This window comes from Rheinheimera soli (genome assembly GCF_021290985.1).
GTDB classification, from domain to species: Bacteria; Pseudomonadota; Gammaproteobacteria; order Enterobacterales; family Alteromonadaceae; genus Pararheinheimera; species Pararheinheimera soli.
The window spans coordinates 1-56,021 of the sequence record NZ_JAJOYU010000021.1 but is presented as its reverse complement, the minus strand read 5'-3'; the positions used below and the strand labels follow the sequence as shown (position 1 = coordinate 56,021).

Below are 56,021 nucleotides of genomic sequence, written 5' to 3'. Positions count from 1 at the left end.
CACCTGTTAAGTGGATCCAGCCCATAGACACAGTGAGCTCAATACCTTGAGGCGGAATATGACTGGACCATTGCAGCACAGCTTCAGCCACCCGTGTTAAATCAACGTCCTGATAGACATGCTGATGCGGCAATGACACCACAAGTTGGTTATCCAATGACTGTACACCATAGACTCTGTGCACCGCACACTGCACATGCCAGAGTTCAGCCAGAGAAGACACTCTGCCCGATAAAGTCACTATGCCACCATGCACTAAAACATGAATAGAGTCGGCCTGCACGGCACTGTCCCATGTCAGCTCTGCCTTGATATCCATGGTCAATTGTTGATCTGATTTCATCGATTCCATTCCTGGTGCTTAGGCTAATTGTGCTGCTCCGGCAGCCCCCATAATAAGCTGGCCAGTTCATCGGCATGCTCTTCTTCGGTTTGTAAAATTTTCTGGATAAGGGCGGCGCTGGTTGGATCATCATCGCCGATAAACAACAGTACTTCTTTGTAATGATCGATAGCCACCCGCTCTTCGACCAGATTTTCTTTGATCATTTCATATAAATTCTGCCCGGAGCCAAATATAGACTGACCCCGCTCTATCACTCCTTGTGGAGAAAAATCAGGCTCTCCACCCAATTGCACTATGCGGGCGGCCAGCCAATCCACATGCTGTAATTCTTCATTGGAATGATCTAAAAATTCGGCAGCCACTGTATTGGCATGAATACCTTTGGCTAAAAAATAATGACTGCGATACCGCAACACACAGATCAGCTCAGAGGCTAAAGCTGCATTTAATAAACGCACCAACTCATTGCGTCCGGCCTGATACCCCTGAGTCACAGCACCTGTCTCTACGTGTTGCCTTGCATGTTGGCGCAGTAATTTATGATCGGTAATAAGTGGTCTCATCAGCACTTCCTTTTGAATAATACAGTTAACTTACTGTACAAAAATCAGGCTGAATGTGCGTTAACGCACTAATTTGACAAAAAACGATGAAATAATCAGGCAAGTGAAATACAACACAGATGTGCAGGGGGAAGTCCACACATCGGGTTAATCAGGTGATAGCTGGCAGCTTTGTTTAAAGCGGTTGATTTGATGGTCCGCCTGCTCTCGCGACAAGGCGTAATGCTCCTTAAGCAATCGGCTTAGTCGATGCGGCATGCCTTCTGATTGCAGTAAATCGGCTCTGGATAATTTGTTCCAGCACTGCTGCGCTGCATCCAGATTGTTTAACCAGAATTGTTGCTGTTCAAGCAAAGACCCGGCAGCGGATGTCGCTGCCGGGTGATTTGGTTTGTTGTTTGGTTTACTAAGGGTTTTCATCAACAAAACTCCTGTAGTCTGCTAAAAACTAAAGTGCTGCTGTCGCTGTATTGGCAATAATCACTTCTACCCTGCGATTTTGCTGACGGCTGGCGGCAGATTCATTGTCGGTAACTGGCGCATGCTCACCTAAACCTCTGGCCGTTAAGCGATTAGAAGCAATCCCCTGAGCTTCCAGATAACGGCGCACTGAATTAGCACGACGCTCAGATAAACCCTGATTGGAATCTGAACTGCCAATACTGTCGGTATGACCTTCAATCTGCACTGTACGGTCCTCGTAACGATTTAAAAAGGCGGCCAGTTTCGACAAGTTGTTCAGTGAGCCTTCCTTAAGTTCAGCACGTCCTGTATCAAACAGTACATCACCTAAAGTTACCACCCAGCCTCTTTCGGTTTCTTTTGCATTCAGTTCAGCGATTTGTTGCTGTAACTCCAAAGCTTGTTGCCTGGCCAATTCTGATTCAGCTTCAGCTGCTGTTGCATCCTGCCGGGCTAATTTGGCGTCATACCGGGCCGCATCCGCTTCCTGAGTTCTGGAATCCAGACGCGCATCGGCTTGTTGTGCACCTAAGGTTTTGTATTGCTCGTCCAGATAACTGGTTTGGGCTACAGCTTTGGCTATTTCCACTTTCTTATCTGCCAGTTTTACTCTGTACATCGCCAGGGCTTTGTCTTTCGTTGGCTGCTCAGCAGCTAATACAGCTGTTGTGGCCTGCTGTAGTGGCAACACGGCTCTGTTCGCCAGATTCGGGTCGGCTTGTAATGCTGTCAGCTTTTGTCTGACCTCATACGAACCCTCAGGTTTTTCCACCTTAGAACTACAGGCAGATAAAGTCATCACACCGGCAACCAGCACAAGAATTGGGGTCGTCCTTGTTAAAATTTTCATTGCATTTGTCCTGTTTTACGTTGCATTTCCTGCCTTAACACATCGATATTTTTTTGCATATCGTCAATCACAGCGCGGACTTTTCCTTCACTGGCACGGGCAGATGCCAGTTCAGCACCAGCCTTGGATAGCTCGGCATAGCGGCTGGCCGCCAGCATGTCTTCATTCTGAACTGCAGTACGGGCTGACACTAAATCAGCTCTGGCTTCCAGTAATTCAGGTAAGGCGTAATCACTTGCTGTGATGCGTTCAGCAGCAGCAATAGCTTGTTCTGCAGCCTGGATCTGGCCTACAGGAGCTTCTGGTGCTGAAGCGCAAGACGCAAGTACAACTGTCAGGCTTAACATCAATACAGTGTTGCGGACAGATGGATAACGGCTTGATAAATACGAAGATAAATTCGTGGATAGATACATGGTAACTCCCTGATCAATAATCAAAAAACAACAACAAACAGCAAAGCTCTTCCTGAAACTCACCCAATACGAGCCTGTCTGTTTTTGCATACTGAACCTTAAAATCACAGCCTTCGGTGCGCTGGCGCTCATATAACTCTGTTACTTTTCATGTAAAAATTAAAATAAAAAACATTTAATACAAAGTTAATTAGCTACTTTGTGCTCTGACCCACATACAGGACCATTTAGGTGCTATAGTCTGGCCCCTCACTCTGAGCAAAAGGATTTGACGGTCAGATTTTTCAGGGACCAGATTGCCACCCACATAAAAGGATGTATTTATGCCAACTCGTACCGATGGCGCAGCTCAAAACTCAAGCCAGAGCGGCCCGGCTTTAACTGATGAATTCCACAATTTTATTGCTGACATCGAAGATTTACTCAAAACCACCACGTCATTAACCGGCGCAGAATTTGAGCAAGCCAAGAAAAAGCTGACTGAACGTGTGGCTACAGCCAAAGCGTCAGTGGAAGATATAGGCCAGAACTTTGCAGCCAAAGCACGCCACTCTGCTGAAGTAACAGACCGTTATGTGCACCAACAGCCTTGGCAGTCTATTGCTGTCTGTGCAGCGGCCAGCTTCATATTAGGCGCTTTTGTCGCCCGTTGTAGCGGTTCAGGCTCTAAATAACATGACGTACACCGACCCTTTGAGGTCGGTTTTTTTTGAATGGAGTTTGCATGTCGACACCTGAAATGGAAAATGCCAACAAAGGCTCAGTAGGTTTTGACCCTGCCCGCTGGCTCTGGTTGCTCGATAAAGCCAGCCCGCAACTGATCACACAGTTGGGTTTGCACGGGCAGTTGATGCATTTGGAATGGCAACAGGAAAAACGCCGTTTGCAATGGATCATGCTCTACAGTGTGCTGAGCATCAGTTTTGTATTTTTGGCCTTCCTGTTTGCAGGTTTTGCTTTGCTTTATCTGAACAGAAATAACGAGAGCTTTACCTTAGTGATTTGGACTTTGCCAGTGGTTTTTACCTTACTAGCAGCGGCCTGTTTTTTTATCATCTACCGCTTAGGCAGTAAAGGTCAGAGCGCCTTTAGCGCAAGTTTTCAAGAGCTTAAAACCGACCTTCAGCTGTTAAGGCGTCAGGTATGACTACTGGAAAGCCGTTACCACTACAAGTCCAAATTCTGTTGTTACGCCAGAAAATGACACAGCAACGCCTGTTGATCCAACAATACATAGGGCCACAGCAACAACAGGATGCGGATCAGTTTCCCCGCAGCCTGGGCATGAGATTGTTACAGCAACAGTTATCCGGCGCGGCCCCCTGGTTGATGGTGCTGAAAAACAAACTGCATGGCAAAGAGTCGGCTTTACTCTGGTCTGCTGCCCTGACGTTGGGCCAGCACTGGTTGAAAAAAAAACGTCACACCGAGGAATAACTGCTGTTTAAGTCTGTGGATCACAGATTAATTTTATTCGCTAAGACCTCTATGTACGACGACGTACAGACTTCAACAGCAGAACAGCTGAAGCTGGTGTCGATCGGTCTCGATCGTCAATTTATGCATGGAGTTTCAGATGCCTCATTTAAAAGGCCTACAGGAAAACCATCTGCTGGCCGCTCTGCCTGTCGATGTTCAGGAAAGATTGTTTCCTCATATGGAGTCTGTTGAATTACCTCTGGGCAAAGTGTTGTATGAATCCGGTGATACCCTGCGTTATGTCTATTTCCCGACCAATGCCATCGTTTCATTGTTGTATGTGATGGAAAGTGGCGCTTCTGCCGAAATTTCGGTGGTCGGTAATGAAGGCTTAATTGGTGTTGCACTCTTTATGGGCGGCGAAAGCACCACCAGCAGAGCCATAGTGCAAAGCGCAGGCCTGGCTTATCGTTTATTAGGACAACGTTTAAAAGATGAATTCAACCGCCATGGTGCTTTGCTGCATACCTTGCTGCGCTACACTCAGGCGCTGATCACTCAGATGGCACAAACGGCCGTCTGTAACCGCCATCACTCCATTGACCAGCAATTGTGTCGCTGGTTGTTGTTATCGCTGGACCGGCTGGAAGGCAATGAGCTGGTGATGACACAAGAACTGATTGCCAATATGCTGGGGGTACGCCGTGAAGGCGTTACAGATGCAGCAGGTCGTTTACAACGCTTAGGGGTGATTGAATACCACAGAGGCCGTATTCAAGTGCTTGATCGCGCCAAACTTGAAAGCTTAAGTTGTGAATGTTACGCCGTTGTTCGAAAAGAATCAGATCGTTTATTGCCTTGGGCCAAATACACAGACAAAGTTTAACCTTGGGTTTCATACTTCGTTTTAGCTAAGTTTTATCCCTAATGGCCCGGGCATTATCAGCCGCTTCGTAATGCGTGTATCAGCTCAAGCTGAGTCATAGATGAACTGCCACTAATATGCTTTTTTCTGGCTTTTTTGCGCAGTGCGTCAATGGGCTGCTGCTCCAATGCAGTAGATTCAGCCAAAGCATGCTTATTTTTTACAGTATTTTTGGCGGAATCTTTGCGCACTGTTTTTTTCTGCCATTCAGAAGTTGCAGTCCCCTCATTTGTGAGGTCATCAGCACCGGATTGTTTATTCTTCGTGGTCCGGGCTATATGCTCAGTTTTTTTGTGTGAAACTGCTGCTTCCTCATCACTATCTTCTATGTATTTTGCTTTTCTTCGTTGCTCTTTGGTGTATTTATTTTCGCTTCCGATGGCCATCACATCCCCCTGTGCACTCAGCTGTCCGCTTCAACACGGATTCAAATGATAAGGCATCACCTGCCAACAGCTCTGGCTGCCAGCAGGAATGCTTGTAGTTATTCCTTGTCGTGTGTCGCGGCCAACTCTTTCGCCATTTTTAAATGATTTTGGAATTTAGGTAAGGTTTTAGTCGCGAAGGCTGCAATCTCAGCATCATCCGAGAGAGTGGCTCGCTGAAATAGCTCGATAGTGTCTTCGTGTGCCTTTACCTGATTCTTTGCATAAGCTTTATCGAAGGATTCACCATCACGTTGTTCCAACATGAATTTTTTCGCTTTATTGCTCAGTTCCGCCTCATCAGATAGCTCCAGGTTTTTCCGGCTTGCAATACCTGCGAGTTCGGCGTTAGCAGCTGAATGATCAGCAATCATTTTTGTGGCGAAAGCTTTGATATCAGCAGAGCTTGATTTCTGTTGCGCCATTTTTGCGCTCTCTACTTCTGCAATACCTTTTGCAGATACTTCTTCCACAAAGTCGTCGGCATCGATTTTATCTGCTGCAAAGGCCAGGCTTGATGCTGCACCGAAGATACATACCAGAGCGCCAGTGGATAGAATTCTATTCATGTTCATCATGGAATACCTCATTGGATTGATTTTGAATTCAAACAGATAAATCAGTGCCCGCTTAGCTGCCTCATGACTTACCTGCCGCAAATCGATAGTGGCGAATAAAAATGCACTATTCGGTATGGTATCGAACACAAAAAGGTAAAAACCGCAGCATCTGAAATGATGCAGAGCTGCTTGTTTTACTGATAATAAAAGCCAACTTAACTAATTGGATCTAAACAAATTTCATTTAAAAGCAATTCTCTGTACGACACCGCACATACTTCAGAGAAAAATCCGTTGATGCTAAGGTTGGTCAATGTCGACCCTGAGTTTATACATGGAGTTTTGGATGCATCATTTAAAAGGCCCGCAGCAAAATCACCTGCTGGCCGCTCTGCCTGTCGATGTTAATGAAAGATTGTATCCGCATATGGAATTTGTTGAATTACCTCTTGGCAAAGTTTTGTATGAATCCGGCGATACTCTGCGTTATGTCTACTTCCCCACCAATTCCATCGTCTCATTGTTGTATGTGATGGAAAGTGGTGCTTCCGCCGAAATTTCGGTCGTCGGCAAAGAAGGCCTGATAGGAGTCGCACTCTTTATGGGCGGTGACAGCACAACCAGCAGAGCCATAGTCCAAAGTGCTGGTCAGGCTTATCGTTTATTGGCGCAACGCATGAAAGATGAATTTAATCGCCATGGCGTTTTGCTGCATACCTTGCTGCGCTACACTCAGGCGCTGATCACTCAGATGGCACAAACAGCAGTCTGTAACCGCCACCACTCTATTGATCAGCAATTGTGTCGTTGGTTGTTATTGTCGCTGGACCGGCTGGAAGGCAATGAGCTGGTAATGACACAAGAACTGATTGCCAATATGCTGGGCGTACGCCGTGAAGGGGTTACAGATGCGGCCGGTCGTTTACAACGTTTAGGGGTAATTGAATATCACAGAGGCCATATTCAGGTACTCAATCGAGCCAAACTAGAAAGCTTAAGTTGTGAATGTTATGCCGTAGTGCGTAAAGAGTCAGACCGTCTATTACCATGGGCCAAAAACACAGCCAAAGTATAAAATTCCCTGCCCTATGAACCCATCAGCCAGTAACTGCTGTCGCTGTCTGATGTTTCTTCATAACCCGCTTTAATCGGCTACGCAGTTTTTGCATCAAAGCTGGGCTTAAACACAGGCTGTTTTTGTCTGTCCGCAAGGTTACTTTTGCCACAGGCAAAACAGCGGCTTGTTTCTTCACCTGATCGCTTGCTTCTGCCAATTTGAGCCTCCGCCTTTCTCTGCGTCATTATTGTCATTCGCTGAAACGCTTCAGTGAAACATGCAGCCTGACACAATGCTAAAACAGGCTTCTGTGCGCCAGCGCTCTGACACAGGAGTTTGGTGCTGTGGCGAACAGAAATCTGCAATTGAATCAAACAGACTGATTGTTAGTACTCTTCAACAAGGCGCGACCTATGCATACAGTCCTACCGCAAAACAAACTTTTGCAACAACTGTCTGACGAGGAACAACAAGCGATCATGCGGCACAGCAAAACCATCGATATGGAATTTGGTCAGGTGTTATGTGAAGAAGGAAAAAACTGCGGTTATGTTTACTTTCCTTTGTCGGGTTTTATCTCCATTCTGACGTCAATGCAACACAACCAGGGGTTAGAAGTAGGTTTAATTGGTAATGAAGGCATGCTTGGCGCTTTATCTTGTGTCGGCGTGCACACATCGCCTGTGCACGCCGTAGTTCAGGGGAACGGCACGGCCTTGCAAATTGAAACCGAAGTTTTTGCCACAGAACTGAAGCACAGCCTTCAATTACAGCAACTGTTGCAGCACTACCTGGCATTTTATGTGGTTCAGCTGACCCGTTTAGTCTGCTGCAATCATTACCATGAAACAGAACCCCGTTTAGCCCGCTGGCTGCTCATGACCCATGACAGAGCTGGCGGCGATCAGTTTTTTCTGACCCACCAGTATTTAGCGTCGATGTTAGGGGTCAGACGCAGTAGTGTGACCGAAGCTGCGGGTTCCTTGTTGCAAAAAAAAATCATCGATTATCACAGAGGCCAAATTCATATTTTAAATCGCGCAGCGCTGGAGAAAGCTTGCTGCAGCTGTTACCGCGATTTGCTCGACAAGCAGCAGCTTTTTTTACCTGACTTACCCTATCCAAACACTGGCTTTGTTCGTTGACGAACGGAACCTGGTGTTTGAACGGGGCAGACTCGGGGTCCGGTATGATGCCGCTGCGCCGGCAGCTCAGGCGAAAGCCTCAAGGAGTTCTCAGTGAATTACAACGATAAAGACCAATATGGCATTTATAAAACCAGTAGCCTGCTTGAAAACGGCAATCAAGGCCCAGGCCCAAGCCTGATGGGTGCCGAAACCCTGATAGGTAATGATGTCTACAATCACCATGAAGAAAAAGTGGGTGATATCAAAGAAATCATGTTGGATATGAACGCAGGCAAAGTCAGTTATGCCGTGTTGTCCTTCGGCTCTTTTTTAGGCATGGGTGAAAAACTATTTGCAGTGCCATGGAGCGCGCTGATCCTGGATACCGAAAACAAAAGATTTAAACTGGATATCGATAAAGACAGGTTAGATAACGCACCAGGCTTTGATAAAGATAACTGGCCTGATATGGCAGACACTACATGGCGTGAACTGATCCATAGCTACTACGACAGAACGAACTGATTAAGCAGCGCTTGATTAAAGCGTAAAAGTTGTAGTGCCAAGCTAAGCCCTGAACCCTGTTTCAGGGCTTTTTCATTATAAGTACGCTAACGCACAGACCGCTAAAAAGGCTTCGCTCAAAGTAGGCTTTTCCCTAAATATATGGAGTAATTCATGTTAGAAACTATTGTTGCGGTGCTGGTGATCTTATGGCTTTTGGGCATGGTCTCATCCTATTCGTTAGGTGGCGCTCTGCACCTGCTGCTGGTCGTTGCATTGGTACTTTTTGTATTACGTTTGGTGCAAAGACGTCGTCTCTGACCACAGAACTTCGGCATTATTCTGCTGTTTTATTGACTCAGGTTACTCAGTGAACCAGCCCAGTCCCGGGCCTGTAAAGAGTAACCTTTATTGGAGAATACCTATGACTATTAAACCATTATTGCTGGCTGCCTTGTTGGCAGTGACTGTACTTGGCAGCGTAAGCTGCGCCTCTACCAGTACCTCGGAAGGCACAGGTGAATATGTTGATGACACTGTGATCACAGCTAAAATAAAAGCTGCATTTTTGGCTGAAGAAGGCATAAAAGTAGCCGAGATTAACGTCGAAACCTTTAAAGGCGTAGTGCAATTAAGTGGTTTTATTAACTCGCGTGCTGACGCAGACAGAGCTATTACTCTGGCTCGTGGCGTCTCTGGCGTGATGTCGGTTAAAGATGATATGCGTATTAAATAAGCCTTTTCTTACTTTAGCGCGGCAGCGCACTGAAGTGCGCTTTGATTTCTCCTACTTTAGTTAAGCGTCACCCCCTGCATGCTTTGCACTTTCGCAGAAGCATGCAGGTCAAGGAGAATACTAATGACTACATCTAAAGATAAAACAGCAAAGATCAGTCCTATTATTGCCGGCACACCTATTAGTACGACCACAACAACCAAAGATCCAAAAACAACTATAGCGTCAACAGCTGCAACCACACACAAAAGCCAGGGCCTGACCAGCCCACAGCAAAACAAAACAACAGACGATGCCTGGCAAAAGCGTGTAGGCGCTGCCCATAAAGTATGGAGCAAACTGTCTGAAAGCGAGCTGAAAAAATCAGCAGGCGAACCGGCTAAATTAGCTGAACTGGTGCAACTGCGTTACTCAATCAGCCGGCCGGATGCCGATAAGCAAGTGAAGAACTTTATCGATAATCGCAGCTAATTAAGCCAAGGAGAGCAACATGAAATTGATCCAAAAACCACATTCAGTTGCACTGGTGCTGATGTTAACCAGTTTGTCAGTCCCAGTGATGGCGCAAGGCAATAAAGCCAATCAGGATGTGCTTGATGCCAGACTGGAAAGCCAGATACTGACTACTTATCAGCTCAGCCCTTATTTACGCCACGATAACATCAGTGTTGCAGTGGAAAATGGGAAGGCCACTATCACTGGCAAAGTAGAAAGTGATGTCAATAAAGATCTGGCCACTGAAATTGCCCAAGGCGTAAAAGGCGTCAACGATGTTGATAACAAGATGATCACTGAAGAAAACTACCAGACACCAGTGCGTACAGGTGAGTCAAGTTACGCCGAAATTATTGATGATGCCAGCGTCACCGCTGCAGTGAGATCTAAATTGATGTGGAGCCGTTATGTCGACAGCGGGAACACCAAAATCACCACCAAAAAAGGCATGGTGACGTTAACCGGAACAGCTGAAACGAAAGAAGCCAAGGAACTGGCGGGTAATTTAGCTATGACCACCCGCGGCGTCATGTCGGTGGACAATAAACTGACGGTAGAAGCCAACCCGGATAACAAATCCAAACCCGGTACTGTGATGGCAGACAGCTGGATCACGACCAAGGTTAAATCCACTTTTATGTACTCCCGTAATGTCGACGGTTCGGACATAGCGGTAAACACCACCAAAGGTGTGGTTACTCTTGAAGGCCTGGTTGACAGTGGCTCTGAAAAAGCTCTGGCCGTGCAACTGGCTGAAAATATCAAAGGTGTGCAAAGCGTAAAGGCTGGCAGTTTAACCTTTAAATAACTTGTTTTACGTCACGATTTTGCGGTTACAGCTGCTGATATGGCCCAAAGCAGCACCTGTGACAGCATGAATTAGCTAGTACTCTAATCCAGGTATTAGCTAATTTTTTTTGATTTTTTTCCTCGCTGAACCTCCTCTTTCGCATTTATCCAACAGATCCGAATAAAAATCAGCCAACTAACCCAATAAAGACTTCAGCCGAACTGGAAAGCCACAGCTAATTGCTGCAGTATAAAAGCCATCATTTGCTTAACTCTGTATAAAGGGAAGCTGCAGTGCCTGATAGTTTAAGTTTATTACCCGCCGTCGTAGCCATTGCTGTTGTTATTTGGCGTAAAGAAGTAATTTTGGCGCTGATCCTGGCCGTGGCCTGTGCTGAGGTTTTACTTTATTTAAAACAGCCGGAACTGAGTGTCTTTGGTGCTTTATTGCATGGCCCAGTGCAAAGTTTAGAGCGAATCATTTCAGTCACCTCTTCTGCCGATAACAGCAGGATTTTATTGTTTTCTTTGCTGATAGGCGCACTGATGGCCTATATGCGGGATTCAGGCGGCGTGTCGGCTATGGTGGACTGGTTTATCCGCAAGGGAGTGGCCCGCACTAAACGTCAGGCTGGTTTTATCAGTTATGGCATAGGCATTCTGGTGTTTATCGAATCCAACCTGAGTGCTTTAACAGCAGGCATAGTCTCCCGTGGTTTGTACGATAAATTTAAAATGAGCCGCGCTCGTCTGGCTTATATAGTCGATAGCACCAGTGCTCCCATTTGTATTTTGGTATTGCTGAATGGCTGGGGTGCTTATGTACTGGGGCTGTTAAGCACCTACAACTTGCCGGAATCTGCTATCTCCGTATTAATTGGCAGTATTCCACTGAATTTTTATGCCCTCTTTACGCTGATGGTGGTGTTTTACACCATCTATACCGACAAAGTTTATGGTCCGATGAAACAGGCTGAGATTGATCTGAATACAGTCTCCAGCCACAGCGATATTGAGATTGCTCCCAGCAGTATGTCGCTGATGTTAGTGCCGTTGCTCACTCTGGTTTTGGGTATGGTTGCCTTTATGCTCTGGACTGGTAACGGTAGTTTAGTCGAAGGTTCAGGTGCCAAAGCTGCGCTCTACGCTACCACTTTAGCTTGTGTAGTCGCTTATGGCCTGATGGCTTACAGCCGTAAATTTAATCATCAGCAACTGGTGACTATTGGCTTTAAAGGCATGAGTGAGCTATTGCCTTTAGTCAGTATAGTGCTGTTGTCGCTGGCCTTGGGCAGTGCAATGAAAGATCTCGGCACTGGGCTTTATGTCGCATCTTTTGTCAAAGAGTCGACACCACTGGTGCTTATTCCCGCTTTGCTTTTTATCGCTGGCGCCATCATTTCTTTTACTACCGGCACTTCATGGGGCACTTTTGCCATTTTAATTCCTATTGGCATGCCACTGGTGGAAATGCTGGGCTTGCCCCCTTCTCTGCTTCTGGCGGCTATTTTAAGTGGAGGCATCTGGGGCGATCACTGCTCACCTATATCTGACACCACAGTAGTCAGCGCCGTCGCCTCGGGCTGTGATTTATTAGAACACGTCAAAACTCAGCTGCCTTATGCGCTGTTTTGTGGAGCTTTGGCATTGATTGCTTTTTTAATCAGCGGATGGTTAATGATTGGCTAAGTATCGACCTAAACCTGAATAAGCGCCGAACCAAGACTGGATAAATACTGGATGAGCATCAAATGAAAACACAAACCTTAGTCGTCTTTAGCTGTTTTTTGCTGCTCTCCTGTGCCAGTAAAGTGCAGCAACAAAGCCCGGCGCCAGCCCCCAAAGTTGCAGCTGCTCCGGCATTAAATCCGCAGGGGCCCTTTCAGATTGAAACCAATAAACCCGCCGATATAGTGAATATATTGACCGCCACAACCAAAGTTCAAATCACTATGGCTTATGCCAGCGACAACAACTTTACCGGCAAAGCAGTACCAGGATATCAGGCCAATAGCTGCTATTTAGAAAAAAATGCAGCACAAGCGCTGGCCAGAGTGGCACTGCAAGCTGAACGTTTAGGCTACGGCCTGCAACTACTGGATTGTTACAGACCTCAGCGCGCATCCAGCCATTTTATGTTGTGGCTTGGCAATACAGCAGATCAGATCACCAAAGCAGTTTATTATCCGAACTTGGACAAAAGTCAGTTAAATCAGGGTTATATAGCTAATTTTTCAGGCCATAGCCGTGCCTCAACTGTGGATTTAACCTTGCTGCAAAAAAATGCAGCAGGACAGTGGCAACAGCTTGATATGGGGGGAACTTATGATTTATTTGACCCTGTCTCTCATTTAGACAGCGCCGCTGTGAGTCCTCAGCAAAAAGCCAACCGTTTACTGCTCAAAGACTTAATGCAACAACAGGGTTTTGCTGCTTATGCCATGGAATGGTGGCATTTTACACTGGCAAATGAAAAATACCCTGACACCTACTTTGACTTTCCGGTGAATTAACCGAGGAACTGTAATGCTGTCGTCGTTATTTAAATCTGTGCTCCTGCTGGCCTTTGTATTATCCATTGCTGCCTGCAGCAGTCTATATCCCGATAAAAAGCTGCACACCGGGCAACACCAACTGCTCAGTCAGTTATCAGCACAATTGCAGCAGGCCAAGCTACCTGCTGATGCCCTCGCCTTTGTGGCCTATCCGCTGGACAATGCTGCAGAAAAAGTTAGCTATCAGGCCGAAAAATCCATGCAACCCGCTTCAACCATGAAGCTGCTGACCAGTATCGCTGCATTGGAACAATTGGGCCCGGCTTACAGAGGTAAAACTCAGTTGCTGGCCTATGAACAAGCGCAAACAAAGATGCAGCACCCTTTAGTGCTTAAAGGCGTAGCTGATATGGATTTTACGCTGCAACAGCTGTGGTATTTGCTGCAACAGGCGCATGATCAGGGCATACGTCAGGTGCCCGCCATTCAGATCGACCGAAGCTGGTTTAATCCGGCCCGGCCTGAGCTGACCGCTTTACCTTTTGATGAAACCCCACGCGAATATTACAACCTGCTGCCAGACGCCTTGTTTTTACAGCGCAATATGCTAGGTATCAGGCTGCAGTCCACTGCAGATAGTATTTCAGGGCAATTTTATCCTTCACTGCATGGCCTTGAACTGGTCACAACTCAGGTTCAGTTAACAGATATGCCCTGCGCAGAGTGGTATCCGCACCCACACCAGTTGGCCTTTAAGCGCCAGCCGGATAATGTGCAACTGGTGTTGCAGGGCGAGTTTCCAAAAAACTGCCAAAAGCGTGATTATTTGCAGCTGATCAACAGAGTGGATTTCAGCAGATTAGTGGTTCAGCAACTGTGGCAACAGATCTCAGGACAAAAAGAAGTTCCGGTACTGGAGCAAAACGCAGCGGAAGCCACTGTACTGCTGGCCGAACATCAAAGCCGCACTTTGGCGGAGGTGCTGCGTGATATCAATAAAAGCTCAGACAATGCCGTCACCCGCCAGCTGTATTTAACCTTAGGGGCACAACAAGGTGCAGTAGGAACTCAGCTTACCGCGCAGAGTTCTGAGTTACAGATCCGAAGTTTTATCAGCAGCTTAGGTCTGGATCACAGCAGCCTGATAGTAGAGAACGGCTCTGGTTTATCCCGATCCGAGCGTATCAGCCCGCAGTTGATGACCGCCCTGCTGCAGCATGCTTACCAAGCCCGTTATCAGCCGGAATTGATCGCCAGTATGCCGCTTGCTGGCGTCGACGGTACTTTAAAACGGCGTTTTACTCAGCCTCAGACCCAAGGCAAAGCACGATTAAAAACCGGGACTTTACGTAATGTGGTGGCTCTGGCTGGTTTTGTCACCGACCAAAGTGGCCGCACCTGGGTCGTTGCCAGTTTTATCAACGATCCCAAGTCAGGCCGTGGACGCGATGTGCTGGATAGCTTGATTGAATGGATCACCAGACAACAGGACAAAAATAGTCTGCAATAGACTCATGCGGCTGGTTTAGTGCTTTACTTCATGATAACCTTCTTGATAACTATTCTCATCTAAGTGTAATTAATGGAGTGTGTGATGAAAAGTTCTGCATTGGTCGTAGGTTGTTTTGTGTTAGTCGCCAGCTCTTTTACCGCTATGGCCTCTGATCGCCCGGATCATTTTAAAGGCAAAGAAGCCAAAACTCTGGCCGAAGCCGTGGTTAACTTTAAAGAAGCCAATCAACGCTTTGCTCAGTTACAGTCTGCTCAGCTTACGCCTGAAGCTATGGCGGAAATTCATCAGCTCACCTACAGCATGGAAGTGGCGCTGGAAAAAATCCATCAGGAAACGGCACAGCTCAAAGTAGTGCTGGAAGAAGTGCATATTGCGTCTGAAAAAATGGACACCACCACAGTGCAGCAGCAAGGTGCTCTGTATCTGAAAAATGCGACCACCCTGGTGAAATAACGCTGACGTGACAAAAAAAGGGCATCAGTTTTTTCTGACGCCCTTCCTTACTGCTTTTACACTTTTTAGACTTTAAACTTCGATAACACAGCGCTGAAGTTTTCCGCTATATGTTTTAATCCCCGACTGGAATCCTTGGTGGTCGAGCTGTGCACAGCATTTTGCTGCGCCGCTGAATGGATATGGTTGGTTTTCTGGTTAACACCGTCAGCAACATCACGTTGTTCTGCAGCAGCGGAGCTGATTTGCGCGTTCAGATGATTAATTTCTTCTATGGCTTTAAGCACTAAATCCATAGCGTGGCTGGCCTCACTGGCTTTTACTTCGTTATCTTTTACCGTCGCTTGTGCCGTCGAGTTTAACCTTTGCACCTCGTTTACTCCTTGCTGCAGCTGTTCAATCATCCGCTTGATTTCACCTGTAGAGGACTGAGTACGACCCGCTAATAAACGAACTTCATCGGCAACCACACTAAAACCACGGCCTTGTTCACCGGCTCTGGCCGCTTCAATAGCCGCATTTAATGCCAGCAGGTTAGTTTGTTCAGCTATGGTATTGATCACCTCCAGCACTTTACCTATTTCGGCACTTGATGCAGATAAGCTGGCTATTGAACGCTGAGACTGCTGGGAGTCCAGTAACTGCTGAGCGGCATTTTTAACTGCTGCATCCAGAGTTTTCATCGCGCCCTGAGTCAGACGAGAAGCTTCAACACTGGCTTGTTCTGCCTGCTCTGCATTGTGTGCAACAACTGAAGCTGTTGTCGCAAGTTCATGAATAGAAGAGGCTGTCACTTCAATATCACAGGTCTGTTTCTCAACTTCAGCACTCGATTCTTCAGCCACTTGCGCCAATTCCACCGAAGCCTGCACCAAACCATTCGTCATAGAGCCAAGCTCCACTATGGTTAAGCGCAATTGTTCAAGCAACTGGTCGAAACAACGGGCCATTTCACCAAATTCGTCACTGCTGTAATTGGAGAAGCGTCGTGTCAAATCGCCCTCACCTTCAGTAATAGCTTTAATGGCTCTGATGGTATCGTTCACTCTTGTCACAACTATGCTATGGGTTAACCAGTACACCACCAATAATAAAATAGCTGCGCCCACTGCTATAGCAGCCGAATTTTTTATCACATTGTCGCGTACAGCAGCACTCAATTCTGTGTTGGAATAGGCCGACACAATCTGATAACCCCATGGCGCAAAAGCTTCGGTGTGGATAGTCCAGTCCGGGTTTTTAGTTTTCAGGATCTGTTCCAGTTCCTCTGGCTTGATATGGCTGGACTGAGCACGAATGGCACCATTTCTGTCGAGCAAAGCAACAAAGCCTGAGCTCAATAAACGGCTTGAAGCCAATAGCTGGCGTAAAGATTCTAAATCAGCCTTGTAGCCAACATAGCTGATGCCAACCACCTCTCCCTGCGCATTGCTAAGTGGTTCGTAACCTGTCACAAAAGGATTACCTAAAATATCAACAGAACCATAAAAGGCTTTGCCCTGACGGATAGCCGCCATAGCGGCTCCGGTAGGTGCCAATAAAGTACCAGTAGCCCGACCTGTGTCAGTGATTACATTAGTGGAGATCCGGACAAAATCATCACCGGTGCGGCTAAAAATAGTGGCGGTGCCGCCCATAATACTGGTCAGATCATCCACTAACTGATATTTATTGCCCTGAGCTGAAGTGCCAAGCAATAAATCAGGCACTTGTTGCTGACCAAAAGACAACTGCGGCCCCTGTGAAACACTGCCCAAGGCGGTAATACGCTGGCTTAACAGCTTCATGCTGCTTTGCACCTGCTGGCCCAGTAAACTGTCTGTAATAGTTAAAATATTAGTGATTTCACGGTTTAATCTGTCTTTATCCGTATTTACCCCGGTTTCAATTTCCTGATATTTGCTGAATGAAATAACCACTATGGATCCCAGCATGGCCAGTAAAACCAGGCCAGTGAGTGTTAACATAAATTTGCGTTGTACCGACATAAAGATTCCTTAGTGGTTTTTTAGCTACCTGATCTAAAGGCGACCCAGATCAAAGTATTACGTAATAAATTAGTCTAGCCTGTAGATTTATATTTCGCAGGCTAACCTATTTTGGGTAAACGTCAGGCATAGGGCGCTTATAAAAAAAGGCCAGTCCGTAAGACTGGCCTCGCAAACCCAATGGGAGGAGGGTTCTGCTGTTTCAGGACATTCATCAAGAATGCGGGTATACACCCAATTTTTCGCAACTCAAATCCATTTTAGCTACGAACTATTTAGCCCGGTCGCACCCGGACTAAAACAATGCAGAGCAGCCTGAAAGTAGCTCTGTCAGAACGCAAGGGCAAACAGCAACGGATGTTCGTCTGTTCACCATCTGTCAAGTTCACATTAACAATGTAACCGATTACAAAAGCATGACTAGTATGCCAGAATCAGAGCTGAAACAAAAAGCGAATTCTGTAAAAAAGAGCAGAATTTAAACAATAGTTTCCGCTGAATTCAGCGCTTGCCAAGCGATTTTGAATAAGCTTCAATGACAGCTTAACTAAATGAACTGGCCAACAGAGCCAGCAGAGGAACAATGACGTCCATTTTTTCACCTTTAGACTGGCTGATGTTTGTAGTTTACTTTGTGCTGTTGGCCCTGACCGGCTGGTGGATTAACCGCAGTGGTGCGAACAACAGTCAGGAATATTTTATCGGCAGTAATAGCATGCCCACCTGGCTGGCAGCCATTTCTGTATTGGCGACAGCGCAATCTGCCGCTACGTTTTTAGGTGGCCCTGATATTGGCTACCGCAGCAATCTGACCTACCTTGCCAGCACTATAGGCGCTTTGATGGCGGCTTTTTTTGTCGGCTACTTCTTAATTCCGCGGTTTTACCGTTACAAAGTCAGCACTGTCTACGAACTGCTTGAATTACGTTTTGGCAGCAAAGCGAAAAAACAAGCAGGCTTCATGTATTTATTTGGCCGGATTTTCGCCAATGGTGCCAGGCTTTATATGGCGGCTATAGCGGTGTCGATGATCTTATTTACCGATATAGCCTTGCTTCATGTGATCTGGTCTATCGCCCTGCTTTGTCTGGTTGCGCTGCTGTATTCGATTTTTGGTGGCATTAAATCAGTGATTTATGGCGATGCTTTTCAGTGCTTTGTTTATGTTGGCGCCGCAGTGTTGGTGATGCTGTATTTATGGCAGTCGATTCCGGCCGACTTTGCAACGGTCTGGCAGGCCTTAGAACATCCGCCTGAAAACGCTGCCAGTAAACTGCTGCTGATCGACACCAGCTGGGATTTCAGTTCGGCCAGTGCTTTTACGCTCTACTCCAGTGTCACCGGCTTGTTTTTGCTTTACATCGCCTCTTTTGGTTTGGATCAGGATCTGACCCAACGTGCTTTAACCTGTAAAAATGCCCGCCAGGGGTCTTTAGCTATCATCTGGTCTGTGATTTTAGTGGTGCCTGTCACGTTAGTGTTTATAGTGATTGGTTTTTTACTGCATATCTTTTACCAAAGACCTGATCTGATGGCTGGTTCTGGCGCTACGATGCAAAGCAGTCAGTTCAGTGGCGAAAATATCACTGTATTTATGTATTACGTTTTGCATGAAATGCCTGCTGGCTTACGCGGATTAGTGACTGTAGGTGTAATAGCCGCAGCCGTATCTACTCTAACATCGGGTTTAAATTCTATGGCTTCTGTGATTATTCAGGATTTATACAAACCCTGGCAGCAACAGCGCTCAGAGAAACCAGAACAGCATTATCTTGCCGCAGCGCGCTGGTCTATGTTGCTCTGTGCTACTGCCTTGTCGCTGATGGCGATGCTGTGTTTTTACTGGCAACAAAGCAGCGATATGCCATTACTAACCTTTGCTTTAGGGGTGATGGTATTTAGCTACAGTGGTTTACTTGGGGTTTATGCCAGTGCGCTCTTTAGTCAGCGAGGTAGCCCTGCATCCGTATTGGCCGCTTTAATAGCTGGTTTTGTCATCACCTTGCTGATGCAACCTTATATTCAAACTTATTATTTACCTGCCTACTGGCAGTTTGATTTAGCCTTTAGCTGGCAGCTTTGTATAGGTTTTGCCTGCTCTTTTGGCATTTGTCAGTTGGGGAAAAACAGTGACGTTGTGGCACGAACAGAACTCAATGGAGTGCCAGCCTGATGCGTGCTTTCATTTTGTTGATGATCTGTTTCGCGACGACCAGTTTTGCTCAACACGAAGAACTACAAACTGGTGCTAGCAGGTTGGCTATAGCGCCCGGCTCATCCCCTGTTGAGCTGTCCTCTAAACGCATAGGCCTGGTGGTAAACCAAAGCTCGCTTGTGGGCGATACTCATCTGCTTGAGCTGTTATTACAGCAAGGCCTTCAGGTAAACAAGATCTTCTCACCCGAACATGGTTTTCGTGGCACAGCAGATGCTGGTGCAAAAGTGGATAACAGCATAGATCCAGACACTGGTGTCGCAGTGCTGTCGTTATATGGCAAAAGCAAAAAACCTACGGCTGAAGCACTGCAGGATATAGAGCTGCTGATCTTTGATTTGCAGGATGTGGGCGTGCGCTACTACACCTATTTATCCACTTTGCATTATGTGATGGAAGCTGCAGCAGAGCAGAATATTCCGCTCTTAGTGCTCGACAGGCCCAACCCGAATGGCACTTATGTCGACGGCCCAGTGCTTGAAAAAAACTACCAGTCTTTTGTTGGCTTGCACCCTATCCCACTTTTGCATGGTATGACGCTGGGCGAGCTGGCTTTGATGATCAAAGGCGAAAGCTGGATTCATAAGGCTGAACAATTAAAGCTCTATGTGTTGCCAATAAAAAACTATCAGCGGCATATGCCTTATGAATTGCCAGTGCGGCCAAGTCCGAATCTGCCGAATGCTCAGGCCGTGGCTTTGTATCCGTCTTTAGGATTTTTTGAAGCCACACCTTTAAGTATCGGCCGGGGTACTGACTTTCCGTTTCAGGTGCTGGGGCACACCAATCCACCTTTAGGTAGTTTTGCCTTTAGCCCTGTATCAAAAGCTGGTGCTGCACTTAATCCACCACTGAAAAACCAGCTGGTTTTGGGGCTGGATTTACGTGAAGTAAAAGCAGGAGGTCTGGATTTAAGTTACTTAATTCAGGCTCAGAGACTTTTTGCTAAACATAACCTGAAGCTGTTTAATTCGCCGGACTTTATGGACAAACTCTCTGGCACCAGTAAGCTCAGGCAACAGATAGAACAAGGCTGGACAGAAACGCAAATTCGCCAAAGCTGGCAGAGTGAGTTAATCAAGTTCAGGCAACAACGCCAGCCTTATCTGCTTTATCCGGATCATCAGCTTTAATTCAAGCCGGGAAAAGCCCTGCCATCTGCGTTAAAGTAGCACCAGTCACCCTGTTAATGCGCCAGTCGTGCAGCATCACAGCACCTAACGACTGATAGAAATCGATAGCGGGCTGATTCCAGTCCAAAACAGACCATTCCAGACGGCCACAATCACGCTCTACCGCCAGCTTCGCCAGATAAGTGATCAAGGCTTTACCGACGCCCACACCACGGCAAGCAGGCTCAACAAATAAGTCTTCCAGATAAATTCCAGGCTTGGCTAAAAAGGTCGAGTAGTTATGGAAAAACAATGCAAAACCTACATCTTTGCCCTGATAATTCGCCAGCACTACTTCGGCATAGGCTTTGTCAGCAAATAAAGTGTCCCGCAGTTTTTGCTCAGTCGCTACCACCTGCTCTGACAATTTTTCATAGTCGGCCAGTTGCTCAATAAAACTTAAAATAGCGGGTACATCAGCTTCTGTCGCTAAACGCAGTTCAAGGCCATCAATGCGGGTTGAAATAATGCTCATCAGAATTCCTTAAAAAAGAAGTGGGTCAGAAAAATAACGGCACAAAAACAAAGGGGTCAGAGTCATTGATCCGCTATTCGCATCTCAATGGCTCTGACCCCTTGGCCGGCAACGGGCTAATTACTTAGCGCGGCTGCGGTATTCGTCAGTACGGGTATCGATTTCAATCTTGTCGCCGATTTCAACGAAAGCAGGAACCATTAACTCGAAACCTGTGTCCAGCTTAGCTGGCTTCATGACTTTACCTGAAGTGTCGCCACGGGCAGCTGGTTCAGAGTAAACCACTTCACGTACAACGAATGGAGGTAAGTCAACAGAGATAGCGCGCTCGCCGTAGAATACGACTGAACACTGCATATCCGGAACCAGATATTTCAGCGCGTCAGTCATGTTGTCTGCTTCGATTTCGTACTGGTTGTACTCAGCATCCATAAATACATACATTGGGTCTGCGTAGTATGAATAAGTCACTTCTTTAGTGTCTAACATGACTTGTTCAAACTTGTCGTCAGCACGGTAAACAGTCTCAAGACCGCCACCAGTTAACAGACCTTTCATTTTCATTTTTACAACAGCAGCATTACGGCCAGATTTGTTGAATTCAGCTTTCTGAACAACCATTGGCTCGTTGTTGACCATGATCACCTGGCCAGCGCGTACTTCTTGAGCAGTCTTCATCATAATTGAAATATCTTCTTGTTAGGAAAAATTGCGCGACATTATAAGTTTATTTTCAGCAAAACGCACGAGGTTGCTGGCAAGATCTTGCTGCTGAATTAAATATTCCTGCCACTTTTTGTTATGCGATTGAATTTGTTCACTAAAATTACTCAATATTGCGAATTCTGCACTGATACCCTGCTCCAGATTCCAGGCCATATGCAGTTTCTCTAGACAAGCTTTTTGTTCATCCGTTGCATGCTGCAAATACTTGTCTAAAAAGGCCTGCAGTTTGATTAAATGCGCCTGCTCTTCCTGTCGGTAAATTTGCCAGATAAAAGGCTTGCCCGCCCAATGAGCTCTGATCACAGAGTCTTCCCCCCGGACAAAATTGATATCACAGCAGGCCAATAGCTGGTCATACTTAGGCTGCGGCATAAATTCTAAAATGCGGATACTTAACGACTTATGGTCAAAACGGCCTGCTTTTAGTTCGGAGAAAAGTTGGGTTAAATCTGTCGCCAGTTGCCCTTGTGGCACCAACAGTAAGGTTTTTTCTGTCGCACCAGCCAGCTGCTCCAGCCAGGGTTGAATTCCAGCCTGACTATAAGCAAACAAGGAGATTTTTTGCTGATAATCCATCGCATCTAACAGACCAATTTGTTGCCAAAACTGCTGTTGTAGCTCTGTTGAATCAGATAATTTCATCAAAGAATCAACCAGCCCCTGCTCTCTTAATAAGCCACCAGTTTGCTCCGTAAAACCCGGGAAAAAGAAATACTTTTGCAGAGGTAATTGTGGATGAGGTGATGGCAAGGCATGACAGCCATGCACCCAGTCTTCAGCCGACAAGTATTCCAGATTTAGCCACAAAGGTTTGTCAGTAAAAGCGGCCATCCACTGTAAATAAGAAGGCGGAATAGTGCAGGCTAAAGCTTCAATCACCAAATCAGGTCTGTCAGCTGCTGTAAGCTCTGGCAATACAGCAGTCCAATGTCGCACCAGTACATTATGTTGCAACTGACTGGCAAGACTTGGGTTTACGCTGTGGCAAATTTTCTGAAAGCTGGCTAAATCGTCAACCCACAAGGTGACCTGCCATTGATGTTCATTTTGCAGTTGCCGGGCTAAACGCCAGCAAATGCCGATATCACCAAAGTTATCTACTACAGAACAAAACAAATCGCAGCGCATGCGTTACCTTTTAGCTATCAGATCAGTTGGCTGACCAAAGCTTTCAGCGCTTTGGCCATCAAATACAAGGTGGCGATACTAAGCAGCAGGCAACTCCAAAGCAAGGCCTGGTACCATAATTTATGCGCACCTTGTTTTAACTTTTGCCACCAGCTTTGTGGTGTTTGCCAATCAGGCAAATGGCGAAATAACAGTAACGCCAGCCAGGCCAATAACACCCAGCCTAATAACACCACAGATAATAATAAGGCGACTTCATAGACCACAGACGGGCCTTGCAGCAGATAATAAACCCCAAAACCAAGCGCATAAAAACCCAGAAATACCAGGCCAAAACGCCAGATATACAGCCTTTGCGCTAACTGCTGTGCTTTGTTAAGCAGTTTCATACGCCCTTCTCTTTCAAGCTAGATGCTAAGGTAACTGGGTACAAAGGCACGAGTCCGGCCTGCCCCGTCATATCCGCCACCAGCCAAATCTGTTCAAACGGATGCTTTAGCGGAATTTGTAACAGATGCGGAGTTTGTTCCAGCTCTTGTGCGTGCCAATCCGGATGAGCATTGCGGATCACCAGCCAGACTTTTTCGGAGTCATAACTTTTTTGCGCTTTATTGCTAATGAGTTTATTCAGCGCCTGCAATAGGCGCTCTGCGACGGGCCAGTGCTCTAGAGACTGCAAAGCTTCAAGCGTGCCGCCTTTAAGCTCCCGCCCTAGTATTTTCATTGCTTCGGCTTCGCTGCCATACAAATGGGCAATTTCCAGATCCAGCCGTTGTTGCTCCAGATAACAGGACACATCAGGCTTAGCGGGCTCGTTATGCCAGATATGCTGCATTTTGATGCCGAATTTGTGCTGGTACAGTCGCATAAAAAGTTTGGCGGCCTGATGTTCCAGCGCTATTTTTTCATCGATACTGCTTTTCATCACACCCAACAACCTTGTGTTCTGTATAGGTCGGTATCTTAACGGGAAATCCCCGGACAGTCGCGGCTAAACTCAGCCTTATTCTTTAGATGCAGGTTGTTTCAGTTTCAACTGCTCATAAGCCCCAGCGTTAGTTGCATTGCTGTACCCCAGACTTCTTAAAGTTTCCAGCGCAATACCAGAGCGGCGGCCACTGCGGCAATACAACTGAATATCTGCGGTTTTATCCGCGCTGATTTCAGTGATCTTTTGCTCAAGTTCATCGTAAGGAATGTTTATTGCACCTTCTAAATGCCCTGCTTTGTATTCTTCTGCAGTGCGTACATCAATCCACAGGCTTTGCGCCAACACCATTGGCCCCCACAACAAAAGTAATATCAGTAAGTTTTTCATGCCCAAAGTCCTTGTCCATTGAGTAACAATAAAAGCATAAAACAACACAGCGCTACCGACAATAAACGCAGCTTCGGCCAGAAACTTAAAGCAACAGCCAGAGCAATAGCACTAACAGCAGCAACTGCGTCAAATAAGCTCAGCCCCAGGCCAAGAGCTAGCCCGACAGGTAAAACATTTAGCAGTTTTAACAGAACCCACTGTTTTCTTGTACACAGAGAGAGCCAGAAATAATGCTGCGCCAATAGATGCTGTTGCCATAACTTCTGCTGGGCATAACATAAAAGTGCCAGGCTCCAGCTAAAAGCCGAATTTACAAATAACACAGCTTCAGGCTTCAGTTGTTGTTCAAGCCAGTAGTACCATAAAGCCTGTACAAAAATGATCAGTAATAACATAGCTTTGTTTTGTTGCTGCCGCACAAACCAATACAGCCAATAACGAAACAAAGAACCAGCCGATAACTGCAGCCCCTGTAGCTTCTGCTGCAGAGTTTTCTCTAACAGCATCAAAGCCAATAAAGGCACACTCCAAAAACTGATGGCAGGCAATACAAAGACAGCCAGCAACGCCAGCCAACTGGTCTGATGGGCTTTAAAGCCCAAACAGAGTACCGCCAGCACCAGCAGTAGTTGGATGGCGTCAACATAGGCCATACTTTTACCGCTGAGCAGCAGATACACAGCTGCCGGCAAGGTTAAAAACCAGAAGGGCAGCTGATTGAAGGTCGCCATCAGTTTATTGCTAAGCCAGGCAACGCGAGCAGAAGGTGCCAGACTTTCGACAAAATACTGCTGGGCCATTGGTTTTTGCTGCCAGGCGACCCCACCTTGCCAGCAGAATAGGATCACTAATAACATCTGTAGATAAGGCCAGCGTTCGGTAGTACTCAGCTCCGGGTTAAACAACTGGAAGCCCAGCAACACCAAAGGAGCCAACAGCCCCAGCAATGCATGGCCTGCGACCAGCAGCAATAAAAAGGAAAACTTCTGCAGCGGCTCAAAGGCGTTACAAGTCTGCTGCCAGAACAACTCAAAGCGAACTAAAAGATAAGTGCCCACCGGCCTTTAACTCCAGATGTTGATCGACTGCCAGTGCAAAACTTTCTGGGGATAAATGACTGGCAATCAGCACTAAAGCTCCCTCTTCTTTCGCCTTTTGCAATTGCGTGCAGCAATAACGTAAAGAATTCGGGTCCAAAGCGTTAAAAGGTTCATCCAGCAACAACAACTGCGGTTTTGCGGCTAAAGCCAAAGTTAAACTCAATTTTTTCTGCTGCCCTAACGACAACACAGCCACTTGTTGCTGCAACAAAGGCTCAAGAGCTAAAGCTTCGGCATAAAGCATCAGCTGGTGCATCGCAATACCACGACAACGAGCCACCAACTGCAATAGGCCCAACACTGTATTGTCCTGCAAAGGTGCCACTGCATCAGCACTGATACCTACCAGTGCCTGATAAGCAGTACTGCCTACCAAAAGTTGGTTAAACTCAATGCTGCCCTGCTGGGCTTTATCCAATCCAGCCAAAACCCGCAATAAGCTGGATTTGCCGCTGCCATTGGCGCCACTTAACCAATGTAAACCGGGTTCTAACTGCAGCTGTACATTTGAAAACAGCTGCTGCTTACCATAACTAAAACTTAAATCTTTAATACTCAGCATCTTAGTTCATCCACTCTGAATAAAGCTCAGTCAAGACCGGAAGCACAGACACCACCAACAACAAGGCCATGGCCCAGTTAAAAATGTGCTGATACAAAGGCTGATTTAATACAGACCTCAGTAAAGCACCACAGGTTAACCAGACGCCCACACAAGGAAAACTGACCAGCAAAAACGCAGCAGTGATTTGAGTGACATCCCACCAGGCATTTCCTGCCACAGTGGTAAAAGCAGCCACAGCACCTGATGCCATGATCCAGGCTTTGCCATTCACCCACTGAAATAAGGCAGCTTGCAGAAAACTAAAAGGTTTAGCATCAGAGCCTTCAATGCTGCTTGGCGTGCTGGAACCAATTTTCCAGGCGAGCCACAGCAGATATAACACCCCAATCACTTTGATCCACAGATGCAGCTGCGGGAAACGGTCAAATACCACACCAAAACCCAAACCAACCAGCAACACCATCAAAGGGAAACCAAAACAAATACCGAAAAAATGCGGCAGGCTGGCTTTGACACCATAGTTCACGCCAGAGGACAACATCATGATGTTGTTCGGACCTGGGGTTACGGTAGTGGAAAAGGCAAAAAACAACACAGCAAAGAAAACGTCCACAACAACTCCAGAGGACAAGGCTTTAATGCATTGAATCTAAAGCAGATCGGATCTTAAACACAAGCGATAAAACCCAGGCTTTTGCTTTTATTCTGAGGGTTTTAATCCAGCTTGTACCAGAGCACTGATTCTGCCAAAGGCGTTTCGGCTGGAAGAAAGGGATTATCAAGTTCTGCCAGCTTTCGTTCAGACAGTTTCATTTTTTTAAGATGGCTGACAAAATGTTTTTGAAACAACAGATCAAAACTACCGTCTTTTAATGCCAGCCTTAATCCTGTTTCTATGTGCTGTGCTAACTGAGGGTTTTTATTGGAGACAAAAAAGTACACAGCGCCCGGATAATGCAATACCCAATCGGTTTCAATAGCTAAACCCTGGTCTGCAAATTGCTGTTGCTCAGCCGATATTTCAAGCACACTGCGCGGCACCGCCTCGACTCTGTGGTGCAATAACATCTGGAACAAGATCTGGTAAGCTGACGCATCCAGTACTTTAAATTTATTATGGCGCAGCACCTGCGTATCAACCCAATCATGCACCTGCGCCATCATGAACTGCTTTAAAGCGGCTTCATCTTTCACAGCGCTGAATTTAGCCTGATCTTCAGCTCGAATAAGCAGCAAGCGGTAACTGCCAAGGCCTTTGTAGATAGGGATCCGGATGGGTAAAAAACGTTTTTCACGTTCAACAGAGGTCATGGTCCAGACCACATCCAGTTCAACTCCTATTTCGAGTAAATGCAAAGCGCGGCTTCTTGATACTCTATTGGATGTGCTTTGAAGCCTTGCTGTGCTGCCTGCTTTTTTCAGAGCAAGCTCAAGTAAAGCAATAGCATACACAGAACGATGATCAGTCGAATCTTCGATAGCAGGATAACGCACTGTGTCAGCAGCCAAAGATGTGGTTAGACAAAGCACCAAGCAAAGCAGCAGATAACAGCAAAATCTGGACATCAGGTATTTCCTGATCATTGAATTGCTTAGAGTCTAGAAGATAAACAGGGGGAGAGCCATTGGTTCTGCCCCAGTGATCGATGAAGCAACATAAATCAGGCTTCACCTCCCTAATTCGGGGCAGCAAAGCCTGATAAATAAGTCAGAACCAAGGCTCTGACTTACTTTTAGTCTTCGAAGAAGGTATCGCGCAGCGCTACAGTGCGGTTAAACACCAAATGATCCGGCGTTGAATCTTTGTTGTCGGCACAGTAATACCCTTCCCGCTCAAACTGGAAGGCTTTTTCTGCTTCGGCAGTTTTTAAGCTTGGCTCAACCCAACCTGTTTTCACAGTCAAAGATGCCGGGTTAATCACAGCTAAAAAGTCTTCTTCAGCAGCAGGATTTGGTACTGTGAATAACTTGTCGTAAATACGGAATTCAGCAGGCACGGCTTGCGACGCTTCAACCCAGTGAATAACACCCCGTACTTTACGGCCATCGGCTGGATTCACACCTAAGGTCTCTGGATCGTAAGAACAAATCAGTTCAACAATATCGCCGGCTTCGTTTTTAATCACTTCGTCAGCACGAATGACATAAGCGCCACGTAAGCGAACTTCGCCACCTGTCACCATACGTTTGTACTTTTTGTTGGCTTCTTCACGGAAGTCCGCTTTATCTATATACAAAGTACGGCCAAACGGCACTTTACGGCTGCCCATGCTTTCTTCTTTTGGATGGTTATGAACCTCTAACCATTCCACATCGGCGGCGTTGTAGTTGCTGATAGTGACTTTTAACGGATCAATCACGGCCATAGCCCGTGGTGCATTGGCATCCAGGTCTTCACGGATACAAGAGTCCAACGCACTGATTTCAATCATATTGTCTTGTTTGGTGACACCAATACGTTTTGCGAATTCACGCAGTGACGCTGGCGTAAAACCACGGCGACGCAAACCTGCAATAGTAGGCATACGCGGGTCATCCCAACCAGCTACATGGCCACCTTCCACCAGATTGTGCAGCTTACGTTTACTCATCACCTGATACTCAAGATTCAGACGGGAGAATTCGATTTGCTGCGGATGACAAGCAATTGTGATGTTGTCTAAAATCCAGTCGTATAAACGGCGGTTATCCTGGAACTCCAACGTACATAACGAATGCGTAATGCCTTCCAGCGCATCAGAAATACAGTGCGTGAAGTCGTACATTGGGTAAATGCACCACTTGTCACCGGTTTGATGGTGATGGGCAAACTTGACACGGTAAATCACCGGATCCCGCATACACATAAAAGCTGAGCTCATATCAACTTTAGCGCGCAGCGAACACTCGCCTTCTTTAAAACCACCGGCTCGCATTTTTTCAAACAAGGCCAGGTTTTCTTCAGGTGAGGTATCACGGGTTGGGCTGTTTTTACCAGGCTGAGTTAAATTGCCACGGTATTCACGCATTTGTTCTGCATTTAAAAAACAAACATAAGCCAAACCTTTGTTAATCAGTTCAACGGCATAGCCATACAGCGTATCAAAATAATCTGACGAATAACGTACATTGCCAGACCAGTTAAAGCCTAACCACTTCACGTCCTGCTGAATAGAATTGACAAAGTCGATGTCTTCTTTTTCAGGGTTGGTGTCGTCAAAACGTAAATTACACTGCCCCTGATAATCTTCAGCAATACCAAAGTTCAGGCAAATAGACTTCGCATGACCAATGTGCAGATAACCATTAGGCTCTGGCGGGAAACGGGTCACAGTCGTATTGTGTTTGCCTGAAGCCAGATCGGCATCGATGATCTGACGAATAAAGTTAGTTGGGCGATGTTCAACGTCCGCCATAAAATTCAAATCCTTATCTAAATGCACCGACAGCAAAGGTGTCAGTTTGGACATATAAAATACCGAGGCATTATAACAGCTGAAATGCCGCTGACTACTGGAGTTTCACTCTCAGGCCTGCAGCATTTCCATATACACCAGTTCCCAGACATGGCCATCTAAATCCTGAAAGCCATGAGCATACATAAAGCCATGATCTTGGGGCTGGTTATAGGTTTTACCACCTGCTTTTACCGCCTTTTGCACCAGTTCATCTACTTCAGCTTTGCTGTGGCAACTTAAGCAGTTCAGCACCTGCGTCTGCTGGTGGCTGTTGATTACAGGATTCGGGCTGAATGAAACAAACTTCTCTTTGGTCAACAGCATCAGATACAAGTCATCACTCAGCACAATACAACTGGCGCTATCGTCACTAAACTGAGGATGAAAACCAAACCCCAGCTGCAGAAAAAAGTCGGTGGAGGCTTTTAAATCAGTAGCGGCTAAGTTGATAAATAATTTGCGCTTCATGCTGTTTCCTGAGCTATACAAGTTGTAGAGCAGAGTACTCCGGCACAGGCAAAATGCAATATGCTTGCTCTAACTTATGGCGGACTGCCTGCGGCGAGTCCACCCTACACCTATAGCCTTCAGCTGTAAAAACCTAGGATGCATTCGACGCGCAGCGGCAATGCATCACTCTACAATTATCTTTATATACAACTCGCCTCACTTGAATTCTTCTGCTCACGATATAAATACGAAGGCAACTGCACTAAAGCCAAAGCTTGGTTTTTATCTGCAAGCGACACAGGCTGCTTGCTTAACTGAAGATTTTGCTGCTCTGACTGATAAATCCCAGCGACACTTTTACCATCAGGTTTGAGGATCACTAGTTCTTGCTGTTGTGGCCCTTGCAGCATCAAGGCAAAGTAGTTTTCAAACTGCAATAAAGCGCGGCCTGGGCTGGTGTTATCCAGCGTAAAATCACGGCCTGTCATGGTGTGACAACTGGATATACCCATCATAGATAATAAGGTGGGCGCTAAATCAATCTGACTGGCGAGGGTTTTCAGCAGTTCTGGCTTTGTATCAGCACCTAAAATCAGCCCCGGAATATGAAACTTTTCGACCGGGATCAAGCTATCACCAAACACTCTGTTGTCATGATCGGCTACTATTAAAAACAAGGTATCCTGCCAGTAGTCGCTTTGTTTGGCCTTTTCGAAAAACTGCCCCATAGCCCAGTCTGCATATTTCACCGCGTTATTGACGCTAGCTGTTGGCTCTTCATGTAAATCAATGCGCCCATCCGGGAACTCGAAAGGCTCATGATTGCTGGAGGTAAAAATCAGACTAAAAAATGGCTTATCTTGCTGATGCAAAGCCGTTAATTGGTGGTGCGCAGTAGTAAATAGATCCTCATCACTAACGCCCCAACTACTCGTAAACACAGGGTTTTGCATCTGGCTTTGATCCACAATCTGATCCACACCATTACCGGTAAAAAAACTGCGCATATTGTCAAAATGCGCTTCACCACCATACACAAACTGGGTGTGATAACCCGCAGATTTCAGAATAGAAGCAAGGGTAGTGAAATGTTGCTGGCTATTGGATAACTTCACCGTACTTTGGGCTGGCGTCGGCGGAAAACCAGCCACTACAGCTTCAATACCACGCACTGAACGGGTGCCTGTGGCATACAAATTTTCAAACCAGATGCCCTGCTGTTTTAACTTTTCAAGCTCAGGCGTGACCGCTAAACCACCTAAAGACTTCACAAAAGTAGCACCCAGACTTTCCTGCAACACTATTACCAAATTCAGTGGTTTCTCGCGCTTTATCACCGCCTGTTGCCAATGCGCTGTGGGGTAATCGGGATTAGTAAACTGATAGGTTTTAAGCCAAGGCCAGTCCAGATTTTGCTTCAGCATTTGTTCGTTTGGCAATTTGCCATACATTTGACTGGAATGCGCTTCATGCTTCAGATTATACAAAGCATAAAGCACTGAATAGGCTGAACTTAACACTAAAGAATTAACCATAGCGTCGGAGGTAATAGCAAATAATGCCGGATTGGCGGGCCTATGATCTGTGGTAGAACGAATACCAGCAAAAAGCAGTACCAGCGCCAGACACCAAAGCCCAATAGTTTTACCCATAGACCAGCTAATCAAACTGCATTTGCCAGAGCGAAAGATCCGCCGCATTAACCAAGTTAAGACCAAAGTCGCAATAACACCTAAAACTAAAGGCAAGCGAAAACCAAACCATAAAGTGGACAACACTTCTTTTGGGTACTTCAAGTACTCAACAAAAAGCCGGTTCGGTCGTACATCGTATTGCAAAATAAAAGCAGGTGATGCCAGTTCCATAAATACCAGCAGCATCAAAGCACTAAGGCCCCACAGATAACTGAACTGAAACCAGAGCTTGCCTAATCCACGCACTGACGCCAGTGGAATAAGCAGCACTGGTACAACTAAGAGTAAACAAATCACGATAATATCGGCCCGCAGGCCCTGCACAAACAACTGCATCAGTACATCAGTCTGCACAACTCTGTCGTATTGCCATAACACCAAAGCCAGCCTGCTCAGACTCAACAGTACCAGCGCCAACACAGCAGTGCGGATCAAGTAACGATAAGGGCCTAAGCAAAACAAATTGGAAAGGAAAGACGATTTTCCGACGGTTACAGCAGACATAAACAGGCCTCAGTTTTTAATTGAGGCCAGCATAAAAGTAGATACTTAAGGGAGGCTTAAGGGGCATCTGGTAAACAATAAGCTCAACGTAGAACTTTTCTCGTCATTCCAACCTGGTATTTTGACCAACACGACTTGAGACGGCCTGCACGTACTTTGCCCTTATCGCAGCAAAAAAATGCAGCGCCCTCTAAAACTCATACTCCAGCGCAAAACGTAAAGTGCGGTCTACTGTGGCGTTGTCTATGGCGACTATCACCGCCAGCTCCCATTTCAGCTGCTTTTGTTTATCAAACTTATGCACACCCATTAAGCTTGGGCCTGCGCCTTTGTAATTTTCACCGGCATATAATTCAATGGCTGGTTGTACTGCGGGTAACCAGCGGTAACGGTACTGAGCGCGGAACTCGCTTTCCCATTCGGCGTCCAGTGTCTGCCCCCATTCGTAGACAGCCAAAGCATTTAAGGTCAGGCTGGTTGGGCCGAATTCTTTTTCCATTAAAAGACCAGTGGTGAATTCGTAGTTGTCCTGATTATTTTGCCGCTCCAGTTCAAACAACATACCCCAGTCAGCGCTGTATTGGCCCTGCTCTGTCAGCATCCAGCGCAGTTCAAGCTCGTAGCCTGTTAATTTGTAATCTTCAGGGCTGATGCGATCTGCGATGACGTAAATTTCCAATGCTGCACGTTCAGTCACAGAAAAACCGTAACCTAGTTTTTGCCCCATGCTATTGTTGTCTGGATGATCGGCCTGACGCTGGTAAAAGTAGCGGTATTCAAATTCACGCTCCAGCGGTTGCACATAAGGGTGATACACCTTATCGACCACTCGCCCATCCGCCAAAGCCGAAGCGCTACTGCACAGACAAACAAAACACAAAGCTTTCACCACCGCTTTTTTGCTGTAAAGCTTCATCTTTTTTTCTCCATAAAGCTGCAACACCAGAACAACAAACCAAAACACAGTAAATACAACAGCAGCTGCGACAGGCTAGGTGTGGCTTCATAACCCATCAGCGCCTGTAAAAAAAAACCTAATTCGGATTGCTCCGACAGTAGCTGTTCAGTTTGCCAAAGCTGTGGCCCTGCGGGGAGCCAATCAGACTGGAGTAATAAGGCTGATGCCATCATCACCTGACGAGCGCCGGTCAAGGACAATAGCAAAGCAAAACTCTGGATACGCCACTGTTTCAGCTCACTAAGCAGGTAATACCAAAGCACGGCTATGCTGGCCCCTATGCCTGCTCCTAAGGCTGAACCTAACACCAGATCGGCCGGTGTGTTTTCGGCCTGTGTTGGCAACCAGATGTATAACAATAAGTTACTTCCACTAATACTAAACAGACAAGCCGCGGCAAGCGCTGAACTCAACATCGCCCACTGAGCTTTCAGGGCCGACAAACAAAGCAACACAAAACAACTCAGGTACAAGAAGCTGTATAAAAGCTCCAGCCCAAGACCATCGAGTTGCTCAGAGATCCATACCATCCTAAGGCTAATAAGGCTAAGCATCAGCACTGAGGGCAAGGCAAAATACAAAGCAAAACTACGCCAGACACTTCTGTGCCACACCAGCAAAGTCGCAAGCAGCAAACAAAGCGGTAACAACTCGCGTAAAAACATCAGCACCGTATTAATAAGCATGATTCGCCTTATGCCGTAGCCATTCATCTTCAGGCAGGGCTATTAACACACCTTGTGCGCTGTCTGGATTGTATTCGCCAAAAAACTGGTACTTGCCAGGCTGCAAAGGCCCAACAAATAAGGTGGCTTTGCCTTTGCCTAAAATCACTTTTTCGCGGTTTAAGCTAAAGCTTTCAAACTCTTCAGGCGACGGGTCCTGATTCAGCACCAGCAGCTTCACTTTTTCACCAGCGGGTACGTACAGCACAGAGGGTTGAAACAGATGATCTTTAATCTGCAGCTCAAATACCTTTTGCTCCGCTACAACAGGCAGAGTCAGCAATAACAATGCTGCAACGGGCAATGCCTTTTTACTGCTTTTTGTTAACTCTTTGTTTTTCAACTTTTTGTTTTTCAAAGCGGCAGCTCCACTGTCACTTTTAATCCGCTGCTAAAATCAGAGGCGCCAAGACTGATGCTGCCCTGATGCAAAACCACTATATCTCTTACTATAGCCAAGCCCAAACCTGAACCTATAGTGCCGGATTGATGCCTATCACCACCCACCCGATAAAAGCGGTCAAACACTCTGTTGTACTCTTCGGGCGCTATACCAGGGCCATTATCCTGCACCACCAGCATGGCTTTATCTTGCTCGTTAGACAGCTCCAGCTGGATAGAACCGCCAACTTGAGTGTATTTACTGGCATTACCCACCAGATTGCTGACTAACAAACGCAGCGCAAAAGCGTCCCCTTTTAGTGACAAATGCTCAAGACCCAACAGTTCAATTTGTTGCTGCTTTTTCTCAATTTGTGGATACCAGTCGGCCACCACCTGGCGGCATAACCCCGCTAAATCCAGTTGCTCAGTGCGGGCCTGAAAATGCTCGGGGTTGGTGCGATTGAGTAGCATAATTTGTTCGATCAGAGTACTCATGCGCTCTACACCAGCCTGCAAGGCCAACATAGAACCTTCAGGGTCGCTAATACCAGAGCGCTGCCACTGCTGCGATGCATTGTGCAAATTCACTTGCAATACGCTTAATGGGGTACGCAGCTCGTGGGCTACATCAGAGGCAAAACGTTTTTCCCGCTCAAACGCATCGGCTAAACGGGCAAATAACTGATTGGTGGTTTTCAGCATCTGATCCAGCTCTGCCGGTACCTGGTCCAACTCGACAGGGCTTAAATCATTGGCTTTTTTAGACGACAGCTGGGCAGAAAAACGTTTGATAGGCGACAAAGCTTTACTCACCACCAGCCATATCAATAAGGCTTGCAGGGGCAAACTCAGCACAACCGGATAAATAGAGGCTGTGATCACTTCATCCGCCAGTTGCTGCCGCTGTGTCAAGGGTTGTGCCACTATCACAGTCAACAGATCGGTAGGCGTCTGACGAAACACACGCCATCTTTTACCGGCAAAATTATGCTCACTAAAACCTTCAGCGTCCGACATGCTTGTTTGTGGTGCCAAAGCACTACGATACACCAACTTACCTTTTTGCCAAACTTGCAGCGCCAGCCCCAGCTCTTGCTGTGAACCGGCCTGATACTGCTGCGACAAACTGGACGCCAGGATCTGTAAGTCCTGATCAAATAAAGCTTCAGCCCTGCTGGCGCTTTGTTTATAGCTTTGCAAAGCTGCAACAAAGCTTATTAGCGTAAAAAGCGCGATCAGCACTGTGACTAAGTAGCGGCGCAAGGATCTCATATAGTTAGGCTCATGCCGAATTCACACTCACACTGTAACCGACGCCTCGCAGGGTTTTAATGAAGTCTTTCGGCAGCTTTTTACGCAAATTGGAGATATGCACTTCCAGCGCGTTGCTGGCCACTTCTTCACCCCAGGCGTACAAACTGGCTTCAAGCTGCTCGCGGGTTTTTATCCGCCCAGCCGACTCCATTAATTCTTTCAGCAGCATATATTCGCGGCGTGACAAGCCAACAGATTCACCTTCGACCCGCACTAAATGCGCGCTGGTATCAAGTTCAACCTGTTGTAATTTAATTAAATGCGTAGCTGCTGTGCCAAGCCGCCGCTCTATCACCCGCAAACGCGCGAACAGTTCAGCCATAGCAAAAGGTTTGACCAAATAATCGTCAGCGCCTAAATCCAGACCACGGATCCTGTCATCCACCCCATCGCGGGCAGTCAGCACCAGCACAGGTAAATGACCTTCTCTTTGGCGGCTTTGTTTGAGTATATCCAGACCGTCCATATCAGGCAGACCTAAATCGAGGATCACAGCATCGCAGTCTTTTGCTTTGATGCTGCTTAACGCATGCTGACCCAAACTTACGTGATTGACCACAAAGCCCTGACTGGACAATGCCAGCACCAAGCCTTTAGCTAAATCTAGGTCGTCTTCGACCAGCAATAGTCTCATACATGCCCCTGTATTCGAACCTGAATATGAACTGGGATAACCCCTAAACAGCATCTGATTGAAATTTGATACGGGCAGGGGCAAGTCCCGCCCCTACAGGTTTTATAGATTAACGTTTTAGCTTTTTCGCTACTTTGGCTTCCAGTGCAGCGATGTCCTGCAACCTGCCTTGATCGGCTGTTGGGCGGTCAGGACGAGGTGCAGCCTGTTTTGCCTTTTCAATGTAACTCATGGCTGCTTTATAGTCGCGCTCTTCAGTTAAAAATTCAGCATAAAAATAATTAGGATCAATACCTTGAGGATTAATAGTCAGGGCTTTTTCCAGCATCTTTTTTGCATTTTTGTCGCTACCAAAACCAATAGGCCAGCCTGGCACTTTGTAGTACAGCACACCTAAACTAGTGTAAGCCGAACCTTGTAAGGCCTGACTGTCGATTTTAAGCGCAGCCTCAAGGTCGGCTTTGGACTCTTCAGCCAGCGACATAGCGCCTAAACCACCTTTTACCCCAGCATAACTGGATTTAATAATGCCACGCCAAATCAAGGCTTCAGCTTTATCCGGATTGGCCGCAACCACTGCATTGGCTTGGTTGACCAGCTCTGGAAAGGCTTTTTCTTTCTGGTCTTCACTCATAGCGTAATTCACTTCAGCCCAGCGGTCCTGCAAAGGTTTAATATCCTGCAGTACATCGGCCTGTGCCACTTGAACTAAAAACAAAGCTGGAATTAAAACTAATTTATTCAATACGTTATTCATATCTACCTCGTTAGTGGTTTTTGCCCACTGCAAATAATTCAATCAGTGTTAATTTACTTTTTAACCCCATATCCACCAGTGCCGGGAACACCCCGTTCAAGCGAACAAAAATCCGTTCAGGCCAACCAAGAAAACGGCGAAGCTCATTTGACTTTAGCTGTTTAATCAACTGCTCGGCGACCCAGTTCGGGCTATCCATACTGTTACCAAGCTGTTGATTTAACTGCACTACATCGCTGGAGTTAATAGCGGTCTCTGTCGCTCGTGGCGCAAAATACTTCACCTGAATACCACTATCGGCCAGTTCACGCTGCAAGGCTTCAGTAAAACCTCGTAAACCAAACTTGGTCGCGCAGTAACCGGTAAAGCCCGGATAACCAATGCTGCCAAAAGCAGAGCCCACGTTGACGATTTGGCCCTTGTGTTGACGCAACATAGGCAAGAAAAGCTGGCATAGCTGCATAGGCACTAGCAAATTAATACTGACCAAGTCGCTAAAGTCCTGCTGCTGACACAAACCAAACTGACTGATCCCCGCGTTGTTAATCAGCACATCAATGCCACCCTGCAGCTGACAAAAATGCAGTAAACCTTGCTGCTCTGCTGTATTGGTTAAATCACAGCAATACAGCAAAGTTTCTGCCGCTAACTGGTTTTGCAGCGCTCGTAGTTTTTCAACAGAGCGACCGGTTAAAATCAACCGTGCGCCCTCGCCGCTCAACTGCCTGGCGACTTCAGCACCTATGCCACCCGTCGCGCCGGTCAGCAGCACAGTTTTGCCTGCTAACCCGCTCATGCGATCGCCTCATCTACTATTACTTTTTTAGTCAGGCCATGAGGTTGTTCCAGACTACGAAATACATCGCCGTATAAGTGGAAAAAGCGTTTTGCACTATGAATAATCAGCGCCTGATCGGCTGGCTCTGTGATTTTATCCATCAGACTTTCAAAGAACTTGATATGGTCCTGATCCAAAGCCCCATGAGAGTTCAGGTAACTAAAGGCTTTACGTGGTAACTGCAAAGTACCGGCTATTTTGCTGGCCGCTTGCTCTGCTAAAGCGATGGACGTGCCTTCCAGCACCAGCACCATGCCAAAAAAGCATAAAGGATTCACACGACGCACCGAATCATAGGCATAAGACACCATCAGCTCAGTGGCAAAAGCCGGAGTGCTGGCCCGGGCCTGCTCTTTGTCATAACCACAAGCTGCGATGTCGTTTAATACCCATTCCTGATGGCCTAACTCTTCTTCAATGTATTCGGCTACAGCTTCACGTAACCATTCTTTGGATTCAGGTAACAAGGCCCCCACCGACATCAACAGCGGTACTGTATTTTTGACGTGGTGATAGGCTTGAGTTAAAAAAGCCACGTAGTGATCCAAGGTAAAGTCGCCAGCGAAAGTACGGCGGATCATCGGAGCATCCAGTAAATAAGCACGCTCTTGTTCGGTGGCATTAACCAGCGCTTGATAAAAACTCATAGGATTCTCCTGTTAGATCATTAGAAACAAATAAATCGTTGATTTCGCTTTGGTATTTTTTAACTACTTCAGCGCGGCGTGGCCGGCCATTGGCTGTTAAAGTGCCGTCGGCCACAGACAAAGGGTGAGTTAACAGCTGATAGGCTTTGATTTGGGCATAATCCGGTAACTGCTGGTTAACCTGAGCTAGATAAGCCGGCAGCTGTGCTGCCGCATTGAGATCCGCCAGGTACAACAAGGCGGCACAATAAGGCTGAGCATCCCCCAACAGCACCGCCTGACGGATTAAACCGCTTTGAGTTAATAGCGCCTCCGGCCACTCAGGGGAGATATTGCGTCCCAGGCTTGAGATCAGTAAGTTTTTACGACGGCCCAGAATACGTAACCGGCCTTGTTTATCCAGTTCGCCTAAATCGCCGGTAAAGACTTTGTCGCTTAGCGACGCCGCATCGCCCAAATAACCCAGAAATGGCTGTTTCACTACAATTTCGCCATCGATAATTTCGATATTACGATGGGCTAAAGGCAGGCCCACTAATTCCAGTTCTGCAGCCGTACTTTGACGAGCATCGACACTGGATAAAGCCACAACTGAAGCACATTCGCTCAGGCCATAGCCCTGATACACAGGTAAGCCAAGACGGGCCGCCTGTTGCAATAAAGCGGCGGATACATGGGCACCACCTACGGCAATAAACTCAAGCGTTTCTGGCGCTTGCCAGCCTTGAGCGCGCGCCATCACTAAGAGTTGCAGCAGTTCAGGCACTAAAATCAGGCTTTTTGGTGCTGTGCTGCTGATTAGCGCCAGCAAAGCTTGTGGATTACTCAGTTGACTACCGCTAAAACCACGCAAAGAGTCTGGGGCTATCAGCACTTCGCCACCTGCTAATAAAGGCGCATAAATACTAGCTATGTTTTCCAGTAAGGTGCTTAAAGGCAATAAACACAAATGCTTGGGGGCGTTTTGGTTGATGCGTTCCAGCAGACTGTGCGCTACATCAAGCTGACTTTGCGCCGATAAGCAGACGCCTTTTGGTTGCCCTGTAGAGCCCGAAGTAAAAGTAATCTTCTGACAAGTGGCAGGAATCACAGCGCCAGAGCTTTGTAACTCGCGCCGATACAGCAATAAATCGCCCACTTGTTCCAACAAGGTAAACTCTGCCGCCTGTTGTTCTTTGTCTGAAATGTAAAAATCAGGTTCCAGTTGACTCATGACATGCGCGAGCTGGCTTTCAGATAAATAAGTAGGCAGCGGTACCAAAAGTAAATCTGCTTCCAGACAAGCTAAATCCAACAAAGCCCACTGGGCTGAACTATTGGCTACCAGCGCAATACGCTGTGCGCCGTAGCCCAGCAACAATTCCTGCCATACCGCCATTTGCTTTTTGATTTGAGCTTGTGAGTAAACCAAACCTGTTGCTAGATCGCGTAGTACCGCCGTGGTTGGTAATTCAATACGCATCAGCAGTCTCCTTCAGGTAAACGAGCCACTAACTGATGCAACTGCGGCCAGTGTTGATGCGCCAGCGCTGTTAATTTTTCATCGCGGTGAATAAGGCTGGTCACGGCAGCTAAATCCATCACACAGACTTTGGGATTGGTGTCGTAGTAGCTGCCCCAACTGGTAGCTTCTTCACCTAAAGCTTCAGCTTTTGCTTCGCCAAGTTCCGTCAGCTCAATGCCATGGCGGCTTAAAATACCGCGTACTTGAGTGGTTGCAGCACATAACAAATAACGGTAATTCAGTTGGTCCAGCGCATAAGCCGTCAATACAAACAGCTGTAATAAGCTTTGTCTGTTGATGGCATATAAGTGGCCAATTTCAATCAGTTGAGTGCGCTCAGCCTTCATGCCATGAGTAGCAAGTAACTGCTCTACAGGAGATGGTAAGTAGTGTTCTATAAATAAATCTGTATGAGCAGCACCTGTTGCAGCACCACGAAGTCCAAGCACAGCCTGCCATTCACCTGCTCTGTTTACGCCTAACAAATTTGGCATAAAACTATGCACATCGGCCTGATAGGCTTTGGCAAAACCTGAAGCGATAAACTGCTCAATAGAAGCACGCTGCAGATCTGATGCTTTCACCAACTGCAACAGTGGTTTGACATCCGGCACAGGCAAACTCACAGCGACTGACTGACCGAACTGATAAGAAGACAACATAAGCACACTCCTGCATATCGATTTAGCAGGCAGTGTGCGGGACTAAGCTTAAAGAAAACTTAAGCTTTGTTAAGAACTAAACGAATTGATGATTATTTTTCCGCTGTTTTTACAGTAGAATTTTTTTCTGACCGCCATGAATGCCCAAAAAAATCGTGCAGCACCTTAATTAATACAGAAACAAAACACAAAAACTGTCGCACAACAGGTATCTTCATGGATCTATTTATATTTTATTGAACACTACTCTCTGCTTCACTCAGAATATAGCGCGCCAAAACCAGGGTTACCCCTAGTTAAATTTCATTAAAAACTTAATCATTTAAGTTCATATCCACTCAGCTAAAGTGCTCACACTTTAATCATGCTGCATTTTATAAAATAAAAAATCCATTATTTAACAGCAACTTAAATCCAATAAGTGAAATTTATTAACCTGATGGTTGATATTTATTCACTCTCCTAATACGCTCTTGAAAGCGCTTTCAGGTAGCGCTTTCATAACCATAAATGATCAGCTGCACTGATCAAAAAACAATCTTCCAATTGACAGGGCATTACAGATGAGAAAGATAGCGACAAGCATCGCCATCCTCTGCGCGGGCGTCACACTGACCAGCCTGCACGGATGTGGCGGTGGAGCAGAAACAAAATCAGATTTTGGCAAGGTTGATCCAATTCAGCCTGTCAGTGACTGGGTCATGGTTTGGAACGACGAATTTAGTAGTTCCGGCATAGACGCCACAAAGTGGAGCCATGAGGTGAATTGTACCGGCGGTGGCAATAACGAGAAACAATGTTACACCGACAGCGCCGACAACTCATTTATTGCAAATGGCATGCTGAACATAGTGGCTTTGCCTGCCGAAGCCAGCGCTGAAAAACCTTATACTTCAGCCCGTCTTGTCAGCAAAAACAAAGCAGATTTCAAGTATGGCCGTTTTGAAATGCGTGCCAAATTACCTTCAGGTCAAGGCAGTTGGCCAGCATTCTGGATGATGCCAACAGACTCAGTCTATGGCGGCTGGCCCAAGTCTGGTGAAATCGACATTATGGAAGCGGTGAACCTGAAAGTAACCAATGCTGAAGGGGTAACAGAATCTAATGTTCACGGCACATTGCACTATGGCAAAGAATGGCCAAATAACTCCAACTCAGGCAAAGCCTACGCATTGCCCGGCGGCGCAAACCCGGCTGACGATTTTCATGTTTATGCCTTGGAATGGCAAGAAGGAGAAATCCGTTGGTACGTAGATGGCTACCTTTATGCAACTCAGCGTCAATCCGATGTGCGCTATAACGCCAAAGGTGAAGCTGTTGGCCTGAGACATCGCGGCTGGTTTAGCGAATACTTTGATCAGAGCAGTGGCGAATTAGAAACTCACTGGGACAAGACACCTTTTGATCAGAAATTTTATATGATTATGAACCTAGCTGTAGGTGGCAATTGGCCGGAGAACGTCAACAATGGTGGTATAGACGCTACAGCTTTTGAAAATGGTCAAAGCTTTCTGATTGACTATGTGCGGGTCTATGAATGTGCATCTAATCCCGCAACAGGCAAAGGCTGCGAAACCATTCGCCCAGGTTACGATGATCTTAGTGATGGCTTAGTCGAAGGCAAAGCCCCTATCCCATCGCCGCCTTCTTCGGGTATTCCACAGAATCTGACTATTTTCGACGGTACTCCAAATCCAAACTGGCCAGCCTGGGATTGTTGTGGTGGTAGTACTCCGGCATTGACTGCAGATGCACAGCGAGGTGATGTGTACGAGTTCAGCGTAGGTGCAACTCCAACAGTCAACGGCTTCGTCAGCCGCGAGGCTTTTATTACCGATCCTGAAGGAAAACCTACTCCTTTTGACGCCTCTCCTATTATTGCTTCCGGCAGTATCAGTTTTGATATGCAGGTGGTTTCAGCACCGGCTAACGCAGCTTCTGTCTGGAAATTTAAAGTAGAAAGTTCGGAAGGATCGACTGCTGTTGAAATAGATTTAACCCAGGGTTCAGATGGTGTAGCCCCGGTGACAGGGCAATGGCAAAGTTACAGTTTTCCATTGCAGGCGCTGGCCGATGCCGGACTTGATGTGGCTGCTATTGATGTCCTGATGATTTTCCCTGCCTGGGATACAGGACAAGGTGCAGTGTACCGTATCGATAACGTTAAAATAGCTCAGCCTAATCAAAGCCTGCCCAAGTTGGTGTTGTTTGAAGATGGAGTTAACCCGGACTGGCCTATGTGGGATTGCTGTGCGGGCTCGACACCAACCGAAGAAATGGACGATGCAACCCATGGTATGGTGGCTCAGTTCAGCATAGGTGCCACCCCAACCGTCATGGGATTTATTACTCGTGCCGCCAATGGTGGCGCTGATACTCCTTTTGATGCAACAGCCCTGATCGATGGCGGTTTAATTCAGTTTGAAATGAAAGTGGTCAGTGCCCCATCCAGCCCGGATGCAAGCTGGAAATTTAAAGTCGAGTCGAACAATAGCGCTGAAGCTGTAGAACTGGATTTGAGCGCCAGCGTTGAGGCTCAATCTCCCGTCACAGGACAGTGGCAAACTTACAGTTTTCTGTTGTCAGATTTGGCAGCTGCAGGCCTGGATCTGAGTGCCATTGATGTACTGATGATTTTCCCTGCTTGGGGCACTGGCGAGGGAGCTGTCTATCGTGTTGATAACGCTAAAATATTTCATCCTGATGGCGATGCACCAACAGCCAATGGCTTAACTCTTTTTGCCGATGCAGCTGCAGAACAATGGTCTATTTGGGATTGCTGCGGTGGTACTACCCCAACAGTAGAAGTAGATGATGCCAGCCACGGTAACACAGCTCAGTTTGTCATAGGTGCTGCGCCAACAGTGATGGGCCTGCTGGCGGATGATGATGTGTATTACGACGCATCAGCCCTGCTGGCCACTGGTGTTGTGCGTTTTGAAATGAAAGTCGTCAGCCCACCAAACAATGCTGCTGCAGCCTGGCTATTCAAGATTGAAGCCGGTGATGCTTCCTCCGCAGTAGAACTGGATCTGTCAGCCAGTCAGGAAGGAGCAGTTCCTGTGCCAGGCCAATGGCAAACATACACTTTCCCGCTGCAAAGCTTATTTGATCAAGGCCTTGATGTCAGTGCTATCGACGTGCTGATGGTTTTTCCTGCCTGGGGTTCGGGCGAAGGCGCTGTGTATCGGTTGGATAACGTGGTGATTACCAACCCATAACACAGCAAAGCGCCAATGCAAACAGCGAATAGCAGGAGACCTGGCAGGTTCCCTGTTGAAACAACAGTATTTGAATGAATAGGTTCAACATGAAAAGGTTAAACTCAAACAAAAGTCATCTTGCGGTCTGTATTTCTGTCATTTTATCCGCCGGATCTTTACCCCAGGCGATAGCCCAGCAAAATGATGAAAAAGCAGAAGAAAAAGTAGAAGTGATCCAGGTAAAAGGCATACGCGGCAGTCTGATCCGCTCCATGGATATGAAACGTGATGCCAATGGCGTTGTGGACGCTATTTCAGCCGAAGAAATGGGTAAGTTTCCTGATACCAACCTGGCAGAATCTCTGCAACGTATCACCGGCGTATCCGTCAGTCGTGCTAACGGTGAAGGCAGCCAGATTACGGTGCGTGGTTTTGGCCCGGAATTTAATCTGATCACCTTAAACGGCCGTCAGATGCCTGGCACAGGCTATACCCGTTCTTACAATCTGGAAAATTTGTCGTCTGAAGGAGTCAGTGCTTTAGAGCTCTATAAAACCTCCAGGGCAGATCTACCAAGCGGTGGTTTAGGGGCAATAGTAAATATTGCCACGACCAGACCTTTGACCGAACCAGGCCAGCGGTACTCTGTATCAGCCAAAGCTATACACGACAGCTCCAATGTCGAAGGCGATGATGTAACACCAGAATTAGCAGCAGTGTACAGCAATACCTTTGCTGAAGACCGTCTTGGTGTAGCCTTCTCTTTTTCGCATCAGGAACGTGATTTTCAGAAGCAACAAGCCAATATTCAGGGCTGGCAGGCCAACGTTGCGCTGCCCACTCTGGATGCCAGTAAAGTGGTAGACGCCCGGGCTGAAGATGCCGATGGCAATAAAATTGGTAATTACTTTTTCCCCAAAGATATGAACTACGGTATTGAAAATGTGCAGCGTGAACGCAGCAATGGCCAGTTTACGCTGCAATACGAACCCGTGGATGATTTTGTTGCCACTCTGGATTACACAGCTTCACGTGCTTTAACAGGCACAAACGCTATTGGCTGGGGGATCTGGAACGAATTTGGCGGCAATATCAATGCCTACGAGCTGGATGAAAATGGTACTGCGCTCTATGCCGATATTGGCGGTAATGACGGATCCTTTACTGCAGACAGAAATACCACTGAAGTTAAAGCTCAGTCTGTTGGTTTGAATCTGGACTGGAAACTCAACGATGACTGGCATTTTAAGCTGGATTATCACGACTCGAACAACAAAACAGACAATGGTGCAGACAAAGGTTTGGGCAGTGCTGGCCAAGTGATCTTAGGTTCAGACCAGTTACTATCCAAAATTTATGATTACCGCACCGGCGATATACCGCAAGCGATGATCTTATGGCGCAATGGTACAAATGAATTAACCCCGGGGGAAATTGACTCCAACTTCAGCCAGTTTACCCATTCACCGGGAGAATCAGAGATCCAACAACTGCAGTTAGACGGCACCTGGTTTAATTCCAGCTTTAAGATCCCATTGAGTCATATTAAGTTCGGCGCAGCAATGACAGAACAAACCATGAGTGGCTATACAGCATGGAGCGGGTTAAGGGGTGGTGCAGGTTTTAATCCGGCTTATCCACAAATTTTCCCGGACAGTATGTTTACCCGCCACTCAACAGCGAACTTTTTAGATCAGTTCAGCAGTGGCGGCAGCGCATTACAGCCACACTACTACTACAGCTATGATTTTGATGAGGCAGTAGCCAGACAACAAGCTTTCCTGACCGAAGCCGTGATGGGTGGCGATGTCTATGTGCCAGATGCCTATTTTGACGGTATAGACAGCACAAGCCATGTTGCTGAAGAAACCAAGAGCGCCTATCTGCAATCGCAATGGGAGTTCGATGTGGCTAGTTATGCTGTGCAGCTAAACGCCGGGCTACGTTACGAAGAAACCGAAGTACCTAACATAGTTCGTCAAACTGTGCCATTACAAGTAAATTGGGAAAGTCCTTCCGAGTGGATCACACAATACCAACAAGACGGTGCTGAACAAACTCTCGATTTCACCGGGAAATACGATTTACTGTTGCCGATGTTTGACTTAAAAGTCGACTTGGCCGAAGACTGGGTCGGCCGTTTATCCTGGGGTAAAACCATTACCCGTGCACCTTTAGGTTTATTGGTTGGAGGCCGCAGTTTAAGTGGTAGCCCAAAACCTGGCTCACGCACAGGGGCTCTGGGGAATACAGGCTTATTGCCCTATGAATCCACGAACCTCGATCTGTCTTTGGAGTACTACTATGGTGAGGCTAGTTACGCCTCTATAGGTTACTTCAAAAAAGACGTGGATAACTTTATTCAAAATACTATTACTGAAACAACCATTGAAGGTTTGCACGATATTCTGAACGGCCCTCGCTACCTTGAAGCCGTTGCTGATATTGAAGCCAGAGGAGAGCAAGCCACCAGCACCGCCATATTTGAGCAAATGCTGGCCAATGGTCACGGCAATGCTGAAGGTAAAATAGAACCCAATGCGCAGGATCCATTAATTGTATGGAATATTAGTCAGCCACAAAATACCGACAGTAAATCAGTGGATGGTGTTGAACTGGCCGTACAGCATTTGTTTGGCGGTTCTGGTTTTGGTGTAGGTGTTAACGCTACTTTTGTGCAGGGTGATGTAGAGTTTGATACTCAAAGTTTGACTCAACAGGCGCCATTGGTGGGTATCAGTGATTCAGCCAACTTCCAGATGTTTTATGAAAAAGAAGACTGGTCAGTTAAAGTGACGTACGCTTGGCGAGACGCCTACCTGATTGGCGTAGGACAGTCGCAGGGCTCATCCGATGCACCACCTCAGTATGCGAGAGCTTATGCTCAATGGGACATCAACCTGAATTATGCCATCACTGATCAACTAAAAGTTTTTCTGGAAGGCATAAACCTGAATAACGAAACTGAAGAGGGTTACGGCCGCTACGAAGAACAGTTCCTGTTCGCCCGTCAATACGGCCCACGTTATACCTTGGGTATGAGATATAGTTTCAACTAACAGAGTTAGTCCTGTTTGATAGATAACACACCCGGCTCCATGCCGGGTGTTTTTCAGCTATTTGCTGGTAAGCATTTTAGCTACTCAACTAACTAGCGCTGTTTCAGCTTACTCAGCAGCATATCTCCATACTGAATATAATCTCTCAGCGCAATCTGCTGTGCTGCCCCAGCCGGACTATGGGTTGTGTGAGTTGCCGTCACCACCACCAAAGTAGCGCCTGAAGCCAGTGCTGCTTTTATACCTATTTCAGCGTCTTCAAAAATCAGACAATCGGCGCAGTTGACGCCAAGCCGTTTTGCCGCCAGTAAATAACAATCAGGTTGTGGTTTACCCTGCTCTACATCTTCAGCACTGATCAGTACTTGTGGGATCGGCAAGCCAGCCGCTTTCAGTCGGGTTAAGGCCAGTTGCAACGGAGCTGAAGTGACCACAGCCCATCTCGATACCGGAATTTGCTTTAAAAATGCAGCTGCGCCCGATATTTCCTGAATACCTTCTACTTCTGCTATCTCTGCTTGAGTAATGTAAGCAGCTTCTGTAGCAGCATCCACTCCGGGCAGATTTAAACTGGCGATAGTGTCTATAGCTCTTCTACCATGAATAGTGGGCAAAAAAGTTTTAATATCAATGCCATGAGATTTGGCCCACTTGGCCCAGACGTTTTCTGCTGCAGCAATTGAATTTAAAATGGTGCCGTCCATATCAAACAGCATGGCAGCAAAGTGATTTTCAGGTAGCAATTCAGGAGATAAATCGGCTGTCATAACGCTGCTATTCCTCACTTAAATAGGGTTTAAAACTCAGTGGTTACTTTGCCATAAAACCAAGATAGCCGAACAAAAAAAAGTCACAGCACTACAACTGATAGCTGTGACTTTAAAACGGCCTGCTTACAACAAAGATAAAGCGACGGCATCGGCACCTGCAGGAAAACGCAGTTGGCCACTTTGATCAGTGGCTGCATTCCACACTGCTTCTGCGACATCCAACTCTTTGGTAAATTGCTGCACCACAGTAAAAGCCTTAAATACGCTCTGGGCATAGTCGGCATAAACCGGAGGTATTAGCCCTTGCATACGAGCAGCCCCGTTGCTGGTAAAACTGGTGGTTGGGCCATAACCTGGTTGAACCAATTTAACGCCAATATTAAAAGGCTTTAACTCTAAAGCTAAAGACGAGCTAAAGCCTTCAATAGCGCTTTTACTGGCGGTGTACACAGCCACCAGTGGCATCGGCATTAATACGGCGCTTGACGTCAGATTGATAATAAGGCCAGATTTTTGTGCCCGAAATTGCGGGATCACCGCCTGAGTCATCGCAATCATACCCAAGGTATTGGTTTCAAACATTTCGCGCACAGTAGCCATTGGTGTTGCTTCACAAGCACCAAAAAGCCCTATGCCGGCATTATTCACCAATACATCGACAGGGCCAGCCTGATCAAGCGCAGCCTTGATACTTTCGGCCTGAGTCACATCCAAAGCTAAAACTCGCAAGTTGTCCGACTGAGGAAAATGATCAGCTTTTGGTGTTCGCATTGTTGCTACAACCTTCCAGCCTTTTGCCAAAAAATACAACGCAGTTTCCCGGCCATAGCCCGATGAACAACCCGTGATCAGTACAGTTTTCATAGCATCTCCATAAGTTAGTTTCGCTGTGATTAAAGTAGCGAAGACTGGCTGTACTATCTATAATCGATAGTCCGCATTTCATTACATGGAGTTCAAACATTATGGATCCGCTGACTGAAGTGATCAGCTTGCTGCAACCCCGTACTGTATTTTCAAAAGGCATCAGTGGCGCTGGTGCCTGGGCTGTACGTTATTCTGACTTTGGCCATCCAAGTTTTTGTGCCGTGCTGGAGGGTAGTTGTTTACTGGCTGTAGACAACCAACCCCCTGTTACTTTGGCGGCAGGCGACTTTATTTTGCTACCAGCCACACCGGGTTTTACCATGTCGAGCTTTGATAAAATCACACCACAACTGATTGACTCCAAAGCTGCTGCTTTAGTGACAGGAGAACTTCGTCACGGCCGAACTGAAGGGCCTGCTGATGTGCGTTTATTGGGGGGGTACTTTGAGTTCAACTCACCAGATGCTGGTTTGCTGGTGTCCTTAATGCCGGGCATAGTGCATCTGCGACAAAGCAAAAGACTGCCTGTGCTGGTGAATTTGATTAATGATGAGTGTTTAAACCCGTTAGCTGGTCAGGATTTAGTTTTAAACCGCTTAGTGGAAGTGTTATTGATTGAAGCTTTACGCTCAACAGCAACAGACCAGGCGCCGCCTGGTTTATTACGAGGCCTTGCTGATGAACGAATAGCCACAGCGCTTCGGGCTATTCACCGCGACCCAGCCCGTTCATGGACAGTTGCGGCCATGGCACAGCTCTCGGCTTTATCACGCACTGCATTTTTTGAACGTTTTGCTCAAACCTTGGGTTTGTTACCTATGGAATACCTGTTTCACTGGAGAATGGCCATAGCCAAAGATTTATTAAGACGACTGGACATTGGCTTAACAGAAGTGGCAGACCGCATAGGTTATCAGTCTGCCAGCGCATTCAGCACAGCCTTCAGCCGCTATACAGGCCAGTCCCCCAGCCGTTTTGCCAAAGAAAACAGGATGTTAAAACCGGAGCTATCGAAGCGCCCCCGCTAGCTTTTTTAATTTAGCGGTAAACATAACCTTATTTAGTGAGCCGCAGCTACGCCGTCTCGCCTGGAATCAGATCCCGCCACATAACCTTTGTCTAATTTCATCACTGCCTGCCCACCACCGAATATTAAGCCTCTGCTATTGCCAAGAAAAACGCTTTGCGCTGTAGCCATAATTGGATTTTGTGGTGCATGCCCCATTGAAAATAATTCATCTACCGTACTTTGGGGGATCCCTTGCTCAAAACTCACGCTGTTTTCTTCCCAGTGCCGGAACCTTGGCGCGTCGATGGCTTGTTGCACATTCATATCAAACAGCACCATGTTCAGCAGCACTTGCACATGAGCTTGCGGCTGCTGCGGCCCACCCACAATGCCATAGCTTAACCAGGGTTGTTGTTTACCTTCTGCATTTGCCTTAGTGACAAAACCCGGAATAATGGTATGAAACGGGCGTCTGCCTGGCGCTACTGTATTGGCTCTGTTCGGCTGTACTGACAGCCCTACTCCGCGGTTTTGTAACGCAAAGCCTGTGCCTGGCACCACAACTCCTGAACCAAAAGATGCAGCTAAGCTATTAATAAAAGACACCATATTGCCTTGGCTATCTGCAACGCTTAAATAAGTGGTTTCGCTGGTTGTTAGTGAAGGTTCGGGATCTGCACTAGCCATGGCTTTAGCCGCATTAATTTGCGCCCTGCGTTTGGCAATCACCTGATCTGACAATAGTTGTTCCGGCGTGATTTGCATAAATTCAGGATCGCCGACAAAGTATTCCAGATCAGCATAAGCCAGTTTTTTCGCTTCAATTAAATGATGTAGATAGTCTGCAGAATTGTGCTTCATACCCGCTAAATCAAAGGGTTCCAGTATTTTCAGCATCTCTAAGGCGGCAATGCCTTGACCATTGGGTGGCAACTCCCACAATTGGTACTCTTTAAACGAAACAGACATAGGTTCTACCCAGTCTGCACTATAGTTTGCAAAGTCGTCTTGCGTTAAAAAACCGCCTAACTCCTGCACTCTTGTCGCAATCTTTTGACCCAATTCGCCACCGTACAGCACTGCGGGGCCTTGTGCAGCAATCTGCTTCAGGGTTTTGGCATAATCAGGATTAGTAAACCATTCACCGGCTTTTGGTGTTCTGGCTCCATCCATTAAAAAAGTGGCTCTTGCACCCTTGTCCCAATTGATCTTGCTTTCAAACAGTCCCCATTCAGTAGCCGTAGTTTCAGAGATAAGAAAGCCTTTTTCTGCCAGTGCAATAGCAGGTGCAAGTGCTTCTGCCAACGTTATAGTGCCATGTGCTTCTAAGAGTTTTGCCCAGCCCGATAATGCGCCAGGCAGAGTAATAGACTCCGGGCCGTCATCTGGCACACGACGACGATCGGCCATCTTTTCAAAGGTCATCAATGCGCCTGCATGTCCGCTGCCATTAATACCGATCAGCCGCTGCTCTTTTTCCAGCCAAAGCATGGCGAACATATCGCCACCAATGCCGGTCATATAGGGTTCAACTACACTTAAAACTGCCGCCGCTGTGACCGCAGCATCAACCGCATTTCCGCCATTTTTCAGCACAGTAAGACCTGCCTGACTGGCCAAGGGCTGGCTGGTTGCAACCACGCCATTGGGCGCATACACAGCTTTTGCCTCGAAAGGCTCCGTGGGTGAACCTAGCCCGGCCCGAAATGAAAAACCAGCCACAATGGCGGAGAGCGCGACCAGCGTGATGATCGCCAGAGTCCAAAGCAAAAACTTTTTGATTCCGTTCATAGTATTTTATTTTCCTCAAAATTTAGTTATGGCCTGATTTTTAGTTTTGATGACCTGTCGCTGCGATAAACCGAAGGTAATTTTATGAAACCTATACAATTTTTAGTCAGGAACCATATAACCCACTGACAGTTCTGGGCTATAGTAGCGCGGTAAGCACCTGTGTTATTGAACGATATTGCGATTTCATGCAGAAAGCTCAAAAGTACATCAAGTACTTAAATAACTTTGGCATGGTTCGATGTGGGTAAATTCAGGAGTACCGCAAGGATGGGTAACAGCCAGTGCTTGGTAAAGAGTTGGGTAAAAAGAGCGGCTGGCGAGACGGAACGCATCGAAGCTTGTTTTAGCGGGCTTGCTTATGCGCCGCATAGCCATGACACCTACACTTTGGCGTTAACAACAGCTGGCGTGCAAAGCTTTAATTATCATGGTGAACTACGTCACTCCCTACCCGGCGAGGTGGTGATATTGCACCCCGACGAAACCCACGACGGCCAGGCAGGAACAGATAGTCCTTTTGCTTATCGGGCAATCAGCATCAACCCTGTTGACGTACAAAATGTGTTGCAAGGCGTCAGCCTGCCCTTCTTGCAAGGTGGCGTCACCAAACACCCCCACTTTATCCACATAGCCACAAGGCTGTTAGCTGAATTCAATCGTCCGCTGGAGACACTGGAACAGCAAGATCTTATTTTTGCTTTTGCCAGTTGTTTACAGCAGGTAACGTGCAACAGCATTCAACACACCAAAGCAAACTACCAGGCGATAAAACGAGTCCGTGAATATATTGACGATGTAATGACGGTTGATTCCTGTATGCCCATCGACATCACCCTGGATGAACTGGCCACTATTTCAAACTACAGTAAGTGGCAAGTGACTCGCGATTTTAGATCCCTTTACGGCACAACGCCTTACCGTTACGTCACACTAAAGCGACTACAAAAAGCCAAAGCTTTGATTGAACGTGGCTTGCCATTAGTGCACGTCGCTATTAGCAGTGGCTTTGCCGATCAAAGCCATCTGACCCGACATTTTAAGCAGTGTTTTGGTACCACCCCGAAAGTCTGGGCCAAACTGAATCAATGAAATTAGGAGCTGTTATTGGACCATTAGGTCTGCTGGCAAACCTAAACCCTTGGCAAACCCAAGCTTGAACGGCTCGTTTGAGCGAATTTAATCAATACAATCTTGTGGCCTATTGCTATCCCTGTAACCAAAAGCAGCGAGTGATGCCTTTTGTTAGCTGACCAACTCTGTAATGTGCAACAGTTCCCCCACAGGCCCCCACAGATAAAACACTTTCCCCCAAGACTCTTGCTGAATTGGAGTTATTTTTGTTTTGTGCTTTGATTGCGAGCAAAGACTGTATGCTGATTCTATATCTGACACACAAACCTGAAGCATAAAATTAGTGGCCAAATCTGCATTGAAAAAGCGTTGTAGGAAGAAAACACAGTCTCGGTTTTGAAAAAGCGTTAAGTCCTCAGAAACATACTCTGGTTCAAATCCGATCTCAGAATAGAATGACTTTGAAACCTCGTAGTCTTCGCTTGGAACAAAAGCTTTTATATCAATAACATCCATTGTTTTCTCCTGAATAACTAAAGCCCGCCACAAATGCGGGCCACTTGTGGCGGGTCGAGCCCCCAGAGGGCTCAATATTTAAAGCGCGTGTCATGCGGTAGCATTCTCTACTGGTACCAATAAAAACTTGCTTACCGAACCAGACTGCCGGGCTTGCTTAAAAGGCTTATATTCCTCTGAATGGTAGAAGCTTAGCGCATCTTCTTTGCTTGAGAATTGCGCCACTAAGCTAAATTGAGGTTTGTTTTCACCTTCCAGTAATTCAATAGCTGAAGATCTGGTTAAATAGTTGCCACCAAACTGGCTCACCAGTGGCGTTACATTATTAAGATAATCATGTACCCACGACGGGTTAGTCATATTGGTTTCAACGATTAGAAGGTAGCTCACTCTATACTCCCGTTAAACTGCGACGAAAAGCGCAGCGATTTGCAGTCAGCTAGAACCGCTTGTTAGCTGTTTTTAATGTACCAAATAAATTTTCGAGCTGCCCTTTTTGTTCAGAGCTAAGCCCATTGGTCGACTTTATCGCGTCTTCAAGTGCTGATTTAGCAGCATCCGTTAAATTAAAATGTAAGCAGGCCTTTATTAAAGCGATGTGAGCGTTTAAAGATTGAGGATAAGTTGTTCTATTCCATGTAAAGAGTTCTAAGGCATCATCTTGACGGTTTAAATACTGCAGCCACTGCCCATACCCATTAGCTCTGTCTTCTGGGATCAGCATAGTTGTACCAATTAACTTAGATCGAGCACTAAAAATGGCCTGTAAGTCAGCTAATGTTTGCGGTGCGTCAGGTATCACCCAATTTGGAAATAAGTGCTTTAAGCCATGATATTGTCCAAGCAACGTTGTTGAATTATGACTTTCATCACTAAAGGTTTTTGATGACACACTAAGCTTTGAACTTGGGTATTTTTTTGTCAGCTCAACCAGTTTTTGAAAGGCGTCGGTCATAGTTGGCTCTTCATTAGCTATAGAAATGAATAAACGTCCATGAAGAGCCTGCTTTTTCATAGCCTCTTCAGCTAAATCAATAACTTGATTGTCATTCCAATACAATGATGGGCTGATAGCAATGACGCCATCGAACAAATTGGGGCGCTTAATTAATGCATTTATTGCAAATTGACCGCCATGAGATGCACCTGATAATGCCTGGTAATCTAAAGTGCGATAGCGGCTTTTAATGAATGGGATAACCTCTTCTTCAATATAACTAAGAAAACGATCAGCCCCGGCCAGACCTTCAGACTGCCCATTATTTTTTTTAGCTAAGGTCAGTTCCTCATTTCGTTTATTTCCTGGATTGACTATACCCACCACTATCATGCCCGGTGCCAGATCAAACTTTGATAAATAATCTACAGTTCCTGCGGTATGTCCTCCCTGTATATCGCCGTCTGTAATATATAAAACAGGAAACTTTTGTTTCGACTCTGCATAGCCCGCAGGCAGGTACACTATCAACTGACGTTTCTCACCCAAGATCTGGCTATTTACAGTAGTTTCTTCAATTTTTCCGACATTCGATGAAGCAAAAACGCTTAAGTGAATAATGCACATCAGCACAGCTATTAAACTTACAGTTATTTTTTTCATTACTTTCCTTTTTAATGAGTTATATCTTTATTTAAAAATTAATGTGGGGAAAGGCATCATGGAGCGCTAACGCAGTGTAGTTTGCGAGCGTCCCATCGCCACTTGCGGCACAGTGCATTGGCACATTGTTAGAGCTCATTTGGCACTGGTTCGCATGAGCCAAAACGCAACAAACGGGAATGCTGTGGCTACGGAAATAAATGCAAATGGTGCCCACATAATAGGGGTATCTTTTATGCCAATATATCTTCCGATCGAGTCGGGACAATAGGCAACAATTGCAAACGCAATCAGGCCTGACAGGGGCACCAGTATAGCGCAGGCGAGAGCGTAGTTTGTACGCTTGCTACGAAACCGACGATATACCAAAGCAAGCCCTCCAAACCCAAGGGCCGAAGGCAAAGCGAGTAACCAAACAAAAATAATGCTGAACTCACTGGCTGTCATCACTTCTCCAGAAGAACCCTAACTTCCCGCGCAAGCGCGCTAACTTGTAAGCGTCGTAAAGACCATAGACCCAGAATGACGCGGATTGTTATGTGCTAATTTGATTGGATAAAAAATTAGTCACATTTAAGCGATCATCTTCATAGTACTCCTCACGTTTCTCCATATGGATTGTTGGTCCACATGAACCTACATGAAGCCCATTTTCATCAGGAAAAGCGAATACAGCATATTTGACTTGTTCTACAAATGGAAAGCCACATGCTGCTGAATCCATTCTGGTTGTGATCTTTACTCTTTCAGCTGTCATACCTTTGAAACTATGTTCGACAACCAAGGTGACAGCCTTCATTGTTGAATAACTAAACCAGCCTTCTTCTTTGAGTTTGATGGTTTCAATAGTTTCAAATGTTCCCACAAAAACAACAGGATATTCATCGAAGGCTTCCTGAATATCATACCCCATACAGCTACAGGCTATAGATTGGAAACTAATAAGAGAAAATAGTATGGCTAGAGTTTTCAACTGAACTCTCCTTGGCACATAACGCTTCCATTCAGGGCCCATGTTCGGCCCGATCTATGGCTGCAGCGTGCATAAAGCGTGGATTACCAGCTTTGACACCAAGAACGTTCACGACCTTTCCGGCATAGAACTTCGACGGATTCTTGAACTGAACGCTCCATACCCGACCTTGGAAGAATTCAACGTGAGCGCTTTGCTTCTGGCCCTCGACGTCGAGTTGAACGCTGAGAAGCCCATTCGAGAGGTCTCCACTCACAACTGAACTCTGGTCGGGAACATAGGGGCTTGAGTAGAATCGCGGCAAGCTGATTTGCTTATGGGATCTTTGGACGAATATGACCTGGTTCAGTTTGGCTCGCAGCAAGTTCTGAGAGTCGTTTGGCAGGCTCGCAAGCGTCCCCTCAAGTACAATTATCTCGTGTGCACGCAACCTCCAAGTCCCTTCTCCCGAGCAGAAGTAGAGCAGGTCCCAGAGGAAGTTCAGGATGCTACGGACTAGTTTCATTCCCACAACGACGCCGTGTCTGGCCTTGTTATAGCTACACGGCCCGATTGATGACACACGTACCGGAACGAATAACGATATTGACAGCCCGTTTTGCCATAGCTGCTTAAATGTATCTTTTTCAAAGGCAACAACTTTAGAGCACCTTGCCCAGAGATGAGCCAATAATCACTCCAAAGCTCATGATAAGAACTGCCGCAACAAATGCCGCTAACACAATCAGACCGGTTTTCTGGGCTTTTGGCACTGAGTTCCACCAATTTTTCATTTCATTTATCATGCGTGCACCTTAAAACATCTGAACGCGAAATTACTTAGCCA

At 46.6% G+C, this 56,021-nt stretch carries 62 protein-coding genes (1 of these 62 running past the window's edge); 21 read left to right on the top strand and 41 right to left on the bottom strand.

From position 1 onward, the window contains the following. The 5 genes from LSG37_RS14690 to LSG37_RS14670 form a co-directional block, all read right to left on the bottom strand. On the bottom strand, positions 1–343 hold the 5' portion of the coding sequence (locus tag LSG37_RS14690) for a BON domain-containing protein (RefSeq protein WP_233080601.1). The gene continues 308 nt to the left of window position 1, outside the view; only the first 343 of its 651 coding nucleotides appear in the window; it begins with the start codon at positions 341–343; the stop codon falls past the left edge of the window. 23 nt (positions 344–366) lie between these two features. Next, entirely contained in the window at positions 367–909 is a 543-nt protein-coding gene (locus LSG37_RS14685; RefSeq protein ID WP_233080600.1) for a ferritin-like domain-containing protein, read from the bottom strand. 147 nt (positions 910–1,056) lie between these two features. Beyond that, positions 1,057–1,329 carry a hypothetical protein gene (locus LSG37_RS14680; RefSeq protein ID WP_233080599.1) on the bottom strand — a complete coding sequence of 91 codons (273 nt, stop codon included), beginning with the start codon at positions 1,327–1,329 and terminating at the stop codon, positions 1,057–1,059. Positions 1,330–1,357: 28 nt separating this feature from the next. After that, on the bottom strand, positions 1,358–2,221 hold the full coding sequence (locus LSG37_RS14675; RefSeq protein ID WP_233080598.1) for an OmpA family protein: 864 nt from the start codon (positions 2,219–2,221) through the stop codon (positions 1,358–1,360). Then, entirely contained in the window at positions 2,218–2,637 is a 420-nt protein-coding gene (locus LSG37_RS14670; RefSeq protein WP_233080597.1) for a DUF4398 domain-containing protein, read from the bottom strand. The genes LSG37_RS14675 and LSG37_RS14670 overlap by 4 nt, the downstream gene beginning before the upstream one ends. A gap of 323 nt (positions 2,638–2,960) precedes the next feature. On the opposite strand from LSG37_RS14670, the gene LSG37_RS14665 reads away from it, so the two are divergent. The 4 genes from LSG37_RS14665 (at position 2,961) to LSG37_RS14650 (ending at position 4,942) form a co-directional block, all read left to right on the top strand. Beyond that, entirely contained in the window at positions 2,961–3,311 is a 351-nt protein-coding gene (locus LSG37_RS14665; protein ID WP_233080596.1) for an ElaB/YgaM/YqjD family protein, read from the top strand. Positions 3,312–3,361: 50 nt separating this feature from the next. Next, positions 3,362–3,784 (top strand): phage holin family protein, encoded by a 423-nt coding sequence (locus LSG37_RS14660; RefSeq protein ID WP_233080595.1) that lies wholly within the window; start codon positions 3,362–3,364, stop codon positions 3,782–3,784. Beyond that, entirely contained in the window at positions 3,781–4,074 is a 294-nt protein-coding gene (locus LSG37_RS14655) for a hypothetical protein (protein ID WP_233080594.1), read from the top strand. The genes LSG37_RS14660 and LSG37_RS14655 overlap by 4 nt, the downstream gene beginning before the upstream one ends. 139 nt (positions 4,075–4,213) lie before the next feature. Beyond that, positions 4,214–4,942 carry a Crp/Fnr family transcriptional regulator gene (locus tag LSG37_RS14650; protein ID WP_233080593.1) on the top strand — a complete coding sequence of 243 codons (729 nt, stop codon included), beginning with the start codon at positions 4,214–4,216 and terminating at the stop codon, positions 4,940–4,942. Positions 4,943–4,998: 56 nt separating this feature from the next. Here LSG37_RS14650 and LSG37_RS14645 read toward each other — a convergent pair whose 3' ends face one another. Then, positions 4,999–5,367: a hypothetical protein gene (locus LSG37_RS14645; protein ID WP_233080592.1), complete on the bottom strand. Its 369-nt coding sequence runs from the start codon at positions 5,365–5,367 to the stop codon at positions 4,999–5,001. Positions 5,368–5,465: 98 nt separating this feature from the next. Further along, positions 5,466–5,984, bottom strand: a complete 519-nt coding sequence (locus tag LSG37_RS14640) for a DUF4142 domain-containing protein (RefSeq protein WP_233080591.1) — start codon at positions 5,982–5,984, stop codon at positions 5,466–5,468. A 328-nt stretch (positions 5,985–6,312) separates the two neighbouring features. Here LSG37_RS14640 and LSG37_RS14635 point away from each other — a divergent pair, with 328 nt between their 5' ends. Continuing rightward, positions 6,313–7,041, top strand: a complete 729-nt coding sequence (locus tag LSG37_RS14635; RefSeq protein WP_233080590.1) for a Crp/Fnr family transcriptional regulator — start codon at positions 6,313–6,315, stop codon at positions 7,039–7,041. Positions 7,042–7,063: 22 nt separating this feature from the next. Here LSG37_RS14635 and LSG37_RS14630 read toward each other — a convergent pair whose 3' ends face one another. After that, positions 7,064–7,240, bottom strand: coding sequence for a hypothetical protein (locus tag LSG37_RS14630; RefSeq protein ID WP_233080589.1), 177 nt, complete (start codon positions 7,238–7,240; stop codon positions 7,064–7,066). Positions 7,241–7,436: 196 nt separating this feature from the next. Between LSG37_RS14630 and LSG37_RS14625 the strand changes: the two genes are divergently transcribed. The 10 genes from LSG37_RS14625 to LSG37_RS14580 all read left to right on the top strand — a co-directional run bounded on the left by LSG37_RS14625 (position 7,437) and on the right by LSG37_RS14580 (position 15,135). Then, positions 7,437–8,168 carry a Crp/Fnr family transcriptional regulator gene (locus LSG37_RS14625; RefSeq protein WP_233080588.1) on the top strand — a complete coding sequence of 244 codons (732 nt, stop codon included), beginning with the start codon at positions 7,437–7,439 and terminating at the stop codon, positions 8,166–8,168. Positions 8,169–8,261: 93 nt separating this feature from the next. After that, the gene (locus LSG37_RS14620; protein ID WP_233080587.1) at positions 8,262–8,675 is read left to right on the top strand and encodes a PRC-barrel domain-containing protein; all 414 of its coding nucleotides are present in this window, start codon (positions 8,262–8,264) and stop codon (positions 8,673–8,675) included. Between the two features lie 153 nt (positions 8,676–8,828). Beyond that, complete coding sequence (locus tag LSG37_RS14615) at positions 8,829–8,975, top strand: lmo0937 family membrane protein (RefSeq protein WP_233080586.1); 147 nt, start codon at positions 8,829–8,831, stop codon at positions 8,973–8,975. Positions 8,976–9,078: 103 nt separating this feature from the next. Further along, complete coding sequence (locus tag LSG37_RS14610; RefSeq protein ID WP_233080585.1) at positions 9,079–9,390, top strand: BON domain-containing protein; 312 nt, start codon at positions 9,079–9,081, stop codon at positions 9,388–9,390. Between the two features lie 123 nt (positions 9,391–9,513). Continuing rightward, positions 9,514–9,861, top strand: a complete 348-nt coding sequence (locus LSG37_RS14605) for a hypothetical protein (protein WP_233080584.1) — start codon at positions 9,514–9,516, stop codon at positions 9,859–9,861. Positions 9,862–9,880: 19 nt separating this feature from the next. Next, positions 9,881–10,693, top strand: a complete 813-nt coding sequence (locus LSG37_RS14600; protein WP_233080583.1) for a BON domain-containing protein — start codon at positions 9,881–9,883, stop codon at positions 10,691–10,693. Between the two features lie 275 nt (positions 10,694–10,968). After that, a complete protein-coding gene (locus LSG37_RS14595) occupies positions 10,969–12,363 on the top strand; it encodes a Na+/H+ antiporter NhaC family protein (RefSeq protein ID WP_233080582.1) in 1,395 nt (464 codons plus the stop codon). Between the two features lie 62 nt (positions 12,364–12,425). Beyond that, positions 12,426–13,187 (top strand): M15 family metallopeptidase, encoded by a 762-nt coding sequence (locus tag LSG37_RS14590; protein ID WP_233080581.1) that lies wholly within the window; start codon positions 12,426–12,428, stop codon positions 13,185–13,187. 13 nt (positions 13,188–13,200) lie between these two features. After that, the gene (dacB, locus tag LSG37_RS14585; protein ID WP_233080580.1) at positions 13,201–14,679 is read left to right on the top strand and encodes a D-alanyl-D-alanine carboxypeptidase/D-alanyl-D-alanine endopeptidase; all 1,479 of its coding nucleotides are present in this window, start codon (positions 13,201–13,203) and stop codon (positions 14,677–14,679) included. Positions 14,680–14,763: 84 nt separating this feature from the next. Next, positions 14,764–15,135, top strand: coding sequence for a DUF6746 family protein (locus LSG37_RS14580; RefSeq protein WP_233080579.1), 372 nt, complete (start codon positions 14,764–14,766; stop codon positions 15,133–15,135). A gap of 65 nt (positions 15,136–15,200) precedes the next feature. Here the strand turns inward: LSG37_RS14580 and LSG37_RS14575 are convergent, their stop codons facing one another. Next, positions 15,201–17,123: a methyl-accepting chemotaxis protein gene (locus LSG37_RS14575; RefSeq protein WP_233080578.1), complete on the bottom strand. Its 1,923-nt coding sequence runs from the start codon at positions 17,121–17,123 to the stop codon at positions 15,201–15,203. Positions 17,124–17,706: 583 nt separating this feature from the next. Here LSG37_RS14575 and LSG37_RS14570 point away from each other — a divergent pair. Together LSG37_RS14570 and LSG37_RS14565 are read left to right on the top strand one after the other, a co-directional pair. Beyond that, a complete protein-coding gene (locus LSG37_RS14570; RefSeq protein WP_233080577.1) occupies positions 17,707–19,296 on the top strand; it encodes a sodium:solute symporter in 1,590 nt (529 codons plus the stop codon). Then, positions 19,296–20,471 (top strand): exo-beta-N-acetylmuramidase NamZ family protein, encoded by a 1,176-nt coding sequence (locus LSG37_RS14565; protein WP_233080576.1) that lies wholly within the window; start codon positions 19,296–19,298, stop codon positions 20,469–20,471. Before LSG37_RS14570 ends, LSG37_RS14565 begins: the two co-directional genes overlap by 1 nt. A 1-nt stretch (position 20,472) precedes the next feature. On the opposite strand, the gene LSG37_RS14560 is transcribed toward LSG37_RS14565, so the two are convergent. From LSG37_RS14560 to LSG37_RS14450, 23 genes are all read right to left on the bottom strand, one after another. Next, positions 20,473–20,985 carry a GNAT family N-acetyltransferase gene (locus LSG37_RS14560; protein WP_233080575.1) on the bottom strand — a complete coding sequence of 171 codons (513 nt, stop codon included), beginning with the start codon at positions 20,983–20,985 and terminating at the stop codon, positions 20,473–20,475. 120 nt (positions 20,986–21,105) lie between these two features. Then, positions 21,106–21,666, bottom strand: coding sequence for an elongation factor P (efp, locus tag LSG37_RS14555; protein ID WP_008899474.1), 561 nt, complete (start codon positions 21,664–21,666; stop codon positions 21,106–21,108). 18 nt (positions 21,667–21,684) lie between these two features. Beyond that, complete coding sequence (earP, locus tag LSG37_RS14550) at positions 21,685–22,839, bottom strand: elongation factor P maturation arginine rhamnosyltransferase EarP (protein ID WP_233080574.1); 1,155 nt, start codon at positions 22,837–22,839, stop codon at positions 21,685–21,687. A 17-nt stretch (positions 22,840–22,856) separates the two neighbouring features. Continuing rightward, positions 22,857–23,228 carry a hypothetical protein gene (locus tag LSG37_RS14545; protein WP_233080573.1) on the bottom strand — a complete coding sequence of 124 codons (372 nt, stop codon included), beginning with the start codon at positions 23,226–23,228 and terminating at the stop codon, positions 22,857–22,859. Next, entirely contained in the window at positions 23,225–23,764 is a 540-nt protein-coding gene (locus LSG37_RS14540) for a hypothetical protein (RefSeq protein WP_233080614.1), read from the bottom strand. The genes LSG37_RS14545 and LSG37_RS14540 overlap by 4 nt, the downstream gene beginning before the upstream one ends. A 78-nt stretch (positions 23,765–23,842) precedes the next feature. Then, a complete protein-coding gene (locus LSG37_RS14535; RefSeq protein ID WP_233080572.1) occupies positions 23,843–24,157 on the bottom strand; it encodes a rhodanese-like domain-containing protein in 315 nt (104 codons plus the stop codon). Beyond that, on the bottom strand, positions 24,154–25,218 hold the full coding sequence (locus LSG37_RS14530) for a hypothetical protein (RefSeq protein WP_233080571.1): 1,065 nt from the start codon (positions 25,216–25,218) through the stop codon (positions 24,154–24,156). The genes LSG37_RS14535 and LSG37_RS14530 overlap by 4 nt, the downstream gene beginning before the upstream one ends. Next, the gene (locus tag LSG37_RS14525) at positions 25,190–25,822 is read right to left on the bottom strand and encodes an ABC transporter ATP-binding protein (RefSeq protein WP_233080570.1); all 633 of its coding nucleotides are present in this window, start codon (positions 25,820–25,822) and stop codon (positions 25,190–25,192) included. Before LSG37_RS14525 ends, LSG37_RS14530 begins: the two co-directional genes overlap by 29 nt. Position 25,823: 1 nt before the next feature. Beyond that, positions 25,824–26,438, bottom strand: a complete 615-nt coding sequence (locus LSG37_RS14520) for a LysE family translocator (protein WP_233080569.1) — start codon at positions 26,436–26,438, stop codon at positions 25,824–25,826. Between the two features lie 101 nt (positions 26,439–26,539). Then, positions 26,540–27,391: a transporter substrate-binding domain-containing protein gene (locus tag LSG37_RS14515; RefSeq protein ID WP_233080568.1), complete on the bottom strand. Its 852-nt coding sequence runs from the start codon at positions 27,389–27,391 to the stop codon at positions 26,540–26,542. Positions 27,392–27,558: 167 nt separating this feature from the next. Continuing rightward, positions 27,559–29,220, bottom strand: a complete 1,662-nt coding sequence (glnS, locus tag LSG37_RS14510) for a glutamine--tRNA ligase (protein WP_233080613.1) — start codon at positions 29,218–29,220, stop codon at positions 27,559–27,561. 111 nt (positions 29,221–29,331) lie between these two features. Then, complete coding sequence (locus LSG37_RS14505) at positions 29,332–29,730, bottom strand: VOC family protein (RefSeq protein WP_233080567.1); 399 nt, start codon at positions 29,728–29,730, stop codon at positions 29,332–29,334. A 182-nt stretch (positions 29,731–29,912) separates the two neighbouring features. Then, entirely contained in the window at positions 29,913–31,910 is a 1,998-nt protein-coding gene (locus LSG37_RS14500) for an LTA synthase family protein (protein ID WP_233080566.1), read from the bottom strand. Positions 31,911–32,100: 190 nt separating this feature from the next. Beyond that, positions 32,101–32,826 carry a hypothetical protein gene (locus LSG37_RS14495; RefSeq protein ID WP_233080565.1) on the bottom strand — a complete coding sequence of 242 codons (726 nt, stop codon included), beginning with the start codon at positions 32,824–32,826 and terminating at the stop codon, positions 32,101–32,103. After that, positions 32,823–33,554, bottom strand: coding sequence for a hypothetical protein (locus LSG37_RS14490; protein WP_233080564.1), 732 nt, complete (start codon positions 33,552–33,554; stop codon positions 32,823–32,825). The genes LSG37_RS14495 and LSG37_RS14490 overlap by 4 nt, the downstream gene beginning before the upstream one ends. After that, positions 33,544–33,951: a cupredoxin domain-containing protein gene (locus LSG37_RS14485; RefSeq protein ID WP_233080563.1), complete on the bottom strand. Its 408-nt coding sequence runs from the start codon at positions 33,949–33,951 to the stop codon at positions 33,544–33,546. Before LSG37_RS14485 ends, LSG37_RS14490 begins: the two co-directional genes overlap by 11 nt. Further along, complete coding sequence (locus LSG37_RS14480) at positions 33,948–35,249, bottom strand: ATP-binding protein (protein WP_233080562.1); 1,302 nt, start codon at positions 35,247–35,249, stop codon at positions 33,948–33,950. Before LSG37_RS14480 ends, LSG37_RS14485 begins: the two co-directional genes overlap by 4 nt. 10 nt (positions 35,250–35,259) lie before the next feature. Then, entirely contained in the window at positions 35,260–35,925 is a 666-nt protein-coding gene (locus LSG37_RS14475) for a response regulator (protein WP_233080561.1), read from the bottom strand. Positions 35,926–36,034: 109 nt separating this feature from the next. Then, positions 36,035–36,682, bottom strand: coding sequence for a tetratricopeptide repeat protein (locus LSG37_RS14470; protein ID WP_233080560.1), 648 nt, complete (start codon positions 36,680–36,682; stop codon positions 36,035–36,037). A gap of 10 nt (positions 36,683–36,692) precedes the next feature. After that, positions 36,693–37,478, bottom strand: a complete 786-nt coding sequence (locus LSG37_RS14465; protein ID WP_233080559.1) for an SDR family oxidoreductase — start codon at positions 37,476–37,478, stop codon at positions 36,693–36,695. Further along, entirely contained in the window at positions 37,475–38,167 is a 693-nt protein-coding gene (locus LSG37_RS14460) for an iron-containing redox enzyme family protein (RefSeq protein WP_233080558.1), read from the bottom strand. Before LSG37_RS14460 ends, LSG37_RS14465 begins: the two co-directional genes overlap by 4 nt. Then, entirely contained in the window at positions 38,142–39,629 is a 1,488-nt protein-coding gene (locus LSG37_RS14455) for an AMP-binding protein (RefSeq protein ID WP_233080557.1), read from the bottom strand. Before LSG37_RS14455 ends, LSG37_RS14460 begins: the two co-directional genes overlap by 26 nt. Next, on the bottom strand, positions 39,629–40,333 hold the full coding sequence (locus LSG37_RS14450; protein WP_233080556.1) for a thermostable hemolysin: 705 nt from the start codon (positions 40,331–40,333) through the stop codon (positions 39,629–39,631). The genes LSG37_RS14455 and LSG37_RS14450 overlap by 1 nt, the downstream gene beginning before the upstream one ends. 563 nt (positions 40,334–40,896) lie before the next feature. Here LSG37_RS14450 and LSG37_RS14445 point away from each other — a divergent pair. Together LSG37_RS14445 and LSG37_RS14440 are read left to right on the top strand one after the other, a co-directional pair. Then, positions 40,897–43,554 carry a glycoside hydrolase family 16 protein gene (locus LSG37_RS14445; RefSeq protein ID WP_233080555.1) on the top strand — a complete coding sequence of 886 codons (2,658 nt, stop codon included), beginning with the start codon at positions 40,897–40,899 and terminating at the stop codon, positions 43,552–43,554. 89 nt (positions 43,555–43,643) lie between these two features. Further along, entirely contained in the window at positions 43,644–46,595 is a 2,952-nt protein-coding gene (locus tag LSG37_RS14440; protein ID WP_233080554.1) for a TonB-dependent receptor, read from the top strand. A gap of 92 nt (positions 46,596–46,687) precedes the next feature. Here the strand turns inward: LSG37_RS14440 and LSG37_RS14435 are convergent, their stop codons facing one another. Together LSG37_RS14435 and LSG37_RS14430 are read right to left on the bottom strand one after the other, a co-directional pair. After that, on the bottom strand, positions 46,688–47,362 hold the full coding sequence (locus tag LSG37_RS14435; protein WP_233080553.1) for an HAD-IA family hydrolase: 675 nt from the start codon (positions 47,360–47,362) through the stop codon (positions 46,688–46,690). A 126-nt stretch (positions 47,363–47,488) separates the two neighbouring features. Beyond that, positions 47,489–48,229 carry an SDR family oxidoreductase gene (locus tag LSG37_RS14430; RefSeq protein ID WP_233080552.1) on the bottom strand — a complete coding sequence of 247 codons (741 nt, stop codon included), beginning with the start codon at positions 48,227–48,229 and terminating at the stop codon, positions 47,489–47,491. A 101-nt stretch (positions 48,230–48,330) separates the two neighbouring features. On the opposite strand from LSG37_RS14430, the gene LSG37_RS14425 reads away from it, so the two are divergent. Next, positions 48,331–49,260, top strand: coding sequence for an AraC family transcriptional regulator (locus LSG37_RS14425; RefSeq protein WP_233080551.1), 930 nt, complete (start codon positions 48,331–48,333; stop codon positions 49,258–49,260). A gap of 32 nt (positions 49,261–49,292) precedes the next feature. Here LSG37_RS14425 and ggt read toward each other — a convergent pair whose 3' ends face one another. After that, entirely contained in the window at positions 49,293–51,032 is a 1,740-nt protein-coding gene (gene ggt, locus LSG37_RS14420; RefSeq protein WP_233080550.1) for a gamma-glutamyltransferase, read from the bottom strand. Positions 51,033–51,302: 270 nt separating this feature from the next. Between ggt and LSG37_RS14415 the strand changes: the two genes are divergently transcribed. Next, a complete protein-coding gene (locus LSG37_RS14415) occupies positions 51,303–52,124 on the top strand; it encodes a helix-turn-helix domain-containing protein (protein ID WP_233080549.1) in 822 nt (273 codons plus the stop codon). A 153-nt stretch (positions 52,125–52,277) separates the two neighbouring features. Here LSG37_RS14415 and LSG37_RS14410 read toward each other — a convergent pair whose 3' ends face one another. The 6 genes from LSG37_RS14410 to LSG37_RS14385 form a co-directional block, all read right to left on the bottom strand. Further along, a complete protein-coding gene (locus tag LSG37_RS14410; protein ID WP_233080548.1) occupies positions 52,278–52,622 on the bottom strand; it encodes a VOC family protein in 345 nt (114 codons plus the stop codon). Positions 52,623–52,712: 90 nt separating this feature from the next. Next, positions 52,713–53,012, bottom strand: coding sequence for a DUF1330 domain-containing protein (locus LSG37_RS14405; RefSeq protein WP_233080547.1), 300 nt, complete (start codon positions 53,010–53,012; stop codon positions 52,713–52,715). A gap of 49 nt (positions 53,013–53,061) precedes the next feature. After that, the gene (locus LSG37_RS14400; RefSeq protein ID WP_233080546.1) at positions 53,062–54,222 is read right to left on the bottom strand and encodes an alpha/beta hydrolase; all 1,161 of its coding nucleotides are present in this window, start codon (positions 54,220–54,222) and stop codon (positions 53,062–53,064) included. Positions 54,223–54,357: 135 nt separating this feature from the next. Then, the gene (locus LSG37_RS14395; RefSeq protein WP_233080545.1) at positions 54,358–54,669 is read right to left on the bottom strand and encodes a hypothetical protein; all 312 of its coding nucleotides are present in this window, start codon (positions 54,667–54,669) and stop codon (positions 54,358–54,360) included. Positions 54,670–54,757: 88 nt separating this feature from the next. Next, complete coding sequence (locus LSG37_RS14390; RefSeq protein ID WP_233080544.1) at positions 54,758–55,195, bottom strand: hypothetical protein; 438 nt, start codon at positions 55,193–55,195, stop codon at positions 54,758–54,760. 641 nt (positions 55,196–55,836) lie between these two features. After that, the gene (locus LSG37_RS14385) at positions 55,837–55,980 is read right to left on the bottom strand and encodes a hypothetical protein (RefSeq protein ID WP_233080543.1); all 144 of its coding nucleotides are present in this window, start codon (positions 55,978–55,980) and stop codon (positions 55,837–55,839) included. Positions 55,981–56,021 lie beyond the last annotated feature (41 nt).

Excerpts from the sequence above, each read along its gene's own strand:
- LSG37_RS14465 (WP_233080559.1), bottom strand. The coding sequence starts at position 37,478 with ATGAGCGGGTTAGCAGGCAAAACTGTGCTGCTGACCGGCGCGACGGGT.
- LSG37_RS14535 (WP_233080572.1), bottom strand. The coding sequence starts at position 24,157 with ATGAAAAACTTACTGATATTACTTTTGTTGTGGGGGCCAATGGTGTTG.
- LSG37_RS14605 (WP_233080584.1), top strand. The coding sequence starts at position 9,514 with ATGACTACATCTAAAGATAAAACAGCAAAGATCAGTCCTATTATTGCC.
- LSG37_RS14415 (WP_233080549.1), top strand. The coding sequence starts at position 51,303 with ATGGGTAACAGCCAGTGCTTGGTAAAGAGTTGGGTAAAAAGAGCGGCT.
- LSG37_RS14445 (WP_233080555.1), top strand. The coding sequence starts at position 40,897 with ATGAGAAAGATAGCGACAAGCATCGCCATCCTCTGCGCGGGCGTCACA.
- LSG37_RS14410 (WP_233080548.1), bottom strand. The coding sequence starts at position 52,622 with ATGGATGTTATTGATATAAAAGCTTTTGTTCCAAGCGAAGACTACGAG.
- LSG37_RS14440 (WP_233080554.1), top strand. The coding sequence starts at position 43,644 with ATGAAAAGGTTAAACTCAAACAAAAGTCATCTTGCGGTCTGTATTTCT.
- LSG37_RS14635 (WP_233080590.1), top strand. The coding sequence starts at position 6,313 with ATGCATCATTTAAAAGGCCCGCAGCAAAATCACCTGCTGGCCGCTCTG.
- earP (WP_233080574.1), bottom strand. The coding sequence starts at position 22,839 with ATGCGCTGCGATTTGTTTTGTTCTGTAGTAGATAACTTTGGTGATATC.
- LSG37_RS14575 (WP_233080578.1), bottom strand. The coding sequence starts at position 17,123 with ATGTCGGTACAACGCAAATTTATGTTAACACTCACTGGCCTGGTTTTA.
- glnS (WP_233080613.1), bottom strand. The coding sequence starts at position 29,220 with ATGGCGGACGTTGAACATCGCCCAACTAACTTTATTCGTCAGATCATC.
- LSG37_RS14665 (WP_233080596.1), top strand. The coding sequence starts at position 2,961 with ATGCCAACTCGTACCGATGGCGCAGCTCAAAACTCAAGCCAGAGCGGC.
- LSG37_RS14475 (WP_233080561.1), bottom strand. The coding sequence starts at position 35,925 with ATGAGACTATTGCTGGTCGAAGACGACCTAGATTTAGCTAAAGGCTTG.
- LSG37_RS14435 (WP_233080553.1), bottom strand. The coding sequence starts at position 47,362 with ATGACAGCCGATTTATCTCCTGAATTGCTACCTGAAAATCACTTTGCT.
- LSG37_RS14640 (WP_233080591.1), bottom strand. The coding sequence starts at position 5,984 with ATGATGAACATGAATAGAATTCTATCCACTGGCGCTCTGGTATGTATC.
- LSG37_RS14610 (WP_233080585.1), top strand. The coding sequence starts at position 9,079 with ATGACTATTAAACCATTATTGCTGGCTGCCTTGTTGGCAGTGACTGTA.
- LSG37_RS14430 (WP_233080552.1), bottom strand. The coding sequence starts at position 48,229 with ATGAAAACTGTACTGATCACGGGTTGTTCATCGGGCTATGGCCGGGAA.
- LSG37_RS14385 (WP_233080543.1), bottom strand. The coding sequence starts at position 55,980 with ATGATAAATGAAATGAAAAATTGGTGGAACTCAGTGCCAAAAGCCCAG.
- LSG37_RS14525 (WP_233080570.1), bottom strand. The coding sequence starts at position 25,822 with ATGCTGAGTATTAAAGATTTAAGTTTTAGTTATGGTAAGCAGCAGCTG.
- LSG37_RS14540 (WP_233080614.1), bottom strand. The coding sequence starts at position 23,764 with ATGAAAAGCAGTATCGATGAAAAAATAGCGCTGGAACATCAGGCCGCC.
- LSG37_RS14455 (WP_233080557.1), bottom strand. The coding sequence starts at position 39,629 with ATGCGTATTGAATTACCAACCACGGCGGTACTACGCGATCTAGCAACA.
- LSG37_RS14505 (WP_233080567.1), bottom strand. The coding sequence starts at position 29,730 with ATGAAGCGCAAATTATTTATCAACTTAGCCGCTACTGATTTAAAAGCC.
- LSG37_RS14560 (WP_233080575.1), bottom strand. The coding sequence starts at position 20,985 with ATGAGCATTATTTCAACCCGCATTGATGGCCTTGAACTGCGTTTAGCG.
- LSG37_RS14515 (WP_233080568.1), bottom strand. The coding sequence starts at position 27,391 with ATGTCCAGATTTTGCTGTTATCTGCTGCTTTGCTTGGTGCTTTGTCTA.
- LSG37_RS14425 (WP_233080551.1), top strand. The coding sequence starts at position 48,331 with ATGGATCCGCTGACTGAAGTGATCAGCTTGCTGCAACCCCGTACTGTA.
- LSG37_RS14675 (WP_233080598.1), bottom strand. The coding sequence starts at position 2,221 with ATGAAAATTTTAACAAGGACGACCCCAATTCTTGTGCTGGTTGCCGGT.
- LSG37_RS14565 (WP_233080576.1), top strand. The coding sequence starts at position 19,296 with ATGCGTGCTTTCATTTTGTTGATGATCTGTTTCGCGACGACCAGTTTT.
- LSG37_RS14450 (WP_233080556.1), bottom strand. The coding sequence starts at position 40,333 with ATGTTGTCTTCTTATCAGTTCGGTCAGTCAGTCGCTGTGAGTTTGCCT.
- LSG37_RS14680 (WP_233080599.1), bottom strand. The coding sequence starts at position 1,329 with ATGAAAACCCTTAGTAAACCAAACAACAAACCAAATCACCCGGCAGCG.
- dacB (WP_233080580.1), top strand. The coding sequence starts at position 13,201 with ATGCTGTCGTCGTTATTTAAATCTGTGCTCCTGCTGGCCTTTGTATTA.
- LSG37_RS14570 (WP_233080577.1), top strand. The coding sequence starts at position 17,707 with ATGACGTCCATTTTTTCACCTTTAGACTGGCTGATGTTTGTAGTTTAC.
- LSG37_RS14480 (WP_233080562.1), bottom strand. The coding sequence starts at position 35,249 with ATGAGATCCTTGCGCCGCTACTTAGTCACAGTGCTGATCGCGCTTTTT.
- LSG37_RS14495 (WP_233080565.1), bottom strand. The coding sequence starts at position 32,826 with ATGAAGCTTTACAGCAAAAAAGCGGTGGTGAAAGCTTTGTGTTTTGTT.
- LSG37_RS14655 (WP_233080594.1), top strand. The coding sequence starts at position 3,781 with ATGACTACTGGAAAGCCGTTACCACTACAAGTCCAAATTCTGTTGTTA.
- efp (WP_008899474.1), bottom strand. The coding sequence starts at position 21,666 with ATGATGAAGACTGCTCAAGAAGTACGCGCTGGCCAGGTGATCATGGTC.
- ggt (WP_233080550.1), bottom strand. The coding sequence starts at position 51,032 with ATGAACGGAATCAAAAAGTTTTTGCTTTGGACTCTGGCGATCATCACG.
- LSG37_RS14395 (WP_233080545.1), bottom strand. The coding sequence starts at position 54,669 with ATGACAGCCAGTGAGTTCAGCATTATTTTTGTTTGGTTACTCGCTTTG.
- LSG37_RS14685 (WP_233080600.1), bottom strand. The coding sequence starts at position 909 with ATGAGACCACTTATTACCGATCATAAATTACTGCGCCAACATGCAAGG.
- LSG37_RS14470 (WP_233080560.1), bottom strand. The coding sequence starts at position 36,682 with ATGAATAACGTATTGAATAAATTAGTTTTAATTCCAGCTTTGTTTTTA.
- LSG37_RS14580 (WP_233080579.1), top strand. The coding sequence starts at position 14,764 with ATGAAAAGTTCTGCATTGGTCGTAGGTTGTTTTGTGTTAGTCGCCAGC.
- LSG37_RS14400 (WP_233080546.1), bottom strand. The coding sequence starts at position 54,222 with ATGAAAAAAATAACTGTAAGTTTAATAGCTGTGCTGATGTGCATTATT.
- LSG37_RS14650 (WP_233080593.1), top strand. The coding sequence starts at position 4,214 with ATGCCTCATTTAAAAGGCCTACAGGAAAACCATCTGCTGGCCGCTCTG.
- LSG37_RS14625 (WP_233080588.1), top strand. The coding sequence starts at position 7,437 with ATGCATACAGTCCTACCGCAAAACAAACTTTTGCAACAACTGTCTGAC.
- LSG37_RS14645 (WP_233080592.1), bottom strand. The coding sequence starts at position 5,367 with ATGGCCATCGGAAGCGAAAATAAATACACCAAAGAGCAACGAAGAAAA.
- LSG37_RS14670 (WP_233080597.1), bottom strand. The coding sequence starts at position 2,637 with ATGTATCTATCCACGAATTTATCTTCGTATTTATCAAGCCGTTATCCA.
- LSG37_RS14600 (WP_233080583.1), top strand. The coding sequence starts at position 9,881 with ATGAAATTGATCCAAAAACCACATTCAGTTGCACTGGTGCTGATGTTA.
- LSG37_RS14660 (WP_233080595.1), top strand. The coding sequence starts at position 3,362 with ATGTCGACACCTGAAATGGAAAATGCCAACAAAGGCTCAGTAGGTTTT.
- LSG37_RS14615 (WP_233080586.1), top strand. The coding sequence starts at position 8,829 with ATGTTAGAAACTATTGTTGCGGTGCTGGTGATCTTATGGCTTTTGGGC.
- LSG37_RS14590 (WP_233080581.1), top strand. The coding sequence starts at position 12,426 with ATGAAAACACAAACCTTAGTCGTCTTTAGCTGTTTTTTGCTGCTCTCC.
- LSG37_RS14460 (WP_233080558.1), bottom strand. The coding sequence starts at position 38,167 with ATGAGTTTTTATCAAGCGCTGGTTAATGCCACCGAACAAGAGCGTGCT.
- LSG37_RS14490 (WP_233080564.1), bottom strand. The coding sequence starts at position 33,554 with ATGCTTATTAATACGGTGCTGATGTTTTTACGCGAGTTGTTACCGCTT.
- LSG37_RS14545 (WP_233080573.1), bottom strand. The coding sequence starts at position 23,228 with ATGAAACTGCTTAACAAAGCACAGCAGTTAGCGCAAAGGCTGTATATC.
- LSG37_RS14500 (WP_233080566.1), bottom strand. The coding sequence starts at position 31,910 with ATGTCTGCTGTAACCGTCGGAAAATCGTCTTTCCTTTCCAATTTGTTT.